Below are 55,732 nucleotides of genomic sequence, written 5' to 3' on the forward strand. Positions count from 1 at the left end.
TTCAGTATCTGTCGAAATTTACATTCTCACTCTGTTGTGTGTGCTGAGAACGTTAATTGCCGCCTCAAATGTCTACATATTGAGGCGGCAATTATTTCTATACACCGAGAGATTTGACGGATACTTTTATACCGCTAAAAGAAGCAGTTCATCATAGTATTTTAACAGTTGATGATTACTTGGTAATTCACCTATCCAAGTTTCAATATCGCGGCAAAGTTTTTCGAAATCTTCTTTGAAGTCTTCTGGATTCTTTTGACCTGATAAGAATTGTTCGGCTTGCGCCTCTAATTCACCAACTGTATCCGTTGGTTCATTTTCTTCCGTTCCTACTGATTCTTTGTCAGTTGTTGCTTCATGAGTATCTTTCGCTACCCAATTGTTGCCCTCCCAGTCTTTCTTGGCATTATTAGCCATGTCAACCGCAATTGTCCAACCGACAGCTTCTGTGACACCTCCAGCAACGGCCGCAGAAACACCCCAACCAAAAACCGGAATCAATTTTACCAAGTTTCTGCCAACGAAAGTAGCGGCAACCGCACCTATTAAACCTTTAGCGGCTGATTCTGTTATTTTTCGATCAAAAATCTTTCCTAATGCAATAACCATAGAAACCTGAACTGTAGTAATGGGCACGGCATCTACCATAGGAACCGGGACTGCCCCAGCCGCAGCGCTTGCGGCGGCCGCCGTATGTATGGCTATATTGCACTTTGTAAGTTGATTGGAACTCATGAGGCGAGCAGCCTCGGCCTTTTTTTCAGCGATTACTTTTTTATATTCATTTGCCACGGTATTCACCCCTTATACATCCGCATATTGATTATCCAAGCTACGCACATACTTGCCCAATTCAATAATGATACCATTCAGGGTGTTTATATTTACATCCTTATTTGTAAACACATCAGGATAACCAAGTTTTAGTTCCTCGATGTTACCATTGGCAGAATATTTAATATCATTATAGTAAACGGTATCACGAATGTTGTTCTTATCAACTACTGCAATGCCGTCTGTGCAGAAAATGAGGTCAAAATCTTTCTTGGTTTTATCATCCAGTATGGCGAATGCCTTCTGCCGAACCAAGTATAGATAACCATTTTGGATGCGCAGTTTATCATTGCCGAGATAGGAATTGAATGCTATGCCATCGTCCATTAAGTAAATACTAACACGACCGGGGTTTCGGATCAATTCTCCCATGTTGTCCTGAATAATTTTTTTCATGTGCTTACGCATTTCTTCGCTGTCTTGATTGCTTCGCTTCTCGCCAAGAAGTTCGTCATCAAACGATACAATGTGAGAATACGCTATGGGTTCCTGCGATGTTTCTTTATACATATGCAAATATTGCTCCGGAGCAGGAAGCGTATGCCGTTCACAGAACTCACTCAACTCACGGTCGAGCAAGTCAATGGACTCGTAATCGACGACTGCATTGATTGCTTCAACAATATGTGCTTTCAGCATTTCATAAAATTTCTCTGTAAAAAATTGATAGGAATAGGTCCGAACCAAATTTTTGTAATCCTCATAACTGAAATTGAGTTCATCCAGTTTGGCTTGAAGCCTGGTCAATTCTGGCCTCGCCAAACGCAATCTTCCCTCAATTAGACGAATCAAGTTATCGTGCTTTTTTAGGCCTCTGAAGCAGGATAACTCTTCAATTCCTGCTACTGTTTCATTTAATACATCGGTAAAACCGATTCTAAATCCGCGCTCTTTTAAGCGACTAATATACTCTGCCTTGGCCTTGCTGTCCAGAATCTTTTTTGCCGCTTCTTCTCTGTGCGCATTGGCTGCACTTGTATTACTATAATAGGTATCACGGCATTCAGGTGGAACATCCTCTGGAGCTGGAAGAACAGAATTGAATTTTATAATCATTCTTTTTGCGTAGGCATCTAATGTGTTCCGATAGGCCTTCTTTAAAATTGCCTTCTGGGTACGCATAAACTTTTCTTCAAGCAATTTATCTTGATTGCCCTCAGGTAAGCCTTCAGGCATAGGATAGAGATACAGTGGGTCAACCTGTGTTTCCAATATGTTATATTGAGTAAAGGCGGCCGAGTCTTTGCCAGACAGATATTTGCTGACATAGAGACGACTCAAAATCTTTGCGTTGGCGACTGTGTTATACTCTTCATTGACAAGTATTTTCAACAGTCTGGCCGCATCATCACTTTTTCCGACTTTGAGATAAGAAACAGCGCACAGCTGAATAATATCGAAGGAATTTGGAGACATCCGCTCGGCCAATTTCAACAAACCGTATATCTTTTCGCTGTCCTTCTGATCCTCATTCCAAAGGAGATCGACATATTCCAAAGCACAGGAGGCCACAAGCTGATCTTCACGCAGAATGTGATTTCGGGTTAATTTATAGAAATGCTCGTAATGATTTTTGGCCAGTTCACTATATTCTTTTACAATAGAGGAATCCTTATAATACGCTTGCAGTTCCTCTTCGGTTTTTCTTTTGTTTTGCTCCAGCCTTCTCCGAGCCTGCTCCGCAATGCAATTGGCAGTATGACCATAAAAGTACCAAAACGGTGGATAGGCTACAAACCTATTGGAGATTGCCTCCAGACGTGCATATTTTCTAAATTCGTTTGTATCAAGCAAAATTTTGTTATACTGCTCGATTTGTTTTTCTGTAAGCCGCCACTCATCATCAAAATCATACTCGTCCGCCAGACGCCATGCAGTTGTGAATAATTCTCTCTTCAGTGCGTTGAACTGTTCAATGGCGGTGATTTGAAGTTCGATTTCGGCATCTTCTTTCGCCATTCCGGCATTGGCTTTTTCCCTGCGATAGTTCATATATCCAGATCCAATCTGCGTTGCAAGCGAGACGGCGATGGCAACCGGATTTCCTGCCATAATAACGCTGAAATTCGGTATGGCAGACCAAATGGCATTCTTTAACTGCTCCTGATACTTTTTCTCAATTTGAGCTTTTTTGATATTCTGAATGCGAAAAAATGTGATAACATTCAAAAGCTCGCTTAGGATGCGAAGCAGGGCTTCATCCTTTGGCATTTCTTTCAGATTCAGATTATTTAAGATGGCATCGTATTCCTGCTCCAAAATATAGGAGTCATTATAGTCCACAATTTGCGATACCGAAACGGTACACATATTCAGAGCATAGGCGGCCTTAAGCTTTTCTTCGTGGCTATGCTTTTCGTGGCTGACAGCCGCAACATTGCTTGTCATATTCTTCTTCCTCCCTGCATAGTGTAAAAATGATATATTGCGATAGCTGCGATTTTCGGTTCTTAAACCATGGTCCCAAAGGATTTATCGAAAACTCAATTCAACAACAATAGGGACGTGATCCGATACCTTGTTGTAATACTGCTCGAATCGTTCTTCCTCTTGCTTTCCATCATCGCCTTTTGCGTGAACCGCGTCGACTCTATTCCAACTTTTAACAATTCTCTTTGTCCTCTCATTATAGGAAAAATGATCGTAATTATTTGCATAATCGCTCTTGCTTAATGTTGTTTTATCACTTTGAACGGTGTACATTACCTCACATCCTGGTTCAAAGCTGGTCAAAGGCTGCCCGTTGGGTGAGAAAAATGCAGTATCCTTTAGTACGGCTTTCCCAATCCCACTGGACTCCAAATTGAGATTATAATCTCCCAATATCAGCGTATAGGGAACAGTTGGTTCCACATCTTTCCTATAATCGCTAATTTTTTTATAAACGCTGCCTGCAAGCACTTCAAATTCGTGCTGCCTGAGAGCAATTGCACCACCATCAAAGTCGGTTTTCATAAGATCATCAGACGGTTTCCCAAAAATGATATGTGTTGTAATAAGGCGAAGCTCGATTTTGGTTCTTTTTATTTTGAAGCGGCCATAAAGCGGATCACGAGCCAGCCTTAGTGCTCCGCTGCCGAAATTTGTTTTATAATTTCTGAAAATGCGGGGATTGTTTGGAACATCCATAAGTTCAATTTTTTTGGTATTCCAAAGAAATGCATATCCTTCGCCCCGACTGTCCTTGCCCAAGTATGGATAAAACTTAGAACTTGTTTTTGGATCTCCCCAAAATGAATCCCATTGCTGGCCTAACCGTCCAATCAACGATTTCTCAATGGCCGTTTTTTGTGCCATTTTATTCTGAACGGGAACGCCAGAGATTGGCCGGCCTGATGCCAGTACTTCCTGCATGGCGACAATATCGAAATTTTCCTCTTTAATGATCGCAGCAATTCGATTCAAATCCTTATCAGTTGCCAATGAAAAGTTTTTCATATTAAAAGATGCGATTCGATAACTCATTCCGCCGCCTCCTCGATGTAAAGCCCTTGGCTTCTCAGCCACATTTCAACGCCTTTTCCGAATACCTCGGCCTCCACGGTCCACCCCTTCGCATCCTCTGATAAAATTTCCGCTGTGGGAAGCCGGTCCAGTACGGCCTCAATGGACGGTCCGGTATACTTGAACCTAATCCGCTCCAACTTTCCGCCGTACATGAATTGCACCCGCTTACGGAATTCCCCCTCCTGGAAACGATCTTTATAAGGAACTCTGAAGTGCTCGTCCAGAACTTTGAAATACTTGATTCGGTCAATACGGTAGATGGTAGGGAATAAATCGTCCGGGTTTTCAAAGGTAGTTTTATCCTCCAGGAAAGCTGTCAAGTAGAAGTAATATTCTGAAAACATGATACCCACCGGCTGTATACGCCGATGAACTAATTTAGGCTCTTTCATCCTCGTATACTCAATCTCCATCACCCGGTGTTCCTGCACCGCCTGTCCGATCTCCCACAGGCCGGGGAGAATATGCTGATCATGGTGAGGCTCCACATAGTGATGCTTTTCGTTTGCCAGCAACTCTGCTACCGCCCGCTTACTCCGTGCCGGCACGCAGCAGGAAATGAGCTTATCCAGTATTGGTAGCATTTCGTCCCGGCGCATGGAGCGACTCTCCAACAGGATCTTACATACAGCCAAAATCTCGCTGTTATTAAGCAGAGGCAGGGCAGGCTGCTCCAATCGGTAGCCACGTTCTCCCTTATCATAGACGATATCTTGTTGCAGACCTTGTTCTGCAAAAAAACAGCGCAGCGACTCCATGTCACGCTGAATGCTCCTCTCCGTGACATGAAATTGCTGCGCTAATTCTTTTTTGGGGAGAACATCACCACTGACTAACCGTGAATAGATTTGCAGCAAACGCTCTGACTTCACCGATATTCCGTCCATATGTTCCTCCATGAATAGCCATGTGCTGACAAGCATATATTACTATCTAAAAGATATAGTAATATATCTATAAGCTCATGTCAATTTTTGTCACGATTCGCTACCATAGGTGCATATGGAGGAATCGATTATGAAATCCATCTACGCCGAACAATACCGCCAAATTGGGTTAAAGATTGCCTACTACCGGAAGCTCCGAGGACTGACGCAGGAGGAACTTGCGGAGCAGGTCGGTTTAACCCCCGCCTATATCGGGCATCTGGAGGCCCCTAACATCTCCAAAGCACTATCCTTAGACACCCTGTTTGATATTGCCGCAGTCCTGGAGGTCGCACCTCAAAAATTTTTGACCTTTGAGGACTGATGTTACGCCTATTATAGCATATATCATAGACAGTAATTGTCACTCTCATCCTTTTTCTTGCTTTTTTATTTGTGAATCGACAGTATTTTTCTGCGCAGCACGATTCTTTAATTTGTGCCTGGATATTCTGATATTTCTGTGGTATCGTGTCTTGCTGCAAGGAGGCGAGACACATGAACGACACACTGAAATTGTTGTATGACAGGTTTTACATCGCTTTACCCATGGCGGAGGCCGAACAGGAGATCGAGATCTGCCACCGGGAACTCATTGAACGGCTGGAAAAACCAGAGAGAAAATTGATACTGCGGATCATGGACGCACAAGGCCTGATTGCGGAGGAACGCTCCGTGGACAGTTTCCTTTGCGGGTTTAAATTGGCGTGGGAACTGGCATACGAACTGAATCACTTTGAAATGGACAGGCATCCATCTCCAGCGGAAGAAGCGGAGATGGATGCCTGATTCTATCCCTGCTGAATGACAAGGGTGCCACCCAGCCGATACCGGCACAGTCCAAAGCCTGTTTCAGATCGCTCTAAAATGGTTTCCGGGATTTGTTTCAGATACTTCCGCCCAAAGCTGGTGGTGCCGAAGTATGCATCAAAATTGGCCACCGGCAGCACCACCCAGTCGGAATCCTCCGGCTTATTGGCAAGGTAGTAGGACACCAGAGTTGTGACCATATCCAGAGGAACCCCCTTGGGCGTGAGCGTGCGGAGTTGTTTTACTAACTCAGGCGGCAGTGACTGCTCCTTATCCCGGAGTGGGCCCAGCTCCAAAGCCTGAGCCAGAAAGCTGTCAAACCGCAGGCCCCACTGTCCCTTAGTGGTGGGAGCAAACAGAGGGATCTGCATTTGGATTACCTTGTCCCGCCAGGCCCGGTCAAAGCTCTTCTCAATGGCAGCACACTTCTTCTGGGCACTGCTGGATATCCTCTTCGGGTTTTCCCGCACAAAGGCCGCCACCCGATGCACATGCCTATGGAACCATCCGCTGCCGTTTTCATCCACGAGGCCGGGAAAATCCTCATGGAATTTCCCAAAATCACTGCCGAACTGCCACGCCTCCCGGGGCGTGGCTTTTTTGTTGTCCGGCACACTGCACCAGGCGCATAAGCCCCGCTTGGCATAGTCGATGCGCTCCCGGGGCGCTTCGATTGGGTTGCCATTCTCGTTATGAAACAGAAATCCTCTTGCCAGGATGGTCAGTACCCGGTTGAGCCCCTCGAAATCCAGGATGGTGTCGAAGGTAAAACGGCCCAGGTAGGTGGTGTCCTGCTTGTTCCGGGCAGTGTAGTTTACCACACCGGTGTAGTCCTGAAACTCCTTCCACTCATTCAGCATGGTCCACCTCCAGAACATGTTCCTCAATGTGGTCCGGCAGCAGGTCCCACAGCAGGTTCCGCTTACCCAGAGCCACCACATAGGGTACCGCCAGGCTGGGCCGGACGATCTTGTTCAGCAGCTTGCGGCAGACCTTGGACACCACGGCCCGCTCATTGCCGCTGAAGGGGGCAGACAGATAGGCCTCCATCATCTTCTGGAAGGCCGGGGAGTCCGCCGGGCGGCGGAGCTGCTTCCGTTCCCGGGCTGTCGCCAGATCGTCCGTATCACAGACCAGATCTCCCAGCAGACGGAACCCGCCGTGGCGGAAGTCGGTCAGGAGATCGTAGTAGTTGGCTCCCTCCGGCAGCCACTCCCGCAGGAATGTTTCTCTCTGTGCTTCTGCCATCAGATGCCACTGCTGCTCCACAATTTCTTGCCGCAGGGCGGTGATACGTTCCGAGGAGATCTGCTGGAAGAAGGCGTACAGTTCATCGCTGTCGTAAACTTCCTCCTGACCTCTGGCATAGAGGATGCGGTCAATGTCCGTTTTCCGCTGCTGTCCGTTGGCGGGGGCACGGCAGGCCCGGACGCGGGAGAGACAGTGCTCGTAGTCCCACAGCAAGGCAGAGACAGAAGAAAGAAGGTTTTGGTCCAGCTGCTTCTTCCAGTTTCGTTCCTGGGCGAAGGTGAATAGTTCGCTATCCTTCGCTGGTTTCTTCTGAATCTTGGGCGTGTTGCGCTCCAGCTGGCGGGCCAGCCAGGGCAGCCGCTCCACCGGGGAGTCCACCGTGTCCCAGTCGATCCCGGCAAAGAAGGTCTCCAGCCGCTCCCGGTGGGTGGGCTCATACCAGGCGCGGCGGCGCTCCTCCGCGCGCTCCAACAGATATTTGTACTGGAGGAAAGGAGTGCGCTTTACCTTCCGTCCGCCCAGAAATTCATCCAGGTTGGGCCGTACACCGGTCTTGGCCGCGTCGATCTCCAGCCCGCTGTAGATGGCCAGGGCTTCCAAGTCCCGGCGGCACCGCTTGCGCTCCTCCGGGTCGGCGTGCTCGTTGTAGGCGATGACGCTGCGGTCCAGGGCGGCGTTGCAGATCTGTCCGATGCGTGCGGCAAAGGTGTTCTCCACCGTCTGAAAACGGGCCTGCCAGTCGTTGGCGTCGGACTTGGGTGCGGACAAGGATGGAATTTTCAGCAGGGGCAGGTTGGCGTTGTTGGAGAGCTGCTGATGGACATCGTAATCATAGTTCCGCTTTACGCAGCGGTTGAGGATGGGATCGGCAATGGTCTTGATGAGGTCGCCGTCGTAGTCGGCACCGCCCAGCCGCTCCGCTGCCAAACTGTCAGCGGACACCATGACCACATCAGTGAGGTGGCCCAGGTAATGCTGGCGCAGTGCGTCTCCCTCCGGGTACACTGACAACTGCAATTCCTCGTTCCGGGCGATGTGGGGATTGCGGAGCAGAGTGCAGCTGTCCTCATGGTCATAGGCTGCACCAGGAGCAAAGAAGCTGTCCTCCGCAAAGAAATCTCCCATCACCTGATTGCAGAAGTCCCGCTCACCGGGCAACTGGAACACACGGGGCGCAATTAACTGCCGCAGCAGTTCCAGCAGGTCACCTGAGAGAAAACGGTTATCCCCCGGCACCAGCAAGCGACCAACGGCGTAGCCTCGGAGGATCTTCCGGGCCTGTCCGTCCAGCTGTTCCGCATAGATAGATTCCCGGATAAACTTCGGGTTCTTCTCCAGCACCTGGGCCATGATGTGCGCCCGGCTTCCCCTGGGCTGGCTCAGGCCCCGGCGAAAATATTCCTGCTGGTATGTTTCGTTGGCACGAAAGTTATAGTAGGCCGTCTCGGTGGCCTTAGTCAGCCATTGCCGTGGATCATCCGCTGGACTATGGTCCCAGCCCTCCGGCAGGTCGGCGGGACGGAACTCCTCCGGCTGGATGGAGAGGGTGGAGAGGAACTGGTAGTTGAGCTCCACCAGATGCTCCGGCTCCGTCTTGCTCAGGTTGGTGATGTACAGGGCGTGGTTGTAGTCCCGAAAGGCGTCCCAATAGTCCTCCCAGGTCATACCGTTCTCCCGCAGCCATCCGTATGCCTTGAACTGACTGCGGGTGAGAATGATGTCCACACTACGGACGGGGTGTGCCTTGCCCCAGATGTCCACGATGCTCTGGGTACCGCTTCTCTTCAAGAAGTCCTTGAAATCCACCTGATGGAGCATCCCCTTGATGTAGGGCATCCGAATCTGGAAGGAGGTGTGGGTGTGGCTGCCGCAGCAGGCCTTGTCCACCACATCGGCGTACTCTTTGGAGATGAGGCCCACGCCGTCAAAGCAGGTGATGTCCAGATCTTCCAGCGTATCTGCCCGGTAGAAGGTTCCTGGCTCTCTGCCTTCTCGCAGGGTGATGACAGGGGCTCGTTCCACTCTCTTGGTTGGATTGTCTATGACGATGACCCGGTAAGGTTTGTCAATGCGGATGCCGTCTACCCGGGTTCCGCTGGAGAACATGAGACCGTTGTAGGCGTAGAGTTTACTGAGTTGGCATCGGCCCAGTTCCATATTCAGCATGATCCGCTGGCGCATGGGCTCGTACAGTTCCGCCCGGATGAAGGAGAGGCGGGACTGGCGGCTCATGCTGGCGGAGCGCTCAAAGGCCACATAGCGGCAGGGACCGCCGCCGAAGTCCAGGGTGATCCCCTCGGGGCGGAACATATCTCTGGCCTTTTCCCGGCGGGCCTGCTGCGTCTTTCCGGTTCCACGCCGGTCAAAGATCCCGGCGAAGTCCATGTAGAACAGCACATCGGAGAGAGCCGTTACCTTCTCCTCGCCACGCTCCCGCCAGCCCTTCCCGTGGAGTTGGTACATAAGCTGATGGAACATGGCGCAGCTGTCCTGCTCGTGCTTGGCACCCGGTACCTTGCAGTGCTCGGTGGCACTGCGGTTCAGAGCAAAGATGTAAATGCCGTCTTTCTCCGCGGCATAGCTCATCACTGCCCGGGCAGAGAGTTCGTAGATCTGATAGGTCGCCATTGGCTCACCTCCGTTTGCTCCATTCTACCATAAACCATTTCAAAGTCAAAATGAATACTACTCCCACTTCTTTTGAGGTGGGAGCTTTTTGTATTCAAATTTTTGAAATGGAGGTACCAAATATGAACAACAAAATGAACCATCCCCTGATTACAGTGGACGGCAGAACCCTGATGGATCGTCCGCTGGAACCGCCCAATTTTGTGGTGGATACCCTGATCTCTCCGGGTCTGCACATCCTGGCTGGTTCCCCGAAAGTGGGCAAGTCCTGGCTTGCTCTGTGGCTGGCAGTGACAGTGGCCAAGGGAGAACCGGTCTGGAACATGACCACCAAGCAGGGTACTACCCTCTATCTCTGTCTGGAGGACTCCGTCCTCCGCATCCAGAATCGACTCTTTGAAATCACTGAGGACGCGCCAGACAGCGTCCACTTCTGCACGGAGTGTGCGCTCATCGGTCAGGGGCTGGAGGAACAGGTGGACGCATTCGTCGCCGCACACCCCGACACCGTGCTGGTCATTATCGACACCCTGCAGATGGTTCGTCCGATCCACGATGCCACTTACGCTAACGACTACCGGGATCTGTCTGTGCTCAAGCGGCTGGCGGACAAGCACGGCATCGCCATCCTGCTCATCCATCATCTGCGCAAGGAAAAGGCGGAGGATGTGTTCCACCGGATCTCTGGTACGACTGCTATCAGCGGCGCGGTGGATTCCAGTTTCACACTGGTGGAAGAAAAGCGGGGCAGCGGCAGGGCCAGACTGACCTGCGTGGGCCGGGACATCGAATACCGGGAGTTGGAATTGGAACGCGGCGGTGAAAATGTGTGGGAGTTGGTTTCGGACAGCCGGACACAGCCTGAACAATTGGAGGGGCAAATCGTCGTTCTCCTCTCTGCATTTATGAGCACCAGAACAATATTTATCGGCACTCCCACGGAACTCTCCGAAAAGATCGACCCTGATAAGTCTGAAGGGGTAACGCCCAAAAAGATTTCAAGGATGATCCTGCAAAGCGTTGAGGCCCTAAGGAAGAACGGAATTGCTGCAGTGATCCGCAGAAGCAACGGCAAGCGTGTGATCGAGCTGCGTCGTGCCGATAGTGTCGATTTAGAGAGGACCGGAGAAATCGTCCCTATCGACCCTGTCGAGGCGCTGTGCGGCGATTTGCGGGCAGTTTCCAGGTGCGGCGAGTAAACCCCGCAAGGCAAAAGAAACGCCGTGTTGGGCCGCTTGTGGCCGAAGGAGGAGTGCGGGTGTTCGGCGCGGGAGAATCACCTCAAAAGGGGCCACCGGCAAAACCCAGCAAAGCGGTTTCGCTGGGGAGAGGAGGAAGCACGGAGCGAGGGAGCTTTTGACCTCGGTCGGAAGCGACAGATGCGCAGTCGCTTCCGACGAGGGCCAGCATCGCGTTTGTCTGGTCACCGGCAAAGCCGCCGCCCGCCTTCCGCATAATTTCCGGGCAGAAGCCCGGACCCACTTTTTCTGCAATTTGGAGGAAACGATATGAAAAAAGATATCAAATTCAGCACCCGGATGGCATCCGAAGACCGGGAGGCCATCAAGGAATTGGCGAAACGCTCCGGGATGTCTATGAGCGATTATGTGACGGCCTGCTGTCTGGGAAAGCAGGTAGTGGTCATCGATGGACTGAAAGAAGTGCTCAAGGAGCTGAAGTCCATCGGCAGAAATCTGAATCAGCTTGTCACCCTGGCGCACATGGGGCGCGTCACAGTGATCAATCTGGACGGTGTGCGCCAGGCGTTCTCTGAACTCTGTGCTGCTGTCCGGTTGATTCTGGAACGAAAGCGGTGGTGAAAAATGGCGATCATCAGCTTCACTAACTACAAGCGAGGACAGACCACCGGATGCATGGGAGCCGTGATGCGGTACACCATGCAGAACAAGAAAACCGAGTGTGACGGTCAACAGTTGGTCACAGGCATCAACTGCCAGCCGGAATCTGTCTACGCGGACTTCATGACCACCAAGCGCCTGCATCACAAAACCGACGGTGTGCTGTTCTACCACATGGTGCAGAGCTTTCCAAAAGGCGAAGCGGTAGATCCGGTCACCGCTCATGCGGCGGCGCTGAAGCTGGCTGAGTACTATGAGGGCTATGAAGTTCTGGTCTGCACCCACACAGACCGGGAACACATTCATTCCCACTTTCTCATCAACTCCGTCAACTTCGATACTGGGAAGAAACTGCACATCGCAAAGAAGCAGCTCCAGGAACTGCGACAGCGCAACGATCAAGTCTGCATGAAGTTTTCTCTCCCTGTGTTCAACCCCACGAACGGGAAAGGGAAGACCAAGACGATGTCCATCGGCGAGTATCACACGGCCGCCCGTGGCCAGAGTAAAAAACTGCAGCTCATGAACATCATCAACGACTGTATGCGCCACGCCTCTAACCGTGAGGAGTTTATTGCGCTGATGGAGAGCGAGGGCTACAAGGTGCGCTGGGAAGCGTCCCGACGGAACATCACCTACACCACACCCAGCGGCTGGCAGTGCCGTGACCGCCTGCTGTTCGGGGAGAAATATCTGAAGGAGAATATGGAATATGAATTCAGGATCAGAGAAGAAATTATCTATGGACGAGCTGTTGGAAAAGAATCGTCCCGCGCAGATGGTACAGACCACGCCGCAGCCTCCGGCGCAGGAACTGACACCGCCTCCCGGAGTGCATCCCACAAGAGCGGAGTGGGAGGAACTGCTGAGCAGCCTCTATGCACTGGGGGACCACACCGAGAGACAGACTGGCTATCTCAAGAAAGTCAGCGAACTGCTGGCGCAGCTCCCGACCCGGACGCAGATGGACGAACTGCTGAAAGCGGTGAAGCATCTGGAGAAGATGAGCGAACAGGCTGGGAAGCGGAACGAGAAGCGTTTTTCTCTGCCCAGCATCAGGCTGCGCAGACTGAGTCTGCCGGACATTCCATGGACCAGTCTGCTGTTGGGAGTGGCGGCCCTGGCGCTGACTGGGCTGGTGCTGTGGGTGGTGTGGTCCAGCTTGGACACGCTCTGGAGCGCGGCCAGGGGCCTGCTCCCGTGAAGGACGCCACCACCACGCACTACCACGCAGACAGCAAGGCCCTCCGGAAAGAACGGCAAAAGAAAATCGCCCAAGGCCACGCCGAGGACGATTACGAAGAAGAACAGACTTGGCAGCAGACCATGTAAAGGAGGATGATCACATGAGTTATCAGCAGGCAATGTATGATCGGGAGCATCCCCGATACTCTGAGCCGACAGAATATATCACGATGGAAGTGGACGGACTGATTGTTGCTCTCCGCTTCAAAAACACTATTACACAGCCTGATACAGTGTCTAAAATTGAGCGGACACTGCTAATGGCGCAGGATTTTGAAAATCTAAACGAGCCTGCTTGATTCAGTAGACTTTTTACCAGTGGTGTGGGATACTGTGTGTGCATATGAACCTTGACAATTTAATCTGAGCAAACCATATGCACCGCAGTCCTATACCAGAAAGGACAAGGTGCAATCATGGAAAAAAGCAAACGAGTATACTGCCTCTATCGAGTCTCTACCAAAGGACAGGTAGAAAAAGATGATATCCCGATGCAGAAACAATACTGCCGTGAATTTGCGGAGAGCCAGGGATGGACGATCATCAAAGAATTTGCGGAAAAAGGTGTCTCGGGTTTCAAGGTGGCTGCTGCTGACCGCGACGCGATTCAGGAGATCCGTCAGGATGCCGAGGAACGGAAGTTTGACATCCTGCTGGTGTTCATGTTCGACCGCCTGGGACGGAGAGATGATGAGACACCCTTCGTAGTAGAGTGGTTCATCCGCAACGGAATCGAAGTGTGGAGCGCAATGGAAGGGCAGCAGAAGATGGATGATCATATCGACAAACTGCTGAACTACATCCGTTACTGGCAGGCCTCCGGTGAGAGCCTCAAAACCTCCGCCCGAACAAAGACCCGTCTGTCGCAAATTGTGCAGGAGGGGAGGTTCCGCGGCGGGATCGTTCCCTATGGATACCGCCTGGAAAAGCAGGGGCGCTTCAATAAAAAGAATCACGAAGTCAACGAGATTCTGATTGACCCGGATGAAGCTGCGGTGGTGCGCATCATCTTTGAAAAATATGTCTATGAGGGGTTCGGCGCACAGCGGTTGTCCCGGTGGTTATATAACAACGGCTATCTCAATCGAAAGGGGACCAACTTCGCCAATACCACCATCATCAAAATGCTGAAGAACATCATGTATGTGGGAATCCTGCGCAGTGGGGAAACACGCTCAGAAATCTTTCCGGAGCTACAAATTGTTCCGCTGGATCTGTATGAGCGGGCACAGGAGTTGATGGAGGCCAGGACAATGCACCACAATGAGGTGCCCTTTAACTCCAAGGGGAAGGCTCTGCTCTCAGGGATGGTCTACTGTGCCCACTGCGGTTCTAAGCTGGTGCTGACCACCAGCAGTGGAAGACGCGCCAAGGGTGAGCCCAAACGGGAAACCCGTATCCGATACGCCTGCCACTACAAGATCCGCCATCCTCAGGACTGTGATGGTCAGACCGGATACTCCGGTGAGAAACTGGACGGCATTATTGATAAGATTGTCATCCAACTCTTTGAGCGAATGAAGACTGCACCCAGGAGCCAGCTCATTCAAAAGCAGCGGGAGAAAGAACTCCAACTGGCAAACAGTTCGGTGGCCAATCTGGAGAAACTCCATGCCGCCGCAGAACGGGAGCTGGAAAGCTACAAAAAAGAGATCATCAAGACCATCAACGGGACTGGTAGTTTTGGAGCGGACATCCTCGGTGAGATGATAGAGGACACCCGGAGCAAACTGACGGCACTGGCACAGGAGCTGGAACAGGCCAAGGAAAAAGCGGCTGATCTGAAAAACTCTGCCGTTGCCGTTCAAAAGGAGTATGACAAGATCATGTCCTGGGCCGACCTGTATGCGGGCAGCAGCATTGAGGGAAAGAAGATGATCCTGCGGCAGCTCATTGAGCGGGTGAATATCGGGAAGAACTTTGAAATCGAAGTGGAATTCAAAATCAGTGTCACACAGTTCTTCGACTTCCTGTATCCGGAAGGGGACAAGAGTGTGTACTATCGCGCATCCTGAAGGCATGAAAAAACTCGGGAGATCTCGTTTTGAGATCTCCCGAGTGTGGTGGACCCGAAGGGGATCGAACCCTCGACCTTACGGATGCGAACCGTACGCTCTCCCAGACTGAGCTACGGGCCCAAATCAACAGTTCCAAAAGCGGAACAGAAGAATAAAGCAATATGAAATTATAGATGAGGCAGAAAACCGAACCCTTTGCGCTCCCAGACTGAGCTACGGGCCCAAATCAACAGTTCCAAAAGCGGAACAGAAGAATAAAGCAATATGAAATTATAGATGAGGCAGAAAACCGAACCCTTTGCGCTCCCAGCTGAGCTATAGGCCCATATTTAACAATTGTGAATTATAGATACACAGACCTAATTAAGGACTATGCGCTGCAACTTACACAGCTCTTATATTATAGCAGATTTTTTTAAATTGTAAAGTCTAAAATTTCATGTGTCTGTTCAAAATTGGAATAAAGCAATTTGGAGAACAAGCCAAGAGGCAATTTTTGATGGTCTTATTTTCCTGCGAAAATTATGATGGATTTAACTTGAAGAGAGAAGGTGTGAAACAGGGAAAACGAATCGGTGCACTGTTTAAAAAATTTTCATTGATCATTGGCGGGAGATATAGTACAATATTTACCGCCCTGCTTTACGTTTCGGCGCAAAGCAAGGCCGCACTAGTTGGGGAGATAGCGGTGCCCTGTACCCGCAATCCGCTACAGCGGGGATGAATCCCGGCCCCCGGACGTATGATGTGTCGTCTGACCTGAATAAGCAGTGATGATAAACCGGTCCCGCGCAACGTGGCTCCGTGAACCGTGTCAGGCGGGGAACCGAGCAGCACTAAGCGGCCCGCCACGTGTGCCGCGGGGGTACTGTTTTTGAGCCGGCTGTTTAGGTAACGGGCATATTGTGCGCTTCAAAGGTCGGTGTGCGGCCTTGTTTTGCGCCGAATTTATTTGACCAATGACACGATGAGGTGATTTGATGTACCAGGCCCTGTACCGCAAGTGGAGACCCCGCACCTTTGACGATGTGGTGGGCCAGTCCCATATCACTGACACCCTGAAGCGTCAGGTATCCGGCGACCGGCTGTCCCACGCCTATCTGTTTACCGGGACGCGGGGAACGGGCAAGACAACCTGCGCCAAGATTCTGGCCCGGGCGGTGAACTGTCAGAATCCGCAAAACGGAAATCCCTGCAACCAGTGTCCTGCCTGTCTTGGCATTGAGAATGGTTCCATTCTGGACGTACTGGAGCTGGACGCTGCCTCCAACAACGGCGTGGACCAGGTCCGCGCCCTGCGGGACGAGGCGGTCTATACTCCGGCGGCGGTGCGCAAGCGGGTATACATCGTGGACGAGGTACACATGCTGTCCACCCCCGCCTTCAACGCCCTGCTGAAGATTCTGGAGGACCCCCCCGCCCATCTGCTGTTTATTCTGGCTACTACGGAGCTTCATAAGGTCCCTGCTACCATTAAATCCCGGTGTCAGCAGTTTTCCTTCAAGCGCATTCTGCCCGGACAGATTGCCCAGCGGCTGGAGTATGTGGCAGGTCAGGAGGGTATTGACCTGACCCCGGAAGGGGCCGCGCTGCTGGCCCGGCTGGCTGACGGAGGTTTGCGGGACGCCCTCTCCCTGTTGGACCAGTGCTCGGGAAGCGGGAGTAAGGTAGACGAGCAGGAAATTTTGAATACTCTGGGTCTGGCAGGCAATCTGGAGACCGCCGCCCTGATGGAGAAGGCCGCCAAGCGGGACACCGCCGGGGCACTGGAGACCCTGGGGCGGCTGTATGGAAACGGAAAGGACGTAGGTTCCGTCCTGGGTGAGCTGTCCGCGCTGGCCCGGGACCTGCTGCTGCGCAAGACGGCTCCCAGAGGGTGTGCCGCCCTGTTGACCGGCGGCTATGACGAAGGCACCATGCGCTCTCTGGGGGAACAACTCTCCGCCCAGCGGCTTTTGCAGATGCTGGAGCTGCTGCAGAAAACGGGTGCGGAACTGGCCCGGAGCAGCAACCGCCGTACGGATGCGGAGCTGTGCCTCATCCGCATGTGTGATGAGAGCCTGGACGCCTCCTTTGCCGGACTGTCCGCCCGGGTAGCAAGTTTGGAGGAGCGGCTGGCCAGTGGTGCCGCAGCTGCTGCGTCCCCGGTGCCCCAGGCCGCTCCGGCTGAGCGCCCTGCGCCGGTTCGGAAGCCCGCGGCGGCACCCGCTCCGGTATCGTCCAGACCTGCGGCGGAAGATGTCCCGCCCTGGGATGTGGAGCCCCGGCAGCAGGAGCCCCAGAAGACGGCAGCTCCGGAGCCGGTGAAGGAACCGGAGCCTTCGGCTCCCCAGCCCCAGCGCCCGGCGGAAGCACCTGTCCGGAGCGGGGGAGAAGACCGGGCCTTTTGGCCCTCCTTTGTGGCGGGCCTGCGGGGAAAGGTCCCCCCGTCCGTTACTCCCTATCTGAACAATCCGGCCAAGGTGACCGGCGTCTGGAAGAACGGAGTGCTTACCTTGTGGGTGGATACGGAGTTTACCCGGTCTATGCTCAATAAGCCGGCGGTGCTGGAGGGCCTGAAAAATGCGGCGTCTGCGGCATTTGGCGGTCAGGTCCGGGTCAGTGTGGTGACAGGCAAGGCCCCCGAGCCTGAGGCTGTACCTCAGCCGGCCCCTTCCCAGGCAGAACAGCCGCAGGAAGCGGCCCCGGCGGGGGATGCGCTGGATGAGCTGCTGGCTTTTGGCGAGCAATATGACAACATTGTGATTCAATAAAATAAAAGAACGGAAAAGGAGTTTTAACCGATGGCAAAAGGCTTTGGCGGTCGGGGAATGCCCGGCATGGGCGGCATGAATATGAACATGCTCAAGCAGGCCCAGAAGATGCAGCAGGATATGATGCGCATGCAGCAGGAGCTGCAGGAGAAGGAGTACCAGGCTGCCGCCGGCGGCGGCGTGGTGTCTGCCACCGTGAACGGCAAGCATGAGCTCAAGGCGCTGACCATTGATCCCGAGGCGGTGGATCCCGAGGACGTGGAGATGCTCCAGGATATGATCGTGGCGGCGGTCAATGAGGCTATGCGCGCGGCCGATGCGGATGCGTCGGATACCATGTCCAAGCTTACCGGTGGGCTGGGCCTGCCCTTCTGAATCTGGTTTACACAAAAAGCTGCAAGCCGTTTTGAAATGGCTTGCAGCTTTTTCTGTTTGGCGTTACAATAGATTTGGCACCTGACCAGGAAGGGCGGATGCACAACCGGAACGAGAAAGCGAGGGGCCTATGCAGCTGCATCACCACCAAAAATTTCATCCCGACCAGCGCGAGCGGATGCTGGAAACTCCGGTTCCGCAGCTGATTTTGACGCTGGCGGTTCCCACCATCATCAGCATGATGATTACCTCCATTTACAACATGGCGGACACGTACTTTGTATCCCAGATTAACACCAGTGCCTCTGGAGCGGTGGGGATCGTCTTTTCCGTCATGGCCATTATCCAGGCGGTTGGCTTTACCATCGGCATGGGGGTAGGAAGTGTCTCGTCCCGTCTTTTGGGACAGAATCATAAGCAGCAGGCGGCGGAATATGCCTCCAGTGCCATAGTGGCGGCCATTGTCTGCGGCAGCCTGTTGACTGCTTTGGGCCTCACGTTTTTGGATAAGCTGGTGTGGCTTCTGGGTGCCACCCCTACGATCTATCCCTACGCTTTAGCTTATGCGACCTACATTCTGTTGGGGGCACCGGTGATGTGTGTGTCCTTTACTCTGAACAATTTACTGCGCTGGCAGGGAAAAGCCAACCGGTCGGTCATCGGGCTGGGCACCGGAGGGATTCTGAACATGGTGTTGGATCCGGTTTTCATTTTTGGTCTGGATCTTGGTATTGCAGGAGCGGGTATTGCCACCCTGCTCAGCCAATGTGTGAGCATGTGCATCTTGGCTTCCTTCTTCCTGCTGGGCCACAGCGACATCAAGGTGTCTCCCCGATATATCTCCCGTTCTCCCCGGATTTACATCACGATTCTGGAGAGTGGAATGCCCTCCTTTTTTCGCCAGGGTATGTCCAGCCTGTCCACGGTGGCGCTCAACTTCAACGCCGGAGTCTACGGGGATGCGGCAGTGGCGGCCATGGCCATTGTGACCAAGGTGTTTAACTTCCTGCTCTCGGCCATCATTGGCTTCGGACAAGGAATGCAGCCGGTGGTGGGTTATAACTACGGAGCGGAGCGCTACGACCGGGTAAAGCAGGCGGCCCTGTTCTCCATCCGGTTCTGCACGGCTATTTTGACCACCATGGCTGTGCTGGGCGCTGTGTTCGCGCCCCAGGTTGTCGCTTTCTTCCGGAATGACCCTCAGGTCATTGACATCGGGACCCGTGCGTTCCGGTATCAGTGCATCTCTCTGCCTCTGGGGGCGGTGCTGGTGTTTGCCAATATGCTGTTCCAGTCGGTGGGCAAGTACTGGCGGGCCTCCCTTTTGGCCTTGTGCCGTCAGGGCCTGTTTTTCATTCCTCTGGTCTTCATCCTTCCGGCCCGGTTTGGCCTGACGGGCCTGGAAATGACCCAGACGGCCTCTGATCTGGTGGCCTCTGCCATCTCGGCCGCTATGCTGCTCTACTACTTTCTCAAAGAATTTCGCCAGGAGGAGCAGCGAGCTGGTCAGCCGTGAATGTATCAGTAAAAAAGCAAGGCGCTCTGCAACGCAGAGCGCCTTGCTTTTTTAAAGACCCAAACAAAAATCCTTCCGGGGCAGCTTTTCCCAGGAAAACAGAGGGAGCAGCTGATGGGGCGTGACCGGAGCGACCTCGGGAATCAGACCTGCGGCGTGGGCCAGAATGCCCACCAGTTCCGGGGCAGAGTATCGCTCCTGGAGCATCCCCAATTCCAGATCCCGGTCCCGTTTGGCCAGACGTCGGCCGTCAGGGGAGAGCAGGAGGGGGACATGTCCATATTCGGGGTGGGGGAGACCCAGCTTCTCCTGAAGCCACAGCTGTCTTGGGGTGGAGGAGAGCAAATCGCTGCCCCGCACTACCTGAGTAACCCCCATAGCTCCATCGTCCACGACCACAGCCAGTTGGTAGGCGTATACGCCGTCGGAGCGGCGGAGAATAAAGTCACCGCAGTCCCGGGCCAAATCCTCCCGACAGGGGCCCTGGAGCAAATCCTCAAATTGGATGTCTTGTTGGGGCACTTGTATCCGCCAGGCAGGACGGCGGATGCGGTTCAGCTCCTCACGCTCTTCCACTGTGAGGGAGCGGCACCGGCCGTCGTACACCTGAATGCCGTCGGAGCGGTGGGGGGCGCTGGCAGCCAGACGCTGGGCCCGGGTGCAGTAGCAGGGGTAGAGAAGACCCTGCTCCTCCAGGGCATGAAAGGCCTGGGCGTAGAGGTCGGAGCGGCGGCTCTGGTAGACGGGCTGGCCGTCCCAGTCCAGGCCCAGCCACTCCAGATCCCGCATCACCTGGTCGCAGTATTCCTTCCGGCACCGGTCCGGGTCCAGATCCTCCAGACGCAGTACCATTCCGCCCCCCGTACTCCGGGCGGCCAGCCAGGCCAGCAGACAGGACCACAAGTTGCCCAGGTGCATGCGGCCGCTGGGGCTGGGGGCAAAGCGGCCGGTTACCGGCTGCTGTTCCATGGCGGATTCCTCCTTTTACGGGGTGTTTATTGGCCGTATTCCTCCCTGGCCCGGCGCAGAAATTCCGCGTCCTTGTCGTCCAGGGCGTGGAGCCCGGCGGTGTCCTCCATGTGGTGGGTAAATTCGTGGGCTACGGTGGCGAAGATCTCGTCCTTCCAGACCTCCTGGTCCTCCTCCGCCAGCAGCTGGACAAAGGAGCCGTAGTAGAGCACGATGTACCGCCCCAGCATGTCGTGGCAGTACTCGCCCATGATATACATCTCTCCCGGCGGGAAGTCGGGATCGGGCAGCTCCTGCTCCTCCAGCTGGATGCCGCCGTCCAGTTCCTCGAAGAAGGCCTCGGGGAACTCCTGGGCGATCTCCTCCAGCCAGTCGCCCATCTGTTTGTAGGTGGGTACCATGGCGCTTCCTCCTTGTCAGGGCGTCAGGTCCGCCTGCCGGCGCAGCAGGGACAGAGGAGGCACCGGACAGGGCAGCTTCATCCGGAACACCATCTGGGGTTTGCGGACTTCGGACAGGGGGGTGCCCTCCTCATCCCACAGCCCCTCCACCCTCAGAGCCTGGGGGCGCACATCGGGGCCAACCAGCTCCAGCTGGTCGCCCACCGCGAACTTGTTGTTCAGCGTGAGCTGGGCGTTGCCCTCCTCGTCGCAGGAGAGGACCTTGGCCACAATCTGCCAGTCCCGGATGTACCGGGAGCTGTCGGTGTACTGGCCGGGCTGGCCGTAGAAGAAGCCGGTGGAGTAGTGACGGTGGCTGATGTGTTCCACCTCGTCCCGCCATACCGGGTCCAGAGGTTGACCCGCGGCAGCGGCGTCGATGGCATGGCGGTAGGCGCCGGTGACAATGGCGGCATAGTAGGCGCTCTTGGCCCGGCCCTCCAGCTTCAGCGAGTCCAGACCGGCCTCCAGCAGCTCGGGGACGTGGTCAATCATGCACATGTCCCGGGAGTTCATAATGTAGGTCTCTCCGTTTTCCTCGTAGACGGGGAAGTATTCCCCGGGCCGCTTTTCCTCCATGAGGGCATACTGGTAGCGGCAGGGCTGGGCGCAGGCACCCCGGTTGGAGTCCCGGCCCGTCATGTAGTTGGACAGCAGGCACCGGCCGGAGTAGCTCACGCACATGGCGCCGTGGGCGAAGACCTCCAGCTCCAGCTCCTTGGGGGCCTTGGCACGGATCTCCCGAATCTCATCCAGGCTCAGCTCCCGGGCCAGAATGACCCGGCTGGCGCCCAGGTCGTGCCAGGCGGCAGCGGACTGGTAGTTGACCACGCTGGCCTGGGTGGAGATGTGACACTGGACGTGGGGGGCATGGCGCTTGGCCAGAGCCAGGGTGCCCACGTCGGCCAGAATGATGGCATCCACGCCGGTGTCCTCCAGAAATTCCAGCCACTCAGGCAGCCGGGCGACCTCCTCGTTGCGGGGCATGGTGTTGCAGGTGACGTGGACCCGCACACCCCGGCCGTGGCAGAACTCCACCGCCTGACGCAGCTGCTCCGGAGTGAAGTTGCCGGCGAAGGAGCGCATGCCGAACATGGTCCCCGCCAGATAGACGGCGTTGGCACCATAGGCTACCGCCATCTCCAGCCGCTCGGGATCCCCGGCGGGGGCGAGCAGTTCAATGTTGTGTTTTTCCATCTTATTTCCTCTCTCCAAAGGAAGGGGCAAGGGCCTGGACCCTTGCCCCTTGTTGTTTAATTGCTCTTGTAAAGCTCCTGGGTGGCCATGAAGGACTGCATCTCCTCATAGGTCTTGAAGAAGTGGTGCTTCTCGTCGTCGCCCAGCGTGTAGTAGAAGTAGTTGGTATCTTCCGGCTCCAGTGCCGCCTTGATGGCCTCCAATCCCGGGTTGGCAATAGGTCCGGGGGGAAGTCCCTTGTACTTGTAGGTGTTGTAGGGAGAGTCAATCTCCTTGTCCGCCGCAGTGGGCACCTTGCCGCCGTTGATATAGGCGAGGGTGGCGTCGATCTGCAGGTAGCCTGCGGTGCTGGCGCTGGGGTTGTTGAGACGGTTATAGATGACGGAGGCGATCTTGCCCCGATCCGTGCCGTCGGTCTCGCGCTCGATCATGGAGGCGATGGTGAGGATCTCCTGAATGGTGTAGCCGCTGTCAGCCACCTGCTGGCGCAGCTCTTCGGTGTACTTGGCATCGAAGTTTACCAGCATCTTGTTGATGGCGTAGACAGGATCGTGGGGGGTGTAGAAGTTGTAGGTGTCCGGATAGAGGAAGCCCTCCAGCCGTGTGGCCTCGCCCAGGGGGATGTCCTGGAGGAAGGAGAAGGCATAGTCGTGATTGGCCGCAGCCTCGTTGAGATCCTCCACGGTGGAGACGCCGTTGTCCTCCAGCAGCTGGAAGATCTGAGCCAGCGTGTAGCCCTCCGGGATAGTAATGGTTACCTCGGCCCGGGAGGAGGAGTAAATGCTCATACCGGAGAGCAGTGCCCGGTAATCCATGTCTGTGTTCAAGGTATAGGTGCCCATGGTTACCTTGTCCTTGCCGTGGGTGAAGGTGGCAAAGAGCTTGAAGAGCAGCTTGTACTCAATGAGGCCCTCATCCTCCAGACGGTTCACCACATCGTTGAAGGTGTCGTCGCTGGAAATGGTAAAGACCACTTCTTTTTCCGGCTTGTTCAGGGCCAGCACGTCATTGGCGGCAATCCAGCCGATGCAGGCCAGGAGAATAGAGACACCGATTACGCCGATCACGTACATGGCCGCAAAGCCCATGCTGCTTCGGGTGGAGCGGCGGCGGGAGCGGCGCTGAGGCCGGGGAGAGGACGAATCGGATGTCGGACGGGTTCTTCGTTCCTGTGGCATAGGGTCAGCTCCTAATAAAGTTTCTTGGCTCTGTCACCGGGGACAGGGGGAAGCCATAGAATGAGACAGAATCGCGGGACAGCGCGTCCCGTAAATCTGAAATGAGGTGCATGTATATGTGTTGTGGAAGTAATAACGGATTTGGCGGCTGCAGCTGCCTGTGGATCATTCTGATCATCATCCTGCTGTGCTGCTGCTGCGGCAACGGCAACAGCTTCAGCGGCAACGGCGGCTGCGGCTGCGGAAACGGCTGCGGCCGGGACAACAACTGCGGCTGCGACGACAACTGCTGCTGCTGATTACACAGCGGGCAAGGGCGGGGCTTCGGCCCCGCCTTTTCCTGCCCTCAGGAGAGGGACAGGCACTCCAGCTCCGTGATCAGCGTGTCCACCTTGGTGTCGTGGGGCTCGGTGGGGACATGGTCCTGAAGAATGCAGCTGCGGCACAGGCCCACCCGGTCGCCGGAGAAGTGCTCCAGCCAGCGGTCGTAGTACCCGCCGCCGAAGCCCAGACGGTAGCCCTGGCGGTCATAGCATACCGCGGGCACCAGGATGAGGTCAATCTCCTCCCGGGTAATGAGGGGACAATCCTCTCCGGGCTCCTGAATGCCGAAGGCAACACTGTGCATGGGGATGGCGGGGTCATAGAGGCGGACCTCCATCTGATGCTCGGGCAGCATCCGGGGCAGACCCACCCGCTTTCCCCGGGCGGTCAGCTCCTGCACCAGACGGCCGGTCTCCGGCTCCCGTCCGGGGATGCCCCAGAAGGCGAAAATGGTGTTGGCCTTCTCCACCTGGGGCAGAGCCAGGAAGCGGGCAAACATGGCGTCGTCCTCACGGCGCAGCTGCTCGGCCTCCAGCGCGGTCAGCTGAGCCCGCACCTGGCGGCGTAACTCTTTTTTCTCCTGATCAGGCGTGAATGGCATGACGCACCTCCTGAGCTTTCCGCTCGCCGGCCAGCTGCTCGATGAGCGCCAGACCGAATTCCACCGCGGAGCCGGCAGCCTGGCCCGTGGTCAGCAGACCGTCCCGGACCACCCGGGCCCCCTCGGGGACCTGAGCACCGGTGAGCTGTTCCTCCAGACCGGGATAGCACACCGCCTTCTTACCCTTCAAAAGGCCCATGGAGCCCAGCAGGGTGGGGGCGGCGCAGATGGCGGAGACAGGAATCTCCCGGTCCACCGCTTCCTGAATCAGGGAGGACACAGCGGGGTGGGCAGACAGGTTGCGTACCCCGTGGGCGCCGCCGGGCAGCACCAGCATGGACACCTGGGTCAGATTCACCTTGGCCAGCTCCATGTCTGCCGCCACGGTGATGCCGTGCCCGCCGGTGACCTGCTCCCCCTCCAGGGAGGTGAGGGCTACGGGAATTCCCGCCCGGCGCAGCAGGTCGGCGGGGATGAGAGCCTCCATTTCCTCGAAACCGGGGGCGAGAAGAATGTGTACCATAAAAAGACCTCCTTACCAGAGCGGCTTCACAGCAGAGAAGCCGTCAGCGTCCAGATCTCCTGATGAATTTCCTCAATGGAGCGCAGACTGCCCTGGCTGTCCACACAGGGGACCACCTTCCAGTTCAGCAGCTGGGCGGCCTGCAGCGCGCAGTCCCGGCAGGCGGCCAGATAGCCCGTGTCCAGCTCGTGGATGTCGGCGCTGGTGTGGGTGCTGGCCTCCCGGCTGCGGAGCAGCTGCACCGCCTGAGCGGTGGGCATGTCCAGATAGAGGACCAAATCGGGCCGGGGCAGGCCCATTTTGTTGTGTTCAAAGTCGTCCAGCCAGCGCAGGAAGTCCCCCCGATCCTCAGGGGCACACTTTACCGCCTGGTGGACGGCGTTGGAGGTGGTGTACCGGTCGGTGAGCACCAGTCCTCCTTTTTCGTAGTAGTCCCCCCACACCTTTTTTAACGAGGCGTACCGGTCCACCGCGTAGAAGGCGGAGGCGGCATAGGGGTTGACATCGGCGGGATGGGTTCCGAACTCACCGCCCAGATACATGCGGATGAGGGCGGAGGAGGGCTGGTCATACTGGGGGAAGACCAGCTTCTGATAGCTGCGGCCCATGTCATCCAACCGGGCGCACAGGCGGGCAAACTGGGTGGATTTCCCCGAGCCGTCGGTGCCCTCAAAGACAATGAGACGTCCGGGCATTACCCTTCGCCTCCCTGCTTTTTGCTCCGCACCCGGGCACCGGCGGCTTTCACCAGCACCAGAGGCAGTCTGGCCATGCGGCCGATGCGGCGGGGCTCCTTTTTCAGGCGGTAGGCCCACTCCAGCCCCAGCTTCTGCCAGGCCTCGGGGGCCCGCTCCACATTGCCGGCAAAGACGTCCAGACAGCCGCCCAGGCCGATGGCCAGCCGCGCGCCGGTATGGGCGCCCCAGCGGGCCATCCACTTCTCCTGCTTGGGCGCGCCCAAACAGACGAAGAGCAGGTCCGGCCGGGCCGCGGCCACCTGCAGCAGTACGTCCTGCTCGTCCTGGAAATAGCCGTCCCGGGTGCCGCACAGCACAATGTTGGGGTAGCGCTCCAGAATGCGCGCCCCGGCCTTTTCGGCCACGCCGGGCTTGGCGCCCAGGAGGTACAGCCGTCCGCCCATCTCGTTGAGGCAGGCCAGCATGTCCTCGGCAAACTCCACGCCGGGTACCCGCTCCTTCAGAGGTGTACCCAAAATCTTGGCGGAGTAGACCACCCCGATGCCGTCGGGCAGCACCAGGTCGGCCTTGTTCAGAATGTCACGAAAGACCGGGTCCTTCTCGCAGGCGAGAATGAACTCGGGATTGGGGGTGACCACATAGTGAAATTTGTCCTCGGCCAGCAGCTCGGCGCCCCGCTGGGCGGCCTCCTGCTGGGTGAGGTTATCAAACTGGATACCCAGAATTTCTGTTTTCATTCGTTCCTCCATGGATGAAACTGACGTGGAGAAAGGCAAGGCGCTCCACGACTTATACATTCTACCACGTAATACCAGAAAAGTCTATGAAATTTCCATGAAGGTTTTGTTCTGCACACCCGTTTGGGCAGAAAAAAGCGGGCCGGGCGGCCCGCTGTCCGCAAAAGACGCTGTCATAAAAGTCAGGAACTTCTGACGTTCTGCCGACAGATTCTTTTGGGGAACTGGGGTGCCCGGCCCGCTGCCGTCTGAGACGAATCAGCAGGAATATACAATCCCGGTGGCGGGAAGGTTACTTCATGCCGTTCTCGTAGGCCTCGATCATCTTCTTGACCATCTGGCCGCCCACAGAACCGGCCTGCTTGCTGGTCAGGTCGCCGTTGTAGCCCTGCTTCAGGTTGACGCCCACCTCGCTGGCGGCCTCCATCTTGAACTGATTCATAGCATCGCGAGCGCTGGGAACCACAGTCTTCTTATTGCTGGACATAGTTGTCTCTCCTTTTCCGTTTTACTTGTTTTTTAGATTTTTCTTTTTTGTTTGGATGGAACATCCGAGCATAGCTTTGCCCGCGGAACGGTTTCTATACTTCGCGTGTCCTGCCTGTTTTTGCTAGTCTGCTGCTGACAGGAACGGCTCACATTATAAAAAAGCCGCCTGTTTGACACACAGGCGGCAGGACGGTAAGAAAAGGAGAGACAAGCTCTCATCCGGTGTCCTTGACGGTGGGAAGGGGAACATGATATAGTGGGAAAACTGTGTGGGCCCCTTCAAAATGGCCTGAGCCCGCTTACCGGCGCTTCAGCCGGCGGTTTTGGGGCTGATCCTCCTTGGATTTGGGGTGCAGAACCCGATAAAAGAGGAAGATGACCCCGCAGAGAATCACCGCGGCCAGGAGCAGTGCCAGAGCGTCCACCAGAGGCGAACCGGTGGTGTCCGTGACCGGGGTGGAGGCGGAGCTGCCCTCGGCGAAGACGGGCAGAATGAACAGGGCAGGCACGGCGCAGGAGAGCGCCCGAAGCAGGAACGTTTTCATAAAAAATCCTTTCTGAAGGGGGCATGCCCCTTTGGGTGTGGATGGGAGAGACAATTTGACTATACCACAGTTTTCCCCTCCCTGCAACGAAGTATGGGCGGAAACTGGATGAAAAACAGAAAAGGAGGAAAGGATATGCTGCTGGAAATCTGTGTGGACAGCGTGGAGTCGGCCAAGGCCGCGGCGGAGAACGGGGCGGACCGGCTGGAGCTGTGCGGCGATCTGATGGTGGGGGGCGTAAGCCCCAGCCCCTTTCTGATCGAGGCGGTGCAGAAGCTGGATATTCCGGTGAATGTGCTGCTGCGTCCCCGCTTCGGAGACTTTTGCTACACCCGGTGGGAGCGGGAGATCCTGCTGCGGGAGGTGGAGCAGTGCCGGAAGCTGGGAGTCAACGGCGTGGTGCTGGGGGCGCTGGAGCCGGAGGGACGGCTGGACCGGGAGCTGCTGTCCCAGCTCATCGCCGCTGCCGGACCGCTCCATAAAACCCTCCACCGGGCCTTTGACCTGTGCTGGGATGCGTCTGAGGGGCTGGAGGACGCGGTGGAACTGGGCTTTGACACCATTCTCACCTCCGGCCAGGCGGCGTCTGCCCCCCAGGGCGCGGAGCTGCTGGCCAGCCTGAACCGGCAGGCCGCCGGACGGCTGACCATTCTGGCGGGCAGCGGGGTCAAGAGCACCAATCTGGAGGAGCTGGCCCGCCGGACGGGAGTGCGGGCGTTCCACATGTCGGCCCGGCGGGGAGAGGACAGCCCCATGCGTTTCCGACGCTCCGGAGTCCCCATGGGTCTGCCCCTGGCTGGGGAGTACGAGCGCTTCTACACCGACCCGCTGGAGGTAAAAAATGCCAGACGAGTACTGGATCAGCTGGAAAACGCCCTAATTTACGGGTAAATGTAAACAAAAAATGAACGGCTGATTTGTGAACCTAACCGAATTATTTATTTCGCAGAAAATCCATTGACATAACCTTAAAATTTCTATAATATTTGGACAGAAGCTTGGATTGTTACCGCGCAAGCGGGCAAAACCGGGACTCACGACATACACCATGTCCTGCCGAGGACTGCTCAGCGGGTATTTTTGCGGTGTAAACTGTGGGGCCTGGTTTTTTCTTTTCCTGTTCGGAAATGGAGAGCGGCCATGGGAGAGGGGAGAGAGTCAATGAGCTTTCAGGTGTTGAAGACCATCAACAACAATGTGGTCAGCTGCCAGGATGAACATGGCTGTGAATACATCGCCATGGGACGGGGGCTGGGCTTTGGCATCAAGGCGGGACAGACCATTGAGCGGGAGCAGGCGGAAAAGATGTTCCGCATCACCGGCCGGGACAACATGGAGCGGCTGAGCAATCTCTTTGCCAGTCTGCCCCACGACCAGGTGGAGTTCTGTACGGAGCTCATTGAGTATGCCTCCAAGGCGCTGGACCGGAAGCTGAATGAGAGCATTTTCTATACGCTCAGCGACCATGTCTGCTTTGCCATCCAGCGCATCAAAAACGGCATGTCCTTTACCAACGCCCTGCACACTGAGGTGCGGCTCTTTTACCCCAAGGAGTACGCCGTGGGCTGCTACGCCCTGGCGGAGATTCAGCGGCGGTTTCAGGTGGAGCTGCCTGAGGATGAGGCGGCCTCCATTGCCCTGCATCTGCTGAACGCGGAGTACGAAAATTCCCTGGGTATCACCATGCAGGTGACCCAGGCGCTGGGGGAGATGCTCCATGTGCTGGAGCATCATCCGGCCTTCCAGACGGATCGCAGCTCCCTCTACTTTGACGAGCTGATTGTCCACCTGAAGTTTCTGGCGCTGGACCAGTTTTCCCCCCAGTGTCCCACTTCCGGGGAGAGCCACTTTGCCCAGCTGATTTCCAGGGCCTTTCCCGAGGACTTCCGCCTGGCGGGCATTGTGACGCAGCCCCTGGAAAAGGCCAGCGGAAGAGCGCTGACGCCGGAACAGCTGGCCTATCTGACTGTAAATCTGCACCGGATTCACCGGGCTTAATGATGAAGAAAAGAGGACTCAAGTATATGGGATTTTTTGACAAGCTGTTTGGAAAGCAAGAGGAGAAGATTGAGATTGCCGCCCCTGTGGCGGGAGAGGCCGTTCCTGTCACTGAGGTGAACGACCCCACCTTCAGCGAGGAGATTCTGGGCAAGGGCATCGCCATCCGGCCCACCGGCAACGAGGTGGTGGCCCCCTGTGACGGCACCATCGAGATGATGTTCGACACCGGCCACGCCGTCAGCCTCACCAGCAGCCAGGGTGCCGAGGTGCTCATCCACATCGGTCTGGAGACCGTGTCCCTGAAGGGCAAGCACTACACCACCCACGCCGCCAACGGCGACCAGGTCAAGAAGGGGCAGCTGCTCATCTCCTTTGACCGGGATGCCATTGCGGCCGACGGGTATGACACCATCACTCCCATCGTCATCTGCAATTCGGACAGCTTTGCCCAGGTGGAGTGCCACACCGGGGCGGTGAAGGCCGGTGACACGGTCCTCACATTGAGCAAATAAGGGCAGCGGATCTGGAAGGGAGCATCAGAATCATGATTGTCGGCAACGGACGGCCGGTATTTTCCGGCATTGCCATTGGCCGGGCCTATGTGTATAAGAAAGGGCTGGCTACGCTGCCCGCCTCCTGCGGTGACGCGGCGGCCGAGCAGCAGAAGTTTGAGCAGGCAAAGCAGACCGCTCTGGAGCAGCTGCAGACCCTGATGGAAGAGACCGCTGAGCGCCTGGGCGAAGAACAGGCCATGATCCTGGACGTGCAGATGATGATGCTGGACGATCAGGACTATCTGGACAGCATTGCGGCTATGATTCAGAACGGAGCCAGCGCCGCCGAGGCGGTCAAGGAGACGGGGGATACCTTCTCCGCCGCCTTCGCCGCCATGGACGACGCCTATATGCAGGCCCGTGCGGTGGACGTGCGGGACGTGTCCAGCCGTGTGGTGACCATCCTGTGCGGCGGCCGGGTAGGCTTTGCCATGGAGGAGCCGGGCATCCTCATCGCCGAGGACCTGACCCCCTCCGAGACGGTGCAGATGCCCAAGGACAAGATCCTGGCCTTTGTCACCCGCCAGGGTTCCTCCAACAGCCACACCGCCATCCTGGCCCGGATTATGGGAATTCCCTCTCTGGTGAAGACCCAGATCAATCTGGACGATGCGGTGGACGGCCATCAGATGATTGTGGACGGCTTTGACGGCCGGTATTATATCGACCCGGACGAGGAAGTGGTCCGGCTGATGCAGGAGAAGAAGCACACCGCCGACGAGCACCAGCGCCAGCTGGAGGCCTACCGGGGCAAGGAGAGCGTCACCCGGGGCGGTCAGAAGGTGAAGCTCTTTGCCAACATCGGCAATCCATCCGACGTGGAGCACGTGCTCAAGGGGGACGCCGAGGGCGTGGGCCTTCTGCGCAGCGAGTTCCTCTACCTGGGCCGGGACAGCTATCCCACCGAGGATGAGCTTTATAACGCCTACCGCAAGGTGGTGGAGGGCCTCCAGGGCCGCCGGGTGGTCATCCGTACCCTGGACATCGGCGCCGACAAGCAGGCGGACTACTTCCAGCTGGACAAGGAGGAGAATCCCGCCCTTGGCCTGCGCGGCATCCGCATCTGCATCCGCCGCCCCGAGGTGTTCCGCACCCAGATGCGGGCCATCTACCGGGCCAGTGCCCTGGGCCCTGTGAGCGTCATGTTCCCCATGATCGCCTCCGTGTGGGAGGTGCGCAAGGTCAAGGAGATGTGCCAGGCCATCCGGGACGAGATGGCCAAGGAGGGCATCCCCATGGGCGAGGTGGAGCACGGCATTATGATTGAGACCCCCGCCGCCGCCCTGGTCAGCGAGCAGCTGGCCGCCGAGGTGGACTTCTTCAGTGTGGGCACCAACGATTTGACCCAGTACACCCTGGCGGTGGACCGGCAGAACCCCTCTCTGGATGGGTTCTACGACCCCTATCACCCCGCGCTGCTGCGGCTTCTGCGCCTGGTGGCGGAGAACGCCCACAAGGCCGGCATCTGGTGCGGCATCTGCGGAGAGCTGGGTGGCGATCTCACCATGACCGAGACCTTCCTGGACATGGGCTACGACGAGCTGTCTGTCTCGCCCACCCGTGTGCTGGAATTGCGGAAAAAAGTTTGTGAAAGTGAGGTATCTCCCAAATGAAGACAATTTCCTATGTGATTCAGGATCCTCTGGGACTTCACGCCCGGCCCGCCGGCCAGCTGGCCAAGGCTGCCATGGCGTGGAAGGACTGTGACATCAAGATCACGGCCAACGACAAGACCGTGGACGCCAAGCGCATTATGGGCGTCATGCAGCTGGGGGCCAAGGGCGGCAACACCCTGACCCTGACCATCTCCGGCGGCGAGGAGGACAAGGCCGCGGCCGCTCTGGAGGAATTCCTAAAGGCCAACCTGTAACTTTGCTTTTTTCATTCTTTTGGGACTCTCGGACCGCTGTGGGCGGCGGTCCGTACATCAGAACGGAAGGAATGTCCTCCACGGCGGTATTCAGGAGGATGTTCCGGATGTTCCCGTAAGTGTTTTGATTTTTGTGAGGGAGGAAAATCTATATGATGCGTTTCTTTCAGCGTTTAGGTAAATCCCTGATGCTGCCGGTGGCATGTCTGCCTATCGGCGGTATCCTGATGGGTATCGGCTACTGGATCGACCCCGCCGGCTGGGGCGCCAACAACCTGGCGGCTCTGCTGCTCATCAAGGCCGGCGGCATTCTCATTGACAACATGGCTATCCTCTTCGCCCTGGGCGTTGCCATCGGCATGTCCAAGGACCAGGAGGGTACCTCCGCTCTGGCGGCCATCATTTCCTGGCTGACCGTCCAGACCATGCTGGGTGTTGGCGTGGTGCAGCTTATTATGGGCGTGGAAGCCGATGCGGTTCCCGCTGCGTTCAGCAAGATTAACAACCAATTCATCGGTATCCTCTGCGGTCTGATCGCCGCCTGGTGCTACAACAAGTTCCACAAGACCAACATGCCGGACTTCCTGGGCTTCTTTGCAGGCCGTCGGTTTGTGCCCATCATGACTGTGGTGGTTACCCTGATCATCTGCATCCCCCTGTACTTTGTCTGGCCCGTGGTTTACAGCTTCCTGGTTGGTGTTGGTGAGGCTATCCTGGGTATGGGGGCCATCGGCGCCGGTATCTACGGCTTCCTGAACCGTCTGCTCATCCCTGTCGGCCTGCACCACGCTCTGAACAGCGTGTTCTGGTTTGACGTGGCCAACATCTCCGACATCGGCAAGTTCTGGGGCACCACTCCCGGCGGTGTTATGGGCCAGACCGGTATGTATCAGGCCGGCTTCTTCCCCGTCATGATGTTCGGTCTGCCCGGCGCTGCCCTGGCTATGTACCACACTGCCAAGCCCGCCAAGAAGAAGATCGCCGGCGGCATCCTGCTGTCCGCCGCTCTGTGTGCCTTCTTCACCGGCGTCACCGAGCCCCTGGAGTTCTCCTTCATGTTCCTGGCTCCCGGCCTGTACTTCGCTCACGCTGTGCTGACCGGCATCTCCGTGGCTGTTGTGGCCGCTCTGCCCGTCCGTGCCGGCTTCCAGTTCAGCGCCGGTTTCGTGGACTGGTTCCTGTCCTTTAAGGCTCCCTTCGCCATGAACCCCATCCTGCTCATTCCCATCGGCCTGGCCTTCTTCGTCATCTACTATGTGGTGTTCCGCATCATGATCGTGAAGCTGAACCTGAAGACCCCCGGCCGTGAGGACGACGACACCGCCGCCGAGATGAACATCGAGCTCAGCTCCGGCGACTATGCCGCCATGGCTAAGGCTATCCTGGAGGGCGTGGGCGGCGCCGAGAACGTGACCAGCGTGGACAACTGCATCACCCGTCTGCGTCTGGAGGTCAAGGACCGCCTGCTGGTGGACGAGAAGAAGCTGAAGGCCTCCGGTGCTGCCGGCGTGGTCCGTCCGGGCAAGACCTCTGTCCAGGTCATCATTGGCCCCAAGGTCCAGTTCGTGGCCGACGAGTTCAAGAAGCTGGTTCACTAAGCCTGACGGCTTCTCCAGTCCCAAAAAGAAATTTTGTTTTCCTGGAAAACGCTTCTCCCGCCCTGCGGCCCACAGCAGGGCGGGAGCTTTTTTGCCCATTGACATTCCGGTATCCCCTTGTTATACTGAGAAAAATTGCAATCATCTCCGCGCCCACGCCCGACGTCCCCGCGGAGATCAGGCAGAACACAGGTAAACGGGTTCCCAAAGGAACCCGTTTTTTCTGTTCTTTTTGCCGGAAAAGGAGAGAGTGCTGTGGCAGAGAGAGAGAATATGTTGGGCACCATGCCGGTGGGACGGCTGGTGCTCCAGATGTCCTGGCCGGTGATGCTGTCCATGCTGATGCAGGCCATTTATAATCTGGTAGACAGCGTCTATGTGGCCCAGGTGGGAGATGACGCCTTCCTGGCCCTGTCCTACGCCTATCCCATCCAAACCCTGATGGTGGCGTTTTGTACCGGTACCGGAGTGGCCTTCAGTGCGGCCCTGGCCCAGCGCCTGGGGGAGAAGAAAATGGAGGAGGCCGGGCAGACGGTGCTGCATGGCTTCCTGTTTTACGGCGGGTGCTGGGTGCTGTTCCTGCTCTTCGGTGTGCTGGCCAGCGGCCTTTATATGGACCTGTGTACCCAGAACCCACAGGTGGCGGAGATGGGCAGGGAGTACCTCTTTATCTGCTGCTGCCTCTCCTTTGGTATCTGCACTCAGTTCCCCTGTGAGCGGGTGCTGCAGTCCACGGGGCACCCCTCCGGATTTATGATTGTTCAGGGCTCGGGGGCGCTGATCAACCTGGTGCTGGACCCCATCTTGATTTTTGTCTTTGACATGGGTGTACCCGGAGCGGCGGTGGCCACGGTCATCGGACAAATCAGCGGCGGAATCATCGGGCTGTGCCTGGTGCGCCGCATCCGTAACCAGCTTCCGGTGAACCCCAAGACCTTCCACTTCCAGAAAAGTCTGGCTCAGGAAATGGGCAGGGTGGCCGCGCCAGCCATTGTGATGCAGTCCATGAGCAGTCTGATGTCCATGGGAATGAACGGGATTCTGAACCTGTGGTCAGAGACCGCTGTGTGGGTGCTGGGTGTCTACTTCAAGGTGCAGTCCTTTGTGTTCATGCCCATGTTCAGCATCAACAACGGACTCATTGCCATTCTCAGCTATAATTACGGCGCAAAGAGCCGCAGCCGGGTTTCCGGAGCCATCCGCTTCGGCATTCTGGCTTCCCTAATCACGGCCCTAGTGGGGCTGGTACTTTTGTGGGTGTGTGCAGCGCCGCTGCTGACCGTTGCCTTTAACGCCGGAGAGACTGCCCTGGCGCTGGGGGTGCCCGCCCTGCGTATGACAGCCCTGGCTTTTCCTGTGGCCGCGGTGAGCATTGCCTGCTCTGCTGCGTTCCAGTCCCTGGGACGCAGTGTGGACTCCCTGATTGTCACGCTGCTGCGGCAGCTGGTTCTGCTGCTGCCCATTGCCTTCCTGCTGGTGCGTACCATTCCCGACTATACCTTCCTGTCCTTCCTGCTGGCGGAGCTTGGGGCCTGTGTGGTGGCCCTGGTGCTGTTTGCCCGGCTGTACCGCACTACCATCTCCCACATTTGAGACATGAAAAAAGCCCTGACACAAACCTGTGTCAGGGCTTTTTTGATTTGCAGGGAATTACATGAGCTTCACGGTGTAGTAGACCAGCAGAGCAAACAGCCAAGCCACCATCACAAAAATCAGATAGTAGGCAGTGCTGCTGGCCAGGAGACCTACCACAACAGCGGCCAGGCTGGCCAGACAGCTGACCAGGATGATGGGGTAGGCGGCGTTCTTGGAGAGAATCCGCACAGAGGAGCCATCCGCCCGGTGAACCAGTCCATCATGCTTCTTCAGCCAAAGGGTGGCAGCGCCAACCAGAACGATACCGGCCAGTGCAATGACCGTTTCCGGCAGAGCGCCTGCACCGTAGCGGATGAACCAGAGGCCCAGAATGGACAGTCCCACTGCCACGGCGGACAGGAAGAAGTCCCGGTGGTAGAGGTAGTAGACCAGAGCCAGACCGGCCCAAGCGGGAACCAGCAAAAACAGCATCCGCATGCCGGACTGCTGGAAGGAAAAGGCCACATGGGAGCAGACGGCGACAGCGCCGAAGGCCAGGGTCAACACGGCAGGCAGGCCGGCCTTTCCGCCCTTGCGGAAACGGAGGACGGCCCAGACGAGGCAGGCCACCGCCGCAACGGCACCCGCGATCCGGAATACGCGCAGTCCGGTGCTCAGTGCGGAGGCTACGGCCCATTCCGTGACGCGGAAGTTGATATAGTAGCGATTGACAAGCAGCAGCAGCACCTCGAGAATAATGGCGCCGCCCACCCACAGCAAAGCGCGGTTGAGAGCGATATCCTCCTGATGCCGGCGTGCTTCTCTCTGCTTTTTATCCATTCGTTTTCAATCTCCTTGCTCTTGGGCTTCCGAGATCCGACAGCAGGCAAATGGGAACACCTGCGGTCCAGACATTTTATTATTGTACCAGATAGAGCTATTTTTTGCAACACCTAAAAGGAAAAACCGGGGGTAAGAAAAACCGGCTTCTCCAGACAGGAGAAGCCGGTGAGCATGAGCTTGGGTCAGTTGCTGCTGCCGAATTCGTTGAAGAAGCGATCGTGAACCGCCTGAACAGCGCGGTCCGCGTCTCGCTCGTCCACCAGGACGGAGACCTTAATCTCACTGGTGGAGATCATGTTGATGTTGATTCCGGCGGCGGACAGGGCCTCGAACATCTTGCAGGCCACGCCGGCGTTGTGGGCCATGCCGGCGCCCACGATGGAGACCTTGGCGATCTGCTTGTTGAGCTCCACGGTCTGGAAGCCGATGGCCTCCTTGTTCTCCTCCATGATGGCCTTGGCCTCGTCGGCGTCGCTGCGGGCGACGGTGAAGCTGATGTCCTTGCTCTCGTCACGGCCGATGGACTGCAGGATGATGTCCACGTTGATGTCCTTCTTGGCCAGCAGAGAGAAAATCTTAAAGGCGATGCCGGGCTGGTCGGCCAGGCCCACCAGAGCAAGACGGGCTACATTCTTATCCTTGGCTACGCCGCTGACATGGGTTTTTTCCATGGTTTTTACAACCTCCTTGACTTTGGTACCGGGATTTCCGCTGAAGCTGGAGAGAACCTCCATATTGACATTGTAGCGCTTGGCCATTTCCACCGAGCGGTTGTGGAGCACCTGGGCACCCAGGCTGGCCAGCTCCAGCATCTCGTCGAAGGTGATTTCGTCCAGCTTGCGGGCGCCCTTGACGGTGCGGGGGTCGGCGGTGTAGACGCCGTCCACATCGGTGTAGATCTGGCACAGGTCGGCCCGGAGGGCGGCGGCCAGAGCGACGGCGGAGGTGTCCGAGCCGCCGCGGCCCAGGGTGGTGATGTCATCGTACTTGTTGATGCCCTGGAAGCCGGCCACCAGTACGATCTTCTTCTTGTCCAGCTCCTTCTGGATGCGCTCGGTGCGGATGCGCTTGATGCGGGCGCTGCTGTAAACGGAGTTGGTGAGCATGCCGGCCTGCCAGCCGGTGAGGGAGATGGCCTGGAAACCCATGCTCTCAATGCACATCGCGCACAGGGAGATGGAGATCTGCTCGCCGGTGGACAGGAGCATATCCATTTCGCGCTTGGAGGCGTTGGGGTTAATTTCCTTGGCCTTCTCGATGAGGTCGTCGGTGGTGTCTCCCTGAGCGGAGAGCACAGCCACCACGCTGTTGCCCTTCTGATAGGTTTCGGTGATGATGCGGGCTACGTTGCGGATTTTGTCCGCGTCGGCGACGGAGGAGCCGCCGAATTTCTGAACAATCAGTGCCATGTATGTCGTTCCCCCTAAAGGTCAAAATCATAAGGTTGATGCGGGAGAAAGGATCTCCCCTGCATCCTATGCCGCAGGCCCCTGCGGGGCCAGCCGCTTTACTCCAGCACCCGGAACAGGGAGCTGACCGCCATGCCCTTGAGGCAGTCCCGAATCTGGGGATAGGTCATCTGTCCGGTGAGGAAGGCGGCCTCTCCGGCGGGAGCGCCCGCACGGGCCAGAGGCTGAATCTCGCCGCAGGCCAGCCGGGCCTGGTCCATGGAGGCGTTGGCGCGGACGTACCAGCGGGAGGAGAGAATGTCGGGCGAGACCACCAGGTCGGGAGCGCCCGGGCCCCAGGCGTTGTGCCGGTCCTTCTTCAGGTCCTTGGCAATATCAATGACGTCAGCCACCACAGCGGAGGCGGTGGGCAGCTTACCGGCGCCCCGGCCATAGAACATCACGTCGCCGATGGCGTTGCCGGTGACGGCGATGGCGTTAAACACGTCCTCCACACCGGCCAGAGGATTCTCGTCAGAGACCAGGTGGGGGGCCACGAAGGCGCACACCTTGCCTTCAGGCTCGCGGATGCAGCGGCCCAGCAGCTTAATCTTGTAGCCCTTGGAGTCGGCGTAAGCCACATCCTCCAGGGTGACGTTGCGGATACCCTCGGTGGGCACCTGCTGGGGATAGACGTGCTGGCCGAAGGCCAGGGCAGCCAGGATGCAGATCTTGCGGCAGGCGTCGTGGCCGTCCACATCGGCGGTGGGGTCCTTTTCGGCGTAGCCGTTCTCCTGGGCCTCCTTCAGGGCCTGCTCAAAGGTGAGGCCGGCCTTGATCATCCGGGTCAGGATATAGTTGGTGGTGCCGTTGAGAATGCCGGTAATCTGGGTCAGCTCGTTGGCGGCCAGGCAGGAGGTGAGGGGGCGGAGAATGGGAATGCCGCCGCCCACGCTGGCCTCAAAGAGGTAGCTCACACCGTTTTCCCGGGCCAGCTGGAGCAGGTCGTAGCCGTGGGTGGCCACCAGTTCCTTGTTGGAGGTGACCACGCTCTTGCCCGCCTTGAGTGCCCGGGTGGTGAAGTCCAGAGCAATGGTGGCGCCGCCGATGGTCTCCACCACGATGTTCACCTCGGGGTCCTGCTCGATGACGGAGAAGTCCTTCACAAAGCAGTCGGCGTAGGGGCTGTCGGGAAAGTCCCGTACATCCAGAATATATTTCAGCCGGACCAGATCGTCCACCCGCTGGTCGATCAGGCCGCCGTTTTTAGTCAGCACCTCGGCCACGCCGGAGCCAACGGTGCCAAAACCTAAGATTGCTACGTTAACCATTCTAGTTCACCTCATTGCAAGATTTAACCCGCCAGAATTTCGCACTTGAGCACGCCGGGGCTGTTGACCACATCGCCCAGCACCTCCTCAATGGAGCGGCGCAGGGCGGAGGTCTGAGCGGTCATGGTGACGACGGCGCAGCCGTTGACGGGGATGTTCTGGTTGATGGTCAGAATGTTGACCCCCGTGCCGGCAAAGACATTCAGCGCGGCGGAGAGAATGCCCGGCTCATCCTTGAGCAGAATCTGGAAGGTGACAATCCGTCCGTGGAGCATGTCATTGAAGGGGCGTACCGTGTCCTTGTACTTGTAGAACGCGCTGCGGCTGATACCCACCGCGCGGGCTGCGGCGTTGACCGTGGTCGCCTCACCGGTGTCCAGCAGACGCTTGGCTTCTGCCACTTTCAGGAAGATTTCCGGCATAGCCGAGGCCTCGATGATAAAGTATTTCGTGGGGATACTCATGGGCGGCCCTCCTTGTTCTGCCAACCTGTCCACGCTGCAAAGGCATTTGTTCTTGTGACATGGCATATTGTAACACAGAGAATCCCCGGTTGCAACGGAAAATTGCTTGGGGGAATGGTGAAAATTGGGGAAATTCACCGGCGGATCTCCGTCATTTTATACATAGGCGCGGCGCGGGGGCAGAAAAAACCGCCGCCTCCGGGTTCAACGGAGGCGGCGGAGTGAGCGATTATAGTGTCAGCGCTGACGGACATCCTGAGAGCCAGGGGTAGACTGGGAGCCCGAGCCGGAGGATTCACCGGAGGAGGAGCTTCCGGAACCGGAGGAGCTGTCTCCGCCGCTGCCGGAGCCGTCCGGATTCGTAGGATCGGTGGGATCAGTGGGATCCACAGGCTGTTCCGGATCGGTAGGATCGGGATCCACCACGGCGGGGGTGGTGTGAACCGTACAGGTGCCATAGCTCTCCACCACGCTCAGACGGTACATGTTGTCCTGAGCGGTTGCCGAGCCCACCTGGTTCCGATCATAGTTGGGCAGGCAGATCTGCTTCTGGCTTTCCACGGGGCAGTAGGGACCGGCAATGTGGTAGAGGCCGGTCTCGTTTCCGTTGGCATCCAGAATGGGGCAGTCCGTACACACCGTCACCACGCTGTCGGCGGTGTGTACGGTGCATACGCCGGTGGGAGCATCGCCCTGGAAGACGCTGTCCCGGCCCACACGGTTTCCACGGGGATCCATGGAGCAGTACTCGGTGGGCAGAAGTCCGCTGTCCAGACAGTAGTCCACGGTGGTCAGGCCGGAGGGAACATCGAACTTCTTGTTTTCCAGCCCGTCGTGAATCTTGGTCATGACCTTGTTCCACAGGATCAGGGCGGGGTTGCCGCTGGTGCTCATCTTCTCATTCTTCTCATAGCCCGTCCAGACGGCGGCGGTGTAGTAGGGCGTGTAGCCCACGAACCAGCGGTCGTAGTTGTCCGTGGTCGTACCGGTCTTACCGGCGGCAGACATGCCGGGGATGTCATAGCCCTTACCGGTGCCGCTGTCCAGTACGTCGGAGAGCATGGAGTTGATATAGTAAGCGGTGGTGTCCTTGATGGCTACTTCCTTCTGAGGCTCGTTTTCCAGCAGGACCACTTCCTCACCGTCCACCAGCTGGGTCACCTTGGTGTAGGTGCGGGAATAGGTGTAAATGCCGTTGCTGGGGAAGGTGGCATAGGCCTCGGCCATATCCCGGGTGGAGACACCGTTGGTAAGGCCGCCCAAAGCCAGAGGAGAGATATCAATGTCGCTGCTGATTTTGCCGTTGACCTCCAGGGCTTCCACCAGATCGATGTGGTACTTCTCCTCCATAAACTTGAAACTTTCCTGGGGGGTGACCATGTCGGCCAGAATACGCACGGCAATGGTGTTGACCGAGCGGGCCAGACCGCTGCGCACGGTGGTGAGACCGCGGTAGCTGGCGGCGCCGGAGTTGGTGGGCCAGGCACGGCCGCCCAGCTCCTGGTAGGGATAGTCATCAATGATGGTGATGGGGGAAATACGGCCCATCTCCAAAGCGGGAGAGTAGACAGACAGCGGCTTGATGGAAGAACCGGGCTGCCGCTGAGCCGTGTTGGCGTAGTTGGTGAGCAGATTGCCCTCCTTCTCGCCGAACTGGCCCACAATGGCCACAATATCTCCCGTACTGTTATCAATAATGGTAATGGAGGACTGCATATCCTGCCCGCTCTTGGAGGTGTAGTTCAGATTTTCACGGTTGGTGTAAATCTCCTCCGCCGCGGCCTGGACGTCAGGGTCCAGGCAGGTGTAGATGCGCAGGCCGCCGCGGGCCAGCATCTGGGAGATGCGCTGGTCCGACCACTTGAGCTTTTCCGACAGATCCTTCTTGACGTCGGCCAGAACCGTTTCCTCGTACCAGGAATAGATCTCCTGGGGGGAGTCTTCCCCTTCACCCTGGACAAAGACCAGCTCCTGGGCCACGGCCTCGTCGTACTCCTCCTGGGTGATCATCTTCTGCTCCAGCATCTGGCCGAGCACGATCTCCTGGCGGTATTTGTTGTACTGCCGGGCAGTCCAGGTTTCGGTGCCGTCAGGGCTGGGCATTTTGGCGTCGGAGTAGGGGCTGTACTTGGAGGGGTTGTTGGTAATGCCGATGAGGCTGGCGCACTCAGCTAGCGTCAGCTCGCTGACCGGCTTGCCGAAGTATTTTAAGGAGGCGGAGCCCACACCGTCACAGCCGCTGCCCAGAGGAATGACGTTGAGGTAGTAGGTGATGGTGTCCTCCTTGGAATTGTTCTGGGTAAAGCGCAGAGCACGGACGATCTCGGTGATTTTCCGCTTTACCGTCGTCTCATTGTAGCCGGTGATGTTTTTGATCAGCTGCTGGGTAATGGTGGAGCCGCCCTGAATATCGCCGCCGGTAAACATGGACAGCACCGCCTTGCTGGTACGCAGCCAGTCCACGCCGGAGTGCGTCCAGAAGCGCTTGTCCTCGATGGCCACTGCGGCGTTGATGAGATCCTTGGGCATGTCTTCATAGTCCACCCAGATAGAGCTTGTGGTGTTGAGCAGGGTGGTCATTTCCTTGTACTCCCCGGTTTCCTTGTCCTGGTAGTACATGACGCTGTTCTCGCCCAGGGGGTAGTCATCCATGCTCAGATCGGCGATGGGGAAGATGACGGTTTTGATGTATACCGCCGCGAAACAGCAAAGAATGGCGCTGGTGCAAAGTCCGATGAGCAGCAGGGTGCCCAGCACCTTTCCCACGGTGTGCAGGGTGCTGTTCCGACGCTTCCGGGTGCGGCGGGGGCGCCGCTCGCTCTGTCTGGGGGCCTGGCGCCGGGAGGGGTACTCGCTGTTTTCATAGAGCGAATTGGAATGGTTGTTGTGATTCTGGTCAGACACGTTGTTACCTCCGAACAGTGGGCGGCAGGGCCGCTCACCGGTGGTCGATGGGGTTTCAAAGGGACAACCGGAAACCCGGTTTTTTTCGCCGTCCCGGGATGGGAAGCAAAAAAACACAACTAACATTATAACAGATTTTACCCATTTGTCCACCATAAAAGCCAGTGGCGGCCAGGGGTTGAGGGATCTGTCCGCAGGTGCGGGGAAAATTTACAGGAAGGTACTATTGCATTTTTTCCTGTGTCGGGGTACAATAGACCCAGCAAAGGATAGAACAATGACCTGGAGGTACCCAATCTATGAGCGAAGCCTTTGGCCCTGATTTTATTACCGTCACCGACGAGGACGGCAACGAGTTTGAGCTGGAGCTCATCGATACCCTGGAGCATGAGGGCGTAACCTATTACGCCATGTTCCCCGCCGTGGCGGAAAATGAGGAGACCGGTGAGCCGGTGGACGTGGACGCCGACGATGAGGAGTACGGCCTGGTCATTATGAAGGGAATCGAGGAGAACGGAGAGGAAATCCTGTCCACTCTGGACTCTGACGAGGAACTGGATACCATTTATAACCTCTTCATGGAGCGCTTTTTCGAGGAAGAGGACGAAGAGTAAGGAAAAATCTCCGGTGTGTTTCCTGCTCGGTGCGTGATGGGCTCTTTTAAACCCACATTTTTTAAACGGGACGCCCCCTCACGGCGCGGCTTGCAGGCCTCCCGGCCCCCTTATGAGGTCAGCTGGAAGTTGGAAGCAGAAAAACGTCGTGGAGGCGACCCACCTGCCATCTCGTGCAGGTTTTAAACGGGTCCACACGGCCAGAGCGGGGGATAGAAAACACATTGGGATCTGGGCCGCGGCAGAAATGCCGCGGTCTTTTTTTGCCCGAACAGGGCATAATACCCTTTCGGAATCATGAATAAACTGTAAAAGAGGAGGTTTTCTCCCCCTGCGGCACTTGCAAGGAGGGGCAGTTTTTAGTATAATACCCCAAGTACGGCTCCGCCATTTCCGGACAGAACGTGCGTCGTTGGGCGCCGGGGGCGGGGAATTTTTATCTAGAACGAGAGGACTGAACGAAACCGTGAGTGCATCCAGAGAGAAGAAGACCCGTCAGGACGAGGTCATCCAGGGGCCCACGTCCCGGGAGCAGAAGCGGCAGCAGGAGGCCAAGGAGGCCCGGCGCAGCAAGGTTCTGTATACCGTGGTGGGCGTGGTGTGCGCCGTCGTGGCGGTTGCCGTTATTGTTTGGAACACCGGCGTGCTGCCCCGCACCATGACCGCGGTGACCATCAACGGAGAAAACTACACCGCCGTGGACGTGCAGTATTACTTCAATACTACCCGCAACAATCTGCTGAATCAGTATTACAGCTATGTGGGCATGACCCCCTTTGATACCGGCACCTCCACCAAGGACCAGATTTATGACGAGGAGAGCGGCCAGACCTGGTATGATTACCTGATGGAGCAGACCATGGAGAGCATGCGCCGCAACGCCGCTCTGGTGGACAAGGCCGAGGCGGAGGGCTACACCATGTCCCAGGAGGCCCAGGATGACCTGAACAGCTACCTGGAGAGCCTGGAGACCGCCTGGGTTGGTACCACCTACACCAGCCGGGACGCCTATATTCGGGCCTACTACGGTTCCTACCTCAGCTATAACCGCCTCGTGGAGCTGCTGACCCAGGATGCGCTGGCCAGCGACTATGCGCAGCACACCTATGACGGCTTCACCTACACCGATGAGGATTACGAGGCCTATTACAAGGAGAACGCCGCCGATCTGGACAACTATACGTTTACTCAGTTCACCCTCAAGGCCAGCGTGAGCACCACCGATGAGGAGGGCAACACCATTGAGATGACCGACGAGGAGAAGGCGGAGGCCCTGGCGGCGGCTCAGGAGGAGCTGAAGCCTGTGGCTGAGGAGATCAAGGCCAAGCTGGAAGCTGGGGAGGACCCCGCCGCTCTGGCTGAGGAGTATGCCGACCAGCTGTATTCCAGCGGTGTCAACACGGTTTCTGCGGGTAGCAGCCTGAGCAGCCAGTACGGCGATTGGCTCAAGGACAGCGCCCGCCAGGCCGGTGACGTGACCCTGGTGGAGAACAACAGCTCCGATACCACCACTTACTACTATGTGGTCCAGTTTGAGAGCCGTGCCCGCGACGACGGCAATACCGCCAATGTGCGTCACATTCTGGTGAAGGCCGAGGTCAGCGATGGTGCCGAGGCCCCCACCGAGGAGCAGTATGCCGCCGCCGAGACCAAGGCGGAGGAGCTGCTGGAGCAGTGGAAGTCCGGCGAGGCCACCGAGGAGTCCTTCACTGCTCTGGCCAAGGAGAACAGCGACGACACTGCCGTGAGCCAGAACGAGGGCCTGTACTCCAACATTTCCGCTGCATCCAGCTACGTCAAGCCCTTCCTGGACTGGGCGCTTGCTGACCACCAGCCCGGCGACACCGGCATCGTGCGCAGCGATGACAGCCAGGGCTACCACATCATGTACTATGTGAGCAGCGGCGATCCCATCTGGAAGCAGACTGCCGACAGCACGCTGCGCCAGGACGATTACAGCGCCTGGGAAGAGGAGGCTGCCTCCGGCTATGAGGTGACCAACGGCACCGGCCTGAATTTTGTCAACGGCTGATTCCATTTGAAGAAAGAAAACACAGGGCTGTCCCCGCAAAATACGGGGACAGCCCTGTGGATTTTTGGGGAAGCATTTACAAGTGGGGAAAAGTAAGATATACTAAATCAGTTAAAAGAAAAACGGCGTACCAGCCGTTTAATCCGAAAAAATATTGAGGTATTGCATGAAAAAATGGATTTGTATCATCGGCGTATTGGCCCTTCTGGTTTCCCTGACCGCCTGCGGGCAGAAAAACGATGACGCCTCCCAGCCCGAGGAGGGCGGATTGACCCTTCTGGCCACCACCTATCCCGTCTATCTGCTGGCCAGCGCCGTGGCAGACGGTGTGGAGGGTGTGACGGTGGAGCGGCTGAACACCGGCGAGGTGAGCTGCCTTCACGACTACACCCTGTCCGTGGGCGATATGAAGCTCATTGAGGGCGCGGACATTCTGGCCATCAACGGCGTGGGGCTGGAGGACTTTATGGGGGACGCCCTGGCCACAGCCCAGGGGGCGGTTATTGACTGCTCCCAGGGAATTGAGCTGCTGGAGAGCCTGGGCCACAGCCACAGCGACGGGGATGAGGAGGACGACCACAGCGGCCACTACGATCCCCACATCTGGATGGACCCCGACAACGCCATCGCCATGGCCGGCAACCTCTGCCGCGGCCTGAGTGAGGCCGACCCGGACCACGCCCAGACCTATTCCGACAATCTGGCCTCCGTTACCTCACTGGTGGAGAGCTGGGACAGCTCCATGAACGATACGATTCAGGAGGCGGAGCAGAATGGCGGCGTGTCCATCTCCGGCCTTATTACCTTCCACGACGGATTCCAGTATTTTGCCAAAGCCTTTGATCTGCCTCTCCTGGCTGCCATCGAGGAGGAGGAGGGCAGCGAGGCCAGCGCCCAGGTGATCAATGAGACGGTCTCTCTGGTGAAGGAAAAGCAGATTCCCGTCATCTTCACTGAGGTCAACGGATCCGACGCCACCGCCCAGGCCATTGCCCGGGAGACGGGCTGCGCCGTTTCTCAGCTTACCATGCTTATGGACGGGCCGAACGATGGGGAGCTTGCCAACTATCTGGACGGGCTGTCCGCCAATATCAAAGCCATTGTCAACGGGTTTGCCGGAGAAGAGGTAGTTTCATGAGAAAGATCAAGCACGGCAAGCTGGCGGCCGGCTGCGCCGATGCCTGCTGCCTGAAGCTGGAGGGCCTGTCCGTCAACCTCCAGGGGGACTCCATCCTGGAGGATGTGTCCTTCCACCTCCACTGCGGGGAGATTGTGGCGCTCATTGGCCCCAACGGGGCGGGCAAGTCCTCCCTGTTCCGCAGCATTCTGGGGCAGATGCCCTACTCCGGGTCCATCACCTTCTCCCCGGCGGGCGGCCCGGCCATCCGTCTGGCGGACGGAGCGGTCACCGGAGGGGCCCGGCCCCTGGTGGGCTATGTGCCTCAGTCCCCCAGCTTTGACCGGGGGGACCCGGTGAGCGTGCTGGACTTCTTCACCGCCGCTACCGCCCGGTGGCCGGTGTGGCTGCCGGTGCCCAAAAAGTACCGGGAGCGGGCGGCTGCCTGCCTTCAGCGGGTCCACGGGGAAGATCTGCTGGACAAGGCCATGGGCGCCCTGTCCGGCGGCCAGCTGCAGCGGGTGCTGCTGGCCCTGGCCCTGGAGCCGGTGCCCCACATCCTCATTCTGGATGAGCCCCTGTCCGGCGTGGACATTGAGGGCGAGCACCAGCTGCTGGAGATGCTGGACGAGCTGCGCACCGAGTACGACCTGTCCATCTTCCTCTCCACCCACGACTTTGCCACCCTGGGCCAGTTTGCCGACAAGGTGATTCTGCTCAACCGCCAGGTGCTGAAGGTGGGTACCCCGGACGAGGTGCTCTCCTCCCCGGAATTTTACGACACCTTCCACCTGCGGGTGGGGAAGGGAGGCGAGGGCTGATGGAACTCTGGTATTCCCTTGTGGAGCTGCTGCCCTTTGACTGGGCCCAGCCCGGCGGCATGTACTTCATGAAAAACGCCTTGCTGGCGGTGCTGGTCATTTCCCCACTCTTCGGCATCCTGTCCACCATGGTGGTCCACAGCCGCATGTCCTTCTTCTCCGATGCCCTGGGCCACTCCGCCTTCACCGGCATGGCCATCGGTGCCATCTGCGGCTTCTCTGAGCCCACCTGGGCGGCGGTCATCTTCGCCATTTTCTTCGCCCTGCTCTTTAACTTCGTGCGCCGGCGCACCCATCTGGCCAGCGACACGGTTATCGGCGTCTTTTCCTCCACCGCGGTGGCCCTGGGCATTTTCCTCTCCACCCTGGGAGGAAAATCCTTCACCAAGTTCAATAGTCTCCTCATCGGCGACATCCTGTCGGTGGAGCCGGGGAAGATTGCCCTGCTGGCGGCTATCCTGGCCCTCATCGTGGCCCTGTGGTGCCTGTCCTTCAACCAGCTGATGCTCTCCGCGGTCCATCCCGCCCTGGCCAACAGCCGGGGGATCAAGGTGTTCTGGCAGGAGACGGTGTTCTCCGTGGCCATCGCCGTGGTGGTCACCCTGTCCATGACCTGGGTGGGCCTGCTGGTCATCAACTCCCTGCTGGTTCTGCCGGCTGCCGCCGCACGGAACGTGGCCCGGAACATGACCCAGTACCACCTGGTGTCCCTGGTGGGGGCTCTGGCGGCGGGCATTGCGGGTCTCATGACCTCTTACTACATTAACGCCTCCGCCGGCTCGGCCATTACCCTCTATCTGGCCATCTGGTTCTTTTTGTCCTTCCTCTTCCGGAAGCGGGGATAAAAAATCCCCCGTATCCCTTTTCAGGGAATACGGGGGATTTTTAACGTTTTCTTTCTTAGGGGGTGTCAATGTCCACCAGAATGTTGTCGGTGCCGTGCTCCTCAAACTCGGAGATATAGGCGTCGATGCGGCTGGCAAGCTCGGCGTAGTTGCTCTCGTCGATGGGGACGTCATCCATGTCCCGGCGGGCCAGATCCTCGGCTAAAATATCAAAAAAGACGTTGTTTTCATACTCCATAATGGCCTCGTGGATACCGCCTTCCACAAAGGCGCGGGAGGGGACAATCTCCCCCTGATAGAGCTCGGCCAGGGAGGGCATGCCCTCCGCCGCGGCCTTGCCGAAGAGCAGGCTCTCCACTTCGTCGTAGTCCCTAAAGCGCTGGTCGCCTCGGGTGGAGTTCAGAATCCAGTTTCCAATATACACCATGTCCAGCAGACGGCGAAACTGCTTTTTGTTCAATTCCAGGTTCATAAGCGGGACCTCCTTTCCTGGAACAGAAGGGCCTTGGTATTACATATTATAATCGGCGGGCGGGATTTGTCAAATGGGGATGAGAGGGAACGAAGCCAGCCTATGTGGAAAATTTCCCTTGTTTTTCCGGGGAAAATGGCATAAAATAAACAAGATTGGGGAGAAGTCCCTGGAAGAGGCAGTCCCTCTCTTTACAGGGGGGCGGAAACCGTGTATAATACCTCCACCTGCCCGGTTTTCCGGGGGGAATCCACTGTCATGTCGGAGGCGTCTGAATGGAAAAGGACGTTGTTATCTCCATCAAAGGAATACAGAAATATGAGGGCCAGGACTCGGATACCATCGAGCTGGTGACCGAGGGCCGGCTAACCCGGGACGAGGGGGGCTATACCTTGTCGTATCAGGAGAGTGAGCTCACCGGACTGGAGGGCACCCTTACCACCATCCAGGTGGAGGGAGAACAGGTTACCCTCATGCGGGTGGGGGAGGTCAACTCCCAGATGGTCTTCCAGGAGGGCCGCCGCCATCTCTCCATGTATAATACACCTTATGGCGCCATGGCCATCGGGGTGAATACCCGCCATCTGCTGGCCGAGCTGAATGACCAGGGCGGAGACATTGAAATTGACTATGCCATTGAAGTTGACCACGCGATAGCCGGTCGTAATATCTTCCAGATCAAAGTCAAAGAGGCGGAGGGCATCAGCCTGAAGCAGTGAACGAAGCGACGAGAGAGTAGAGAGTAAAGAATAAAGGTGTGATTGCATTGTCAAACATGATTCAGGCCGCCCGGCAGCAGGTGGCCCAGCTGACCCAGCAGGCCTATGAGAAGGCAGCGGAGCAGGGACTTCTGCCCGCCGGTGCCCAGGTGAAGGCCACCATTGAAATTCCCAAGGACACCGCCCACGGGGACTACGCCTCCTCCTTTGCCATGGCGGGGGCCAAGGCCCTGCACATGGCGCCCCGCCAGATTGCCCAGATCATCGTGGACAACCTGGAGCTGGAGGGCAGCTACTTCCAGAAGGTGGAGATCGCCGGTCCCGGCTTCCTGAACTTCACCCTGGGCCCCAAGTGGTTTGGGGACGTGCTCTCCGCCGTGGAGACCGAGGACGGCCAGTACGGCCAGAGCGACGAGGGCCACGGCAAGCGGGTGATGGTGGAATTTGTCTCCGCCAACCCCACCGGTCCCATGCACATGGGCAACGCCCGCGGCGGCGTGCTGGGTGATACCCTGGCCAACGTGCTGAAGCGGGACGGCTGGGACACCTGGAAGGAGTTCTATGTCAACGATGCCGGCAACCAGATCAATAAGTTTGCCGTGTCCATCAACGCCCGGTACATGCAGCTCATTCTGGGGGAGGAGAACTTCCCCTTCCCCGAGGAGGGCTACCACGGGGACGACATCAAGGCGCTGGCTCAGGCCATCTACGATGCCCACGGGGACAGCTGGAAGGACCTGCCCGAGGAGGAGCGCCTCAGCAAGCTGGCTGAGTACGGCCTGTCCGTCAACATCCCCAACATGAAGAGCGACCTGCGCCGCTACGGCATCGAGTATGACCAGTGGTTCTTCGAGTCCTCCCTCCATGAGAGCGGCTATGTGGCTGAGACCGTGGCCCTGCTCACCGACAAGGGCTGGACCTATGAGAAGGACGGGGCCCTGTGGCTCAACACCACCAAGCTTCTCAAGGAGAAGTTCATGCGGGAGGGTAAGACCCAGGAGCAGGTGGACAAGCTGGACCTGAAGGACGACGTCCTCCGCCGCGCCAATGGCTTCTACACCTACTTTGCCGCTGACATCGCCTACCACCGCAACAAGCTGGAGGTGCGCGGCTTCGACCTGGTCATCAACATCTGGGGCGCCGATCACCACGGCCACGTGGCCCGGCTCCAGGCCGCTCTGGACGGACTGGGCCTGGACGGCTCCCACCGTCTGGTGGTGGTGCTCATGCAGCTGGTGAACCTGATGCAGGACGGCAAGCCCGTGCGCATGTCCAAGCGTTCCGGCAAGGCCATCGCCCTCCACGACCTGCTGGATGAGATCAATGTGGACGCCGCCCGGTACTTCTTCAACTCCCGGGCCGCCACCACCCCCCTGGACTTCGACCTGGACCTGGCGGTGCGTCAGGACAGCGAGAACCCGGTGTACTATGTCCAGTACGCCCACGCCCGCATCTGCTCCCTCATTGCCCGTCTGTCTGAGGAGGGGGAGAAGGTGCCCCAGGCCGGGGACGTGGACGCCGCTCTCATGGGCACGGCGGAGGAGCTGGCCCTGATGAAGGCCCTGGCCCAGTTCCCCGAGGAGATCCACCTGGCCGCCCGGGACTTTGACCCCAGCCGCATCAACCGCTACCTGGTGGCCCTGGCGGGAGACTTCCACCGCTTCTACAACGCCTGCCGCATCAAGGGCGAGGAGCAGGGGGTGCTCTCTGCCCGTCTGAAGCTGGCCGACACAGTGCGCGCGGTTCTGGCCAACGGCCTGGGCCTGCTGGGCGTGTCCGCTCCGGAGAAAATGTAACGTAACGTCAAACGCCACGCCCGGCAACGTCGGGCGTGGCGTTTCTGCAAGGAGGTTTCCATGGAACATCGGGACATTGCGGGGGGACTTTCCCGCCTGCTGGAGGGGCGTATACCGGGGCTGATGGATGCCACAGGGCGGTACGCGGTGCTGGTTCCCCTGGTGGAGCGAGAGGACGGCTGGTACCTCCTCTATGAGGTGCGCGCCCGCTCCATGCGCCGCCAGCCGGGAGAGGTGTGCTTCCCCGGGGGAAGGATGGAGAGGGCGGAGAGCCCCGAGGCCTGCGCCCTCCGGGAGATGGAGGAGGAGCTGTCCATCCCGTCCTCGGCGGTGCGCATTCTGGGGCGGCTGGACTTCATTGCCCACCGGGCAAACTTCATCATGTACCCCATCCTGGCCCTGGTAGATGCCCAGGCGGTGGAGCACATGACCCTGAACCCCGGGGAGGTGGACGAGACCTTCCTGGTGCCGGTACGCCATCTGCTGGAGACGGAGCCTCTGGAATACTCCTACCAGCTCATTCCCCAGCCGGCGGAGGGCTTTCCCTACGAACTCATTGGTATTCCCAGGGACTACCGCTGGCAGCCGGGGGGCGAGAACGTCCCCGTCTACCCCTGGGAGGGCCACGCCATTTGGGGCCTTACCGGCCGGATCACCCGGCACCTGGTGTCTCTTCTCCGGGAGATGGGGCGGGAGAGCGGTAAAAATATGTAAAAAAGAGTCCGTTTTGCACTGCAAAACGGACTCTTTTCTTTTATCTCTGGTATTCGAACTCCAAATCGTACATGGACACAATGTCTCCGTCGTGAATGCCCATGGCCTCCAGCTTGTCGAAGAGGCCGGACTGGCGGAGCATCCGGTCGAACCAGTTCCGGGACTCGTAGTCGGAGAAGTTGACGTTGGCGATGAGCCGCTGCAGCCAGGGGGCATCCACCACCCAGGTGTCGTCGAACTTCTGGATGTCCACCTCGCCGGAGGTGTCCACCTCCGGGGGACGCTCCACGTAGGTGGGCTCGTAAACCACCACGGGGGGCAGCTGCTGAAGCTCCTGAGCGGCCTTTTTTACCAGCTCCTTCACGCCCTGGTGGGCGGCGGCGGAGATCTCAAAGAGCTCCATACCCTGTTCCTCCACATGCTTGCGGAGCTTGTCCAGCAGGGAGGGGTCCTCCATGATGTCCACCTTGTTGGCGGCCACAATCATCTTCCGGGAGGAGAGCTCCGGGGAGTACTCCCGCAGCTCGGCGTTGATGGTCTCAAAGTCCTCCACCGGGTCCCGGCCCTCGCTACCGGACACATCCACCACGTGGATCAGCAGGCGGCAGCGGTCGATGTGGCGCAGGAAGTCGTGGCCAAGACCGGCTCCCTCCGCGGCACCCTCAATGATGCCGGGAATGTCGGCCATGACGAAGGACACGCCCTCCTCCACATAGACCACGCCCAGGTTGGGGAAGAGGGTGGTGAAGTGGTAGTTGGCAATCTTGGGCTGGGCACGGCTGACCACGCTGAGGAGGGTGGACTTGCCCACGTTGGGGAAGCCCACCAGACCCACGTCGGCCAGCAGCTTCAGCTCCAGAATCACGTCCCGGCTCTCCCCGGGCAGGCCCGCCTTGGCAAAGCGGGGCACCTGTCGGGTGGGGGTGGCGAAGTGCTTGTTGCCCCAGCCTCCCCGGCCTCCGCGGCAGAGGATGAAGGGGGCGTCGTCGGACATATCCTTGATAATTTCCCGGGTCTCGGCGTCCCGGATGACGGTGCCCCGGGGGACCCGGAGGATGAGATCCTCGCCGTCCTTGCCGGTGCAGCGCTTGCCCTGTCCGTCCATACCGTTGGCGGCCACGTACTTGCGCTTGTAGCGGAAGTCCATGAGGGTGGACATGTGGTCGTTGATTTCCACCACCACGTTGCCGCCCCGGCCGCCGTCGCCGCCGTCAGGGCCTCCCGCGGCCACATATTTTTCACGGTGGAAGGACACCACGCCGTTGCCGCCGTTGCCGGAGCGGACGGTGATGCGGGCGGTATCCACAAAGGGTGAAGCCATAGGCGCCTCCTTACAATTTCTTAAAACTCAAACAGATTGAGCCCCACCTGGTCGCTGAACTTCCGGCCCACCTGGCCGTCCCACACCTGGAGGAAGAGCTCCAGCGTGGCACTGATGACGGCGGAGGTGAGGTGGCCGGCGTGTACCTGACCGGTGACGGGGTTTCCGATGGTGATGTGGAGGTGGAGATAGGGCTCCCCCTCCTTGCGGGTGACGCTGCCCACCAGGGCGGAAATTTCGTAGTCCCCCTGGTAGCGCTGAGAGTAGTATTGCTTCTCAGCGGTGTTGAAAATACCGATGGTCACATCGTTGGCCGCACCGATGGCGGAGACAGAGGCCAGCTGGATGTTCTCGTCGGCCACCAGACGGGTGAGGGAGGACACGATTTCCTCGCCCGGATCCAGGCGCAGCACATAGCCCTGAGGAAATTTGCGGTATTCCATCATGTAAACCCCTTTCCAGTGAAAACAGAAGCCGCAAACGGCACTTCGTTTGCGGCTTCCTGTCAGCAAAATTACTGCGCGATCTCCATCTCAACAATGGAAACCTGCTTGCGGTCCTTACCCAGACGCTCAAACTTGACCTTGCCGGACTTGAGCGCGAACAGGGTGTCGTCGCTGCCCTTGCCCACGTTGACACCGGGGTGAATGTGGGTGCCGCGCTGGCGGACCAGGATGTTGCCGGCCAGAACGAACTGACCGTCGCCCCGCTTCACGCCCAGGCGCTTGGCCTCGGAATCACGGCCGTTACGGGTGGAACCAACGCCCTTTTTGTGGGCGAAAAACTGCAAACCGATATTCAGCATAACTTACACCTCCAAGACAGAAATATAGTCGGGATACTCCTCGGCCAGCTGGACAAAGTGAACCATCAGAGCGGCCAGAAGGGTCTGGCAGGTGCTCTCGTTGGTCTGTCCCAGGTGGTTGGGGAGCTTGAGGGTGATGGATGCGTCCTTCTCCCGCACCTTCACCGAGGCCTCCAGGCCCAGCACGTCGTTGACGGCGCACTCGACCAGACGGACGGCGCTGGTGACGGCGGCGCAGACGATGTCCTCGCCCTCGGGGGCGTAGCCGCTGTGGCCCTCAACCTGAAAGCCAACAATTCGACTGCCCTCGGAATGAAAGGTTACGGTGGTCATCAGGCCTTGATGGCGCCGATCTGGACCTTGGTGTAGGGCTGACGATGGCCCTGACGCTTGCGGTAGCCCTTCTTGGGGGTGTACTTGAAGATGCGGATCTTCTTGCCCTTGCCGTTTTTCACGACAGTGGCCTCCACGCTGGCGCCCTCCACGGTGGGAGCGCCGAAGGTGGCCTTGTCCCCGTCCAGGATAGCCAGAACCTGATCGAAGGTGATGGTCTGGCCGGCCTCGGCCTCCAGCTTCTCGATGAACAGAGTGTCGCCCTCCGCCACCTTGTACTGCTTGCCGCCGGTTACGATGATTGCGTTCATGATATTCAACTCCTTCATTACGGGCTCGCTCTCCTGGGAGGGAGTTGCCTCCACTTGCTGTCCCACTCAAAGCGGCTTTGATATTTTACCAAGCATCTGCCCCTATGTCAATAGAAAAACGGAGAATTTCCAGAGGAAAATGAAAAAATCCGGGAATTCAGGGGACCAGCGCCAGAGCGGCGTCCAGAATCTCACCGGCGGCCGCCTCCTTGGACATGAGGGGCAGCTCCCGGGCGCCGGCGGCGGTAATGAGGGTGATGACATTGGTGTCGGTGCCGAAGCCCGCCCCGGCCACCTTCAGGTTGTTGGCGCAGATCATGTCCACCTTCTTTTTCTCCAGCTTGGCGGCGCTGTTTTCCAGCATGTCCCGGGTTTCCATGGAGAAGCCGCAGATGACCTGGCCCGCCCGGCGGTGGGCGCCCAGGTGCTGGAGAATGTCGGTGGTGCGCTTCAGGGGGATGGACAGGTCCCCATCCTTCTTTTTCATCTTGTCGTCGCTGTATCCGGCGGGGGTGTAGTCGGCCACGGCGGCCGCCTTGAAGATGAAGTCGGCCCACTCCTGGCGCTGAGACACTGCCTCAAACATGTCCTGGGCGGAAACCACGGGAACCACATCCACAAAGGGCGGGGGCTCCAGGGCGGTGGGGCCGGTAACCAGGGTGACCTCAGCTCCCCGAAGCATAGCCACCCGGGCGATGGCGTAGCCCATCTTGCCGGTGGAGTGGTTGGTGAGGTAGCGCACCGGGTCCAGGGCCTCCTGGGTGGGGCCGGCGGTGACCAGCACGTGGCGGCCCTCCAGGTCGTGGGGCAGGGCCAGATGGCGGAGAATGTGGTCCACCAGCTGCTGGGGCTCAGGCATCCGGCCGGGGCCAACCGCCCCGCAGGCCAGGTGTCCGGAGCCGGGGGCAATGACCTCCCAGCCGTAGCGGCGCAGAATGTCCAGGTTGTCCTGGGTCACCTGGTTTTCATACATGTGGGTGTTCATGGCCGGGGCGATGAGCTTGGGGCAGGTGCAGGCCAGCACGGTGGTGGTGAGCATGTCGTCTGCCAGACCGTGGGCCAGCTTGGCGCACACGTTGGCGGTGGCGGGGGCAATGATCACAAGGTCGGTGCGGTCGGCCAGGGCGATGTGCTCCACCTGGTGGCTGAAATTCCGGTCAAAGGTGTCCACCATGCACCGCCGCCCGGTGAGCTGCTCAAAGGTGAGGGGGGCAATGAACTGGGTGGCGTTTTTGGTCATGACCACCTCCACGTTGGCGTGGAGCTTCACCAGGGCAGAGGCCAGATAGGCGGCCTTGTAGGCGGCAATGCCGCCGGTGACGCCCAGAAGGACGGTTTTTCCCTTCAGCATAATGGTAATCCCTCCCGGCCGGGGCTGAAACAGAGGGCCCGGCCCGTTTTTTCGGCTCCATTATACAAAGTTTTTTCCCCGCTGTAAAGCCGGAGACGCCCGGCGTCTCTCCGGCGTCCTGCCCCATTTTTTTACAAAAAGAAAACAAAGACTTCATATTTTTCTTGCGCAGGACTTCCAGGTCCTGTATAATATCTGCGCAAGAATTTGGGCGGACCTGATTTTCTCCCGCTGCATTGTGCCCCGGCCGGGACGGCGGGAGCAGGAAATCAGAGGTGCTGCCCCTGTGCAGGTGAATCAATATGCTCCTGGCCATTGATATTGGAAATACAAACATTGTCATCGGCGGTATCCGGGACGGAAAAATTGTCTTTGAGGCCCGGGTGGCCACCGACCACATCAAAACCTCCGATCAGTACGGGGTGGACATTAAGAATGTCCTCTCCCTCTTCGACACCAGGCCGGAGGACATTCAGGACTGCATCATCTCCTCGGTGGTGCCTCCGGTGTTCAACTCCGTGCGCACCGGT

At 57.8% G+C, this 55,732-nt stretch carries 55 protein-coding genes, 1 tRNA gene and 2 other RNA genes (1 of these 58 cut by a window edge); 29 read left to right on the top strand and 29 right to left on the bottom strand.

Annotated elements, in window-relative coordinates:
* Window positions 1-126: 126 nt before the first annotated feature.
* The 4 genes from AC3YUO_RS04910 to AC3YUO_RS04925 all read right to left on the bottom strand — a co-directional run bounded on the left by AC3YUO_RS04910 (window position 127) and on the right by AC3YUO_RS04925 (window position 5,240).
* The gene (locus AC3YUO_RS04910) at window positions 127-792 is read right to left on the bottom strand and encodes a DUF697 domain-containing protein (RefSeq protein WP_489961926.1); all 666 of its coding nucleotides are present in this window, start codon (window positions 790-792) and stop codon (window positions 127-129) included.
* A gap of 12 nt (window positions 793-804) precedes the next feature.
* Entirely contained in the window at window positions 805-3,222 is a 2,418-nt protein-coding gene (locus tag AC3YUO_RS04915) for a hypothetical protein (RefSeq protein WP_489961927.1), read from the bottom strand.
* An 84-nt stretch (window positions 3,223-3,306) separates the two neighbouring features.
* A complete protein-coding gene (locus AC3YUO_RS04920; RefSeq protein WP_489961928.1) occupies window positions 3,307-4,299 on the bottom strand; it encodes an exonuclease/endonuclease/phosphatase family protein in 993 nt (330 codons plus the stop codon).
* Complete coding sequence (locus tag AC3YUO_RS04925) at window positions 4,296-5,240, bottom strand: helix-turn-helix transcriptional regulator (protein WP_489961929.1); 945 nt, start codon at window positions 5,238-5,240, stop codon at window positions 4,296-4,298. The genes AC3YUO_RS04920 and AC3YUO_RS04925 overlap by 4 nt, the downstream gene beginning before the upstream one ends.
* 118 nt (window positions 5,241-5,358) lie before the next feature.
* On the opposite strand from AC3YUO_RS04925, the gene AC3YUO_RS04930 reads away from it, so the two are divergent.
* Window positions 5,359-5,592: a helix-turn-helix domain-containing protein gene (locus AC3YUO_RS04930; RefSeq protein ID WP_489961930.1), complete on the top strand. Its 234-nt coding sequence runs from the start codon at window positions 5,359-5,361 to the stop codon at window positions 5,590-5,592.
* 173 nt (window positions 5,593-5,765) lie between these two features.
* Window positions 5,766-6,056 (top strand): DUF6809 family protein, encoded by a 291-nt coding sequence (locus AC3YUO_RS04935; protein WP_489961931.1) that lies wholly within the window; start codon window positions 5,766-5,768, stop codon window positions 6,054-6,056.
* A 2-nt stretch (window positions 6,057-6,058) separates the two neighbouring features.
* Here the strand turns inward: AC3YUO_RS04935 and AC3YUO_RS04940 are convergent, their stop codons facing one another.
* Window positions 6,059-6,937: a hypothetical protein gene (locus AC3YUO_RS04940; RefSeq protein WP_489961932.1), complete on the bottom strand. Its 879-nt coding sequence runs from the start codon at window positions 6,935-6,937 to the stop codon at window positions 6,059-6,061.
* The gene (locus AC3YUO_RS04945) at window positions 6,927-9,956 is read right to left on the bottom strand and encodes an RNA dependent RNA polymerase (protein WP_489961933.1); all 3,030 of its coding nucleotides are present in this window, start codon (window positions 9,954-9,956) and stop codon (window positions 6,927-6,929) included. Before AC3YUO_RS04945 ends, AC3YUO_RS04940 begins: the two co-directional genes overlap by 11 nt.
* Before the next feature lie 107 nt (window positions 9,957-10,063).
* Here AC3YUO_RS04945 and AC3YUO_RS04950 point away from each other — a divergent pair, with 107 nt between their 5' ends.
* From AC3YUO_RS04950 to AC3YUO_RS04970, 5 genes are all read left to right on the top strand, one after another.
* The gene (locus AC3YUO_RS04950) at window positions 10,064-11,155 is read left to right on the top strand and encodes an AAA family ATPase (RefSeq protein ID WP_489961934.1); all 1,092 of its coding nucleotides are present in this window, start codon (window positions 10,064-10,066) and stop codon (window positions 11,153-11,155) included.
* A 309-nt stretch (window positions 11,156-11,464) separates the two neighbouring features.
* Window positions 11,465-11,776, top strand: a complete 312-nt coding sequence (locus AC3YUO_RS04955) for a plasmid mobilization protein (protein ID WP_006572268.1) — start codon at window positions 11,465-11,467, stop codon at window positions 11,774-11,776.
* 3 nt (window positions 11,777-11,779) lie between these two features.
* Window positions 11,780-13,147 carry a relaxase/mobilization nuclease domain-containing protein gene (locus AC3YUO_RS04960; protein ID WP_489961935.1) on the top strand — a complete coding sequence of 456 codons (1,368 nt, stop codon included), beginning with the start codon at window positions 11,780-11,782 and terminating at the stop codon, window positions 13,145-13,147.
* Between the two features lie 14 nt (window positions 13,148-13,161).
* The gene (locus AC3YUO_RS04965; RefSeq protein WP_489961936.1) at window positions 13,162-13,359 is read left to right on the top strand and encodes a hypothetical protein; all 198 of its coding nucleotides are present in this window, start codon (window positions 13,162-13,164) and stop codon (window positions 13,357-13,359) included.
* 117 nt (window positions 13,360-13,476) lie between these two features.
* Window positions 13,477-15,075, top strand: a complete 1,599-nt coding sequence (locus tag AC3YUO_RS04970; RefSeq protein WP_489961937.1) for a recombinase family protein — start codon at window positions 13,477-13,479, stop codon at window positions 15,073-15,075.
* A gap of 46 nt (window positions 15,076-15,121) precedes the next feature.
* Here the strand turns inward: AC3YUO_RS04970 and AC3YUO_RS04975 are convergent.
* Window positions 15,122-15,198: transfer RNA gene (locus AC3YUO_RS04975), tRNA-Ala, on the bottom strand.
* A 545-nt stretch (window positions 15,199-15,743) separates the two neighbouring features.
* Between AC3YUO_RS04975 and ffs the strand changes: the two genes are divergently transcribed.
* The 4 genes from ffs (at window position 15,744) to AC3YUO_RS04995 (ending at window position 19,722) form a co-directional block, all read left to right on the top strand.
* Window positions 15,744-16,008: signal recognition particle sRNA large type (gene ffs, locus AC3YUO_RS04980), an RNA gene on the top strand.
* A gap of 50 nt (window positions 16,009-16,058) precedes the next feature.
* Complete coding sequence (gene dnaX, locus AC3YUO_RS04985) at window positions 16,059-17,831, top strand: DNA polymerase III subunit gamma/tau (protein WP_489961938.1); 1,773 nt, start codon at window positions 16,059-16,061, stop codon at window positions 17,829-17,831.
* A 30-nt stretch (window positions 17,832-17,861) separates the two neighbouring features.
* Window positions 17,862-18,206 (top strand): YbaB/EbfC family nucleoid-associated protein, encoded by a 345-nt coding sequence (locus tag AC3YUO_RS04990; protein WP_489961939.1) that lies wholly within the window; start codon window positions 17,862-17,864, stop codon window positions 18,204-18,206.
* A gap of 130 nt (window positions 18,207-18,336) precedes the next feature.
* A complete protein-coding gene (locus AC3YUO_RS04995; RefSeq protein ID WP_489961940.1) occupies window positions 18,337-19,722 on the top strand; it encodes an MATE family efflux transporter in 1,386 nt (461 codons plus the stop codon).
* A gap of 51 nt (window positions 19,723-19,773) precedes the next feature.
* Here AC3YUO_RS04995 and gluQRS read toward each other — a convergent pair whose 3' ends face one another.
* The 4 genes from gluQRS to mltG are packed head-to-tail and all read right to left on the bottom strand — an operon-like array spanning window position 19,774 to window position 23,506.
* Window positions 19,774-20,691, bottom strand: coding sequence for a tRNA glutamyl-Q(34) synthetase GluQRS (gluQRS, locus tag AC3YUO_RS05000; RefSeq protein ID WP_489961941.1), 918 nt, complete (start codon window positions 20,689-20,691; stop codon window positions 19,774-19,776).
* A gap of 26 nt (window positions 20,692-20,717) precedes the next feature.
* On the bottom strand, window positions 20,718-21,092 hold the full coding sequence (locus AC3YUO_RS05005) for a metallopeptidase family protein (RefSeq protein WP_489961942.1): 375 nt from the start codon (window positions 21,090-21,092) through the stop codon (window positions 20,718-20,720).
* 15 nt (window positions 21,093-21,107) lie between these two features.
* Window positions 21,108-22,328, bottom strand: a complete 1,221-nt coding sequence (locus AC3YUO_RS05010; protein WP_489961943.1) for a peptidase U32 family protein — start codon at window positions 22,326-22,328, stop codon at window positions 21,108-21,110.
* A gap of 56 nt (window positions 22,329-22,384) precedes the next feature.
* Window positions 22,385-23,506 (bottom strand): endolytic transglycosylase MltG, encoded by a 1,122-nt coding sequence (mltG, locus tag AC3YUO_RS05015; RefSeq protein WP_489961944.1) that lies wholly within the window; start codon window positions 23,504-23,506, stop codon window positions 22,385-22,387.
* 110 nt (window positions 23,507-23,616) lie between these two features.
* On the opposite strand from mltG, the gene AC3YUO_RS05020 reads away from it, so the two are divergent.
* Window positions 23,617-23,805, top strand: coding sequence for a hypothetical protein (locus AC3YUO_RS05020; protein ID WP_489961945.1), 189 nt, complete (start codon window positions 23,617-23,619; stop codon window positions 23,803-23,805).
* 47 nt (window positions 23,806-23,852) lie between these two features.
* On the opposite strand, the gene AC3YUO_RS05025 is transcribed toward AC3YUO_RS05020, so the two are convergent.
* The 6 genes from AC3YUO_RS05025 to AC3YUO_RS05050 all read right to left on the bottom strand — a co-directional run bounded on the left by AC3YUO_RS05025 (window position 23,853) and on the right by AC3YUO_RS05050 (window position 27,423).
* The gene (locus AC3YUO_RS05025; RefSeq protein ID WP_489961946.1) at window positions 23,853-24,431 is read right to left on the bottom strand and encodes a 5-formyltetrahydrofolate cyclo-ligase; all 579 of its coding nucleotides are present in this window, start codon (window positions 24,429-24,431) and stop codon (window positions 23,853-23,855) included.
* Complete coding sequence (locus AC3YUO_RS05030; RefSeq protein ID WP_489961947.1) at window positions 24,415-24,954, bottom strand: DJ-1 family glyoxalase III; 540 nt, start codon at window positions 24,952-24,954, stop codon at window positions 24,415-24,417. The genes AC3YUO_RS05025 and AC3YUO_RS05030 overlap by 17 nt, the downstream gene beginning before the upstream one ends.
* A gap of 26 nt (window positions 24,955-24,980) precedes the next feature.
* Complete coding sequence (locus AC3YUO_RS05035; protein ID WP_489961948.1) at window positions 24,981-25,649, bottom strand: dTMP kinase; 669 nt, start codon at window positions 25,647-25,649, stop codon at window positions 24,981-24,983.
* Window positions 25,649-26,389 (bottom strand): WecB/TagA/CpsF family glycosyltransferase, encoded by a 741-nt coding sequence (locus AC3YUO_RS05040; RefSeq protein WP_489961949.1) that lies wholly within the window; start codon window positions 26,387-26,389, stop codon window positions 25,649-25,651. Before AC3YUO_RS05040 ends, AC3YUO_RS05035 begins: the two co-directional genes overlap by 1 nt.
* Window positions 26,390-26,681: 292 nt before the next feature.
* Entirely contained in the window at window positions 26,682-26,876 is a 195-nt protein-coding gene (locus AC3YUO_RS05045; RefSeq protein WP_489961950.1) for an alpha/beta-type small acid-soluble spore protein, read from the bottom strand.
* Between the two features lie 301 nt (window positions 26,877-27,177).
* A complete protein-coding gene (locus tag AC3YUO_RS05050) occupies window positions 27,178-27,423 on the bottom strand; it encodes a hypothetical protein (RefSeq protein ID WP_489961951.1) in 246 nt (81 codons plus the stop codon).
* Window positions 27,424-27,558: 135 nt separating this feature from the next.
* Here AC3YUO_RS05050 and AC3YUO_RS05055 point away from each other — a divergent pair, with 135 nt between their 5' ends.
* The 7 genes from AC3YUO_RS05055 to AC3YUO_RS05085 all read left to right on the top strand — a co-directional run bounded on the left by AC3YUO_RS05055 (window position 27,559) and on the right by AC3YUO_RS05085 (window position 35,039).
* Window positions 27,559-28,314 (top strand): copper homeostasis protein CutC, encoded by a 756-nt coding sequence (locus AC3YUO_RS05055; protein ID WP_489961952.1) that lies wholly within the window; start codon window positions 27,559-27,561, stop codon window positions 28,312-28,314.
* 270 nt (window positions 28,315-28,584) lie between these two features.
* On the top strand, window positions 28,585-29,421 hold the full coding sequence (locus AC3YUO_RS05060) for a PRD domain-containing protein (protein ID WP_489961953.1): 837 nt from the start codon (window positions 28,585-28,587) through the stop codon (window positions 29,419-29,421).
* On the top strand, window positions 29,421-29,936 hold the full coding sequence (locus tag AC3YUO_RS05065) for a PTS sugar transporter subunit IIA (protein ID WP_489961954.1): 516 nt from the start codon (window positions 29,421-29,423) through the stop codon (window positions 29,934-29,936). The genes AC3YUO_RS05060 and AC3YUO_RS05065 overlap by 1 nt, the downstream gene beginning before the upstream one ends.
* 32 nt (window positions 29,937-29,968) lie before the next feature.
* On the top strand, window positions 29,969-31,591 hold the full coding sequence (gene ptsP, locus AC3YUO_RS05070) for a phosphoenolpyruvate--protein phosphotransferase (RefSeq protein ID WP_489961955.1): 1,623 nt from the start codon (window positions 29,969-29,971) through the stop codon (window positions 31,589-31,591).
* Window positions 31,588-31,848, top strand: coding sequence for an HPr family phosphocarrier protein (locus tag AC3YUO_RS05075; RefSeq protein ID WP_489961956.1), 261 nt, complete (start codon window positions 31,588-31,590; stop codon window positions 31,846-31,848). Before ptsP ends, AC3YUO_RS05075 begins: the two co-directional genes overlap by 4 nt.
* Before the next feature lie 152 nt (window positions 31,849-32,000).
* Complete coding sequence (gene nagE / locus AC3YUO_RS05080) at window positions 32,001-33,446, top strand: N-acetylglucosamine-specific PTS transporter subunit IIBC (protein WP_489961957.1); 1,446 nt, start codon at window positions 32,001-32,003, stop codon at window positions 33,444-33,446.
* A 255-nt stretch (window positions 33,447-33,701) separates the two neighbouring features.
* Entirely contained in the window at window positions 33,702-35,039 is a 1,338-nt protein-coding gene (locus AC3YUO_RS05085) for an MATE family efflux transporter (protein ID WP_489961958.1), read from the top strand.
* Between the two features lie 57 nt (window positions 35,040-35,096).
* Here the strand turns inward: AC3YUO_RS05085 and AC3YUO_RS05090 are convergent, their stop codons facing one another.
* The 5 genes from AC3YUO_RS05090 to AC3YUO_RS05110 form a co-directional block, all read right to left on the bottom strand.
* A complete protein-coding gene (locus AC3YUO_RS05090; protein WP_489961959.1) occupies window positions 35,097-35,861 on the bottom strand; it encodes a hypothetical protein in 765 nt (254 codons plus the stop codon).
* A 185-nt stretch (window positions 35,862-36,046) separates the two neighbouring features.
* Window positions 36,047-37,273, bottom strand: coding sequence for an aspartate kinase (locus AC3YUO_RS05095; protein WP_489961960.1), 1,227 nt, complete (start codon window positions 37,271-37,273; stop codon window positions 36,047-36,049).
* A 98-nt stretch (window positions 37,274-37,371) separates the two neighbouring features.
* On the bottom strand, window positions 37,372-38,583 hold the full coding sequence (locus AC3YUO_RS05100) for a homoserine dehydrogenase (protein WP_489961961.1): 1,212 nt from the start codon (window positions 38,581-38,583) through the stop codon (window positions 37,372-37,374).
* Between the two features lie 23 nt (window positions 38,584-38,606).
* Window positions 38,607-39,047: an ACT domain-containing protein gene (locus tag AC3YUO_RS05105; protein WP_489961962.1), complete on the bottom strand. Its 441-nt coding sequence runs from the start codon at window positions 39,045-39,047 to the stop codon at window positions 38,607-38,609.
* Between the two features lie 237 nt (window positions 39,048-39,284).
* Window positions 39,285-41,951 (bottom strand): transglycosylase domain-containing protein, encoded by a 2,667-nt coding sequence (locus AC3YUO_RS05110; protein WP_489961963.1) that lies wholly within the window; start codon window positions 41,949-41,951, stop codon window positions 39,285-39,287.
* 299 nt (window positions 41,952-42,250) lie between these two features.
* On the opposite strand from AC3YUO_RS05110, the gene AC3YUO_RS05115 reads away from it, so the two are divergent.
* The 6 genes from AC3YUO_RS05115 to AC3YUO_RS05140 all read left to right on the top strand — a co-directional run bounded on the left by AC3YUO_RS05115 (window position 42,251) and on the right by AC3YUO_RS05140 (window position 47,380).
* Window positions 42,251-42,565 (top strand): DUF1292 domain-containing protein, encoded by a 315-nt coding sequence (locus AC3YUO_RS05115; protein ID WP_489961964.1) that lies wholly within the window; start codon window positions 42,251-42,253, stop codon window positions 42,563-42,565.
* Between the two features lie 16 nt (window positions 42,566-42,581).
* Window positions 42,582-42,781: non-coding RNA, 6S RNA (ssrS, locus tag AC3YUO_RS05120), on the top strand.
* Window positions 42,782-43,031: 250 nt separating this feature from the next.
* The gene (locus AC3YUO_RS05125; RefSeq protein WP_489961965.1) at window positions 43,032-44,597 is read left to right on the top strand and encodes a peptidylprolyl isomerase; all 1,566 of its coding nucleotides are present in this window, start codon (window positions 43,032-43,034) and stop codon (window positions 44,595-44,597) included.
* A gap of 166 nt (window positions 44,598-44,763) precedes the next feature.
* Complete coding sequence (locus AC3YUO_RS05130) at window positions 44,764-45,735, top strand: metal ABC transporter substrate-binding protein (RefSeq protein ID WP_489961966.1); 972 nt, start codon at window positions 44,764-44,766, stop codon at window positions 45,733-45,735.
* Window positions 45,732-46,535: a metal ABC transporter ATP-binding protein gene (locus AC3YUO_RS05135; RefSeq protein ID WP_489961967.1), complete on the top strand. Its 804-nt coding sequence runs from the start codon at window positions 45,732-45,734 to the stop codon at window positions 46,533-46,535. Before AC3YUO_RS05130 ends, AC3YUO_RS05135 begins: the two co-directional genes overlap by 4 nt.
* Window positions 46,535-47,380 (top strand): metal ABC transporter permease, encoded by an 846-nt coding sequence (locus tag AC3YUO_RS05140; RefSeq protein ID WP_489961968.1) that lies wholly within the window; start codon window positions 46,535-46,537, stop codon window positions 47,378-47,380. Before AC3YUO_RS05135 ends, AC3YUO_RS05140 begins: the two co-directional genes overlap by 1 nt.
* Window positions 47,381-47,435: 55 nt before the next feature.
* Here AC3YUO_RS05140 and AC3YUO_RS05145 read toward each other — a convergent pair whose 3' ends face one another.
* Window positions 47,436-47,852 carry a hypothetical protein gene (locus AC3YUO_RS05145; protein ID WP_489961969.1) on the bottom strand — a complete coding sequence of 139 codons (417 nt, stop codon included), beginning with the start codon at window positions 47,850-47,852 and terminating at the stop codon, window positions 47,436-47,438.
* Between the two features lie 275 nt (window positions 47,853-48,127).
* Between AC3YUO_RS05145 and AC3YUO_RS05150 the strand changes: the two genes are divergently transcribed.
* Genes AC3YUO_RS05150 through AC3YUO_RS05160 form a run of 3 tightly spaced genes read left to right on the top strand, consistent with a single transcriptional unit; the run spans window position 48,128 to window position 51,081 of the window.
* On the top strand, window positions 48,128-48,571 hold the full coding sequence (locus AC3YUO_RS05150) for a YwiB family protein (RefSeq protein ID WP_489961970.1): 444 nt from the start codon (window positions 48,128-48,130) through the stop codon (window positions 48,569-48,571).
* Window positions 48,572-48,618: 47 nt separating this feature from the next.
* A complete protein-coding gene (argS, locus tag AC3YUO_RS05155; protein WP_489961971.1) occupies window positions 48,619-50,367 on the top strand; it encodes an arginine--tRNA ligase in 1,749 nt (582 codons plus the stop codon).
* 60 nt (window positions 50,368-50,427) lie between these two features.
* Window positions 50,428-51,081 carry an NUDIX hydrolase gene (locus tag AC3YUO_RS05160; protein WP_489961972.1) on the top strand — a complete coding sequence of 218 codons (654 nt, stop codon included), beginning with the start codon at window positions 50,428-50,430 and terminating at the stop codon, window positions 51,079-51,081.
* 40 nt (window positions 51,082-51,121) lie between these two features.
* On the opposite strand, the gene obgE is transcribed toward AC3YUO_RS05160, so the two are convergent.
* From obgE to coaBC, 6 genes are all read right to left on the bottom strand, one after another.
* Window positions 51,122-52,402, bottom strand: coding sequence for a GTPase ObgE (obgE, locus tag AC3YUO_RS05165; RefSeq protein ID WP_489961973.1), 1,281 nt, complete (start codon window positions 52,400-52,402; stop codon window positions 51,122-51,124).
* Window positions 52,403-52,422: 20 nt separating this feature from the next.
* Window positions 52,423-52,848: a PPC domain-containing DNA-binding protein gene (locus AC3YUO_RS05170; RefSeq protein WP_489961974.1), complete on the bottom strand. Its 426-nt coding sequence runs from the start codon at window positions 52,846-52,848 to the stop codon at window positions 52,423-52,425.
* A gap of 68 nt (window positions 52,849-52,916) precedes the next feature.
* Window positions 52,917-53,207 carry a 50S ribosomal protein L27 gene (gene rpmA / locus AC3YUO_RS05175; RefSeq protein WP_087392784.1) on the bottom strand — a complete coding sequence of 97 codons (291 nt, stop codon included), beginning with the start codon at window positions 53,205-53,207 and terminating at the stop codon, window positions 52,917-52,919.
* Window positions 53,208-53,210: 3 nt separating this feature from the next.
* Window positions 53,211-53,540, bottom strand: coding sequence for a ribosomal-processing cysteine protease Prp (locus AC3YUO_RS05180; RefSeq protein WP_489961975.1), 330 nt, complete (start codon window positions 53,538-53,540; stop codon window positions 53,211-53,213).
* A complete protein-coding gene (gene rplU, locus AC3YUO_RS05185) occupies window positions 53,540-53,851 on the bottom strand; it encodes a 50S ribosomal protein L21 (RefSeq protein WP_118641493.1) in 312 nt (103 codons plus the stop codon). Before rplU ends, AC3YUO_RS05180 begins: the two co-directional genes overlap by 1 nt.
* Window positions 53,852-54,008: 157 nt before the next feature.
* Window positions 54,009-55,202 (bottom strand): bifunctional phosphopantothenoylcysteine decarboxylase/phosphopantothenate--cysteine ligase CoaBC, encoded by a 1,194-nt coding sequence (gene coaBC / locus AC3YUO_RS05190; protein ID WP_489961976.1) that lies wholly within the window; start codon window positions 55,200-55,202, stop codon window positions 54,009-54,011.
* A gap of 302 nt (window positions 55,203-55,504) precedes the next feature.
* Between coaBC and AC3YUO_RS05195 the strand changes: the two genes are divergently transcribed.
* Window positions 55,505-55,732: the beginning of a type III pantothenate kinase gene (locus tag AC3YUO_RS05195; RefSeq protein ID WP_489961977.1), read on the top strand. 561 nt of this gene lie beyond the right edge of the window; the window shows 228 of its 789 coding nt (coding positions 1-228); the start codon lies at window positions 55,505-55,507; its stop codon lies beyond the right edge, outside the window.

This window comes from Pseudoflavonifractor sp. HNCC25GI2, from assembly GCF_058136395.1.

Bases quoted from the DNA above. Each gene is read 5' to 3' on its own strand.
- AC3YUO_RS04990 (WP_489961939.1), top strand. From the start codon at position 17,862: ATGGCAAAAGGCTTTGGCGGTCGGGGAATGCCCGGCATGGGCGGCATG.
- AC3YUO_RS05180 (WP_489961975.1), bottom strand. From the start codon at position 53,540: ATGACCACCGTAACCTTTCATTCCGAGGGCAGTCGAATTGTTGGCTTT.
- AC3YUO_RS05115 (WP_489961964.1), top strand. From the start codon at position 42,251: ATGAGCGAAGCCTTTGGCCCTGATTTTATTACCGTCACCGACGAGGAC.
- mltG (WP_489961944.1), bottom strand. From the start codon at position 23,506: ATGCCACAGGAACGAAGAACCCGTCCGACATCCGATTCGTCCTCTCCC.
- AC3YUO_RS05045 (WP_489961950.1), bottom strand. From the start codon at position 26,876: ATGTCCAGCAATAAGAAGACTGTGGTTCCCAGCGCTCGCGATGCTATG.
- AC3YUO_RS05055 (WP_489961952.1), top strand. From the start codon at position 27,559: ATGCTGCTGGAAATCTGTGTGGACAGCGTGGAGTCGGCCAAGGCCGCG.
- AC3YUO_RS04935 (WP_489961931.1), top strand. From the start codon at position 5,766: ATGAACGACACACTGAAATTGTTGTATGACAGGTTTTACATCGCTTTA.
- AC3YUO_RS05035 (WP_489961948.1), bottom strand. From the start codon at position 25,649: ATGCCCGGACGTCTCATTGTCTTTGAGGGCACCGACGGCTCGGGGAAA.
- AC3YUO_RS05145 (WP_489961969.1), bottom strand. From the start codon at position 47,852: ATGAACCTGGAATTGAACAAAAAGCAGTTTCGCCGTCTGCTGGACATG.
- AC3YUO_RS05160 (WP_489961972.1), top strand. From the start codon at position 50,428: ATGGAACATCGGGACATTGCGGGGGGACTTTCCCGCCTGCTGGAGGGG.
- AC3YUO_RS05050 (WP_489961951.1), bottom strand. From the start codon at position 27,423: ATGAAAACGTTCCTGCTTCGGGCGCTCTCCTGCGCCGTGCCTGCCCTG.
- nagE (WP_489961957.1), top strand. From the start codon at position 32,001: ATGATGCGTTTCTTTCAGCGTTTAGGTAAATCCCTGATGCTGCCGGTG.
- AC3YUO_RS05020 (WP_489961945.1), top strand. From the start codon at position 23,617: ATGTATATGTGTTGTGGAAGTAATAACGGATTTGGCGGCTGCAGCTGC.
- AC3YUO_RS05025 (WP_489961946.1), bottom strand. From the start codon at position 24,431: ATGCCATTCACGCCTGATCAGGAGAAAAAAGAGTTACGCCGCCAGGTG.
- gluQRS (WP_489961941.1), bottom strand. From the start codon at position 20,691: ATGGAACAGCAGCCGGTAACCGGCCGCTTTGCCCCCAGCCCCAGCGGC.
- AC3YUO_RS05030 (WP_489961947.1), bottom strand. From the start codon at position 24,954: ATGGTACACATTCTTCTCGCCCCCGGTTTCGAGGAAATGGAGGCTCTC.
- AC3YUO_RS04925 (WP_489961929.1), bottom strand. From the start codon at position 5,240: ATGGAGGAACATATGGACGGAATATCGGTGAAGTCAGAGCGTTTGCTG.
- dnaX (WP_489961938.1), top strand. From the start codon at position 16,059: ATGTACCAGGCCCTGTACCGCAAGTGGAGACCCCGCACCTTTGACGAT.
- AC3YUO_RS05130 (WP_489961966.1), top strand. From the start codon at position 44,764: ATGAAAAAATGGATTTGTATCATCGGCGTATTGGCCCTTCTGGTTTCC.
- AC3YUO_RS05005 (WP_489961942.1), bottom strand. From the start codon at position 21,092: ATGGTACCCACCTACAAACAGATGGGCGACTGGCTGGAGGAGATCGCC.
- coaBC (WP_489961976.1), bottom strand. From the start codon at position 55,202: ATGCTGAAGGGAAAAACCGTCCTTCTGGGCGTCACCGGCGGCATTGCC.
- AC3YUO_RS04970 (WP_489961937.1), top strand. From the start codon at position 13,477: ATGGAAAAAAGCAAACGAGTATACTGCCTCTATCGAGTCTCTACCAAA.
- AC3YUO_RS05010 (WP_489961943.1), bottom strand. From the start codon at position 22,328: ATGGAAAAACACAACATTGAACTGCTCGCCCCCGCCGGGGATCCCGAG.
- AC3YUO_RS05170 (WP_489961974.1), bottom strand. From the start codon at position 52,848: ATGATGGAATACCGCAAATTTCCTCAGGGCTATGTGCTGCGCCTGGAT.
- AC3YUO_RS04940 (WP_489961932.1), bottom strand. From the start codon at position 6,937: ATGCTGAATGAGTGGAAGGAGTTTCAGGACTACACCGGTGTGGTAAAC.
- AC3YUO_RS04945 (WP_489961933.1), bottom strand. From the start codon at position 9,956: ATGGCGACCTATCAGATCTACGAACTCTCTGCCCGGGCAGTGATGAGC.
- AC3YUO_RS05150 (WP_489961970.1), top strand. From the start codon at position 48,128: ATGGAAAAGGACGTTGTTATCTCCATCAAAGGAATACAGAAATATGAG.
- ptsP (WP_489961955.1), top strand. From the start codon at position 29,969: ATGATTGTCGGCAACGGACGGCCGGTATTTTCCGGCATTGCCATTGGC.
- AC3YUO_RS05095 (WP_489961960.1), bottom strand. From the start codon at position 37,273: ATGGCACTGATTGTTCAGAAATTCGGCGGCTCCTCCGTCGCCGACGCG.
- AC3YUO_RS04995 (WP_489961940.1), top strand. From the start codon at position 18,337: ATGCAGCTGCATCACCACCAAAAATTTCATCCCGACCAGCGCGAGCGG.
- AC3YUO_RS04950 (WP_489961934.1), top strand. From the start codon at position 10,064: ATGGAGGTACCAAATATGAACAACAAAATGAACCATCCCCTGATTACA.
- AC3YUO_RS05140 (WP_489961968.1), top strand. From the start codon at position 46,535: ATGGAACTCTGGTATTCCCTTGTGGAGCTGCTGCCCTTTGACTGGGCC.
- AC3YUO_RS05100 (WP_489961961.1), bottom strand. From the start codon at position 38,583: ATGGTTAACGTAGCAATCTTAGGTTTTGGCACCGTTGGCTCCGGCGTG.
- AC3YUO_RS05135 (WP_489961967.1), top strand. From the start codon at position 45,732: ATGAGAAAGATCAAGCACGGCAAGCTGGCGGCCGGCTGCGCCGATGCC.
- AC3YUO_RS04915 (WP_489961927.1), bottom strand. From the start codon at position 3,222: ATGACAAGCAATGTTGCGGCTGTCAGCCACGAAAAGCATAGCCACGAA.
- AC3YUO_RS05040 (WP_489961949.1), bottom strand. From the start codon at position 26,389: ATGAAAACAGAAATTCTGGGTATCCAGTTTGATAACCTCACCCAGCAG.
- AC3YUO_RS04960 (WP_489961935.1), top strand. From the start codon at position 11,780: ATGGCGATCATCAGCTTCACTAACTACAAGCGAGGACAGACCACCGGA.
- AC3YUO_RS04930 (WP_489961930.1), top strand. From the start codon at position 5,359: ATGAAATCCATCTACGCCGAACAATACCGCCAAATTGGGTTAAAGATT.
- AC3YUO_RS05105 (WP_489961962.1), bottom strand. From the start codon at position 39,047: ATGAGTATCCCCACGAAATACTTTATCATCGAGGCCTCGGCTATGCCG.
- AC3YUO_RS05065 (WP_489961954.1), top strand. From the start codon at position 29,421: ATGATGAAGAAAAGAGGACTCAAGTATATGGGATTTTTTGACAAGCTG.
- AC3YUO_RS04965 (WP_489961936.1), top strand. From the start codon at position 13,162: ATGAGTTATCAGCAGGCAATGTATGATCGGGAGCATCCCCGATACTCT.
- rplU (WP_118641493.1), bottom strand. From the start codon at position 53,851: ATGAACGCAATCATCGTAACCGGCGGCAAGCAGTACAAGGTGGCGGAG.
- AC3YUO_RS04920 (WP_489961928.1), bottom strand. From the start codon at position 4,299: ATGAGTTATCGAATCGCATCTTTTAATATGAAAAACTTTTCATTGGCA.
- AC3YUO_RS05075 (WP_489961956.1), top strand. From the start codon at position 31,588: ATGAAGACAATTTCCTATGTGATTCAGGATCCTCTGGGACTTCACGCC.
- obgE (WP_489961973.1), bottom strand. From the start codon at position 52,402: ATGGCTTCACCCTTTGTGGATACCGCCCGCATCACCGTCCGCTCCGGC.
- AC3YUO_RS05090 (WP_489961959.1), bottom strand. From the start codon at position 35,861: ATGGATAAAAAGCAGAGAGAAGCACGCCGGCATCAGGAGGATATCGCT.
- AC3YUO_RS04955 (WP_006572268.1), top strand. From the start codon at position 11,465: ATGAAAAAAGATATCAAATTCAGCACCCGGATGGCATCCGAAGACCGG.
- AC3YUO_RS05060 (WP_489961953.1), top strand. From the start codon at position 28,585: ATGAGCTTTCAGGTGTTGAAGACCATCAACAACAATGTGGTCAGCTGC.
- rpmA (WP_087392784.1), bottom strand. From the start codon at position 53,207: ATGCTGAATATCGGTTTGCAGTTTTTCGCCCACAAAAAGGGCGTTGGT.